Annotated in this window: 49 protein-coding genes (1 of these 49 running past the window's edge); 34 read left to right on the forward strand and 15 right to left on the reverse strand. The window is 61.7% G+C overall.

All coding sequences use genetic code 11. The features are described from left to right. Positions 1 to 226: 226 nt before the first annotated feature. From ACIOMR_RS16755 to ACIOMR_RS16775, 5 genes are all read right to left on the reverse strand, one after another. Complete coding sequence (locus ACIOMR_RS16755; RefSeq protein ID WP_134326680.1) at positions 227 to 1,642, reverse strand: efflux transporter outer membrane subunit; 1,416 nt, start codon at positions 1,640 to 1,642, stop codon at positions 227 to 229. Continuing rightward, positions 1,639 to 4,818 (reverse strand): efflux RND transporter permease subunit, encoded by a 3,180-nt coding sequence (locus ACIOMR_RS16760; protein WP_003210869.1) that lies wholly within the window; start codon positions 4,816 to 4,818, stop codon positions 1,639 to 1,641. The genes ACIOMR_RS16755 and ACIOMR_RS16760 overlap by 4 nt, the downstream gene beginning before the upstream one ends. A 15-nt stretch (positions 4,819 to 4,833) precedes the next feature. After that, positions 4,834 to 6,075 carry a multidrug efflux RND transporter periplasmic adaptor subunit MexE gene (gene mexE / locus ACIOMR_RS16765; protein ID WP_003210867.1) on the reverse strand — a complete coding sequence of 414 codons (1,242 nt, stop codon included), beginning with the start codon at positions 6,073 to 6,075 and terminating at the stop codon, positions 4,834 to 4,836. Positions 6,076 to 6,300: 225 nt separating this feature from the next. Continuing rightward, the gene (locus ACIOMR_RS16770) at positions 6,301 to 6,711 is read right to left on the reverse strand and encodes a DUF3757 domain-containing protein (protein WP_177021736.1); all 411 of its coding nucleotides are present in this window, start codon (positions 6,709 to 6,711) and stop codon (positions 6,301 to 6,303) included. 68 nt (positions 6,712 to 6,779) lie between these two features. Continuing rightward, positions 6,780 to 7,166 carry a cupin domain-containing protein gene (locus ACIOMR_RS16775; protein WP_401195300.1) on the reverse strand — a complete coding sequence of 129 codons (387 nt, stop codon included), beginning with the start codon at positions 7,164 to 7,166 and terminating at the stop codon, positions 6,780 to 6,782. Between the two features lie 265 nt (positions 7,167 to 7,431). Between ACIOMR_RS16775 and ACIOMR_RS16780 the strand changes: the two genes are divergently transcribed. Genes ACIOMR_RS16780 through ACIOMR_RS16795 form a run of 4 tightly spaced genes read left to right on the forward strand, consistent with a single transcriptional unit; the run spans position 7,432 to position 11,903 of the window. After that, a complete protein-coding gene (locus tag ACIOMR_RS16780; protein WP_003210861.1) occupies positions 7,432 to 8,418 on the forward strand; it encodes a sugar ABC transporter substrate-binding protein in 987 nt (328 codons plus the stop codon). Next, positions 8,418 to 9,953, forward strand: a complete 1,536-nt coding sequence (locus ACIOMR_RS16785) for a sugar ABC transporter ATP-binding protein (protein ID WP_401195303.1) — start codon at positions 8,418 to 8,420, stop codon at positions 9,951 to 9,953. The genes ACIOMR_RS16780 and ACIOMR_RS16785 overlap by 1 nt, the downstream gene beginning before the upstream one ends. After that, a complete protein-coding gene (locus ACIOMR_RS16790; protein ID WP_102369138.1) occupies positions 9,940 to 10,932 on the forward strand; it encodes an ABC transporter permease in 993 nt (330 codons plus the stop codon). The genes ACIOMR_RS16785 and ACIOMR_RS16790 overlap by 14 nt, the downstream gene beginning before the upstream one ends. Beyond that, positions 10,929 to 11,903 (forward strand): ABC transporter permease, encoded by a 975-nt coding sequence (locus ACIOMR_RS16795; RefSeq protein WP_401195307.1) that lies wholly within the window; start codon positions 10,929 to 10,931, stop codon positions 11,901 to 11,903. Before ACIOMR_RS16790 ends, ACIOMR_RS16795 begins: the two co-directional genes overlap by 4 nt. 30 nt (positions 11,904 to 11,933) lie before the next feature. On the opposite strand, the gene ACIOMR_RS16800 is transcribed toward ACIOMR_RS16795, so the two are convergent. From ACIOMR_RS16800 to ACIOMR_RS16815, 4 genes are read right to left on the reverse strand one after another with little or no spacing between them, the layout of a single operon-like run. Then, entirely contained in the window at positions 11,934 to 12,785 is an 852-nt protein-coding gene (locus ACIOMR_RS16800; RefSeq protein WP_008433843.1) for a DUF1989 domain-containing protein, read from the reverse strand. A gap of 14 nt (positions 12,786 to 12,799) precedes the next feature. Then, the gene (locus ACIOMR_RS16805; protein WP_003210850.1) at positions 12,800 to 13,465 is read right to left on the reverse strand and encodes a GntR family transcriptional regulator; all 666 of its coding nucleotides are present in this window, start codon (positions 13,463 to 13,465) and stop codon (positions 12,800 to 12,802) included. A 17-nt stretch (positions 13,466 to 13,482) separates the two neighbouring features. Continuing rightward, on the reverse strand, positions 13,483 to 14,991 hold the full coding sequence (locus tag ACIOMR_RS16810; RefSeq protein ID WP_401195311.1) for an amino acid ABC transporter permease/ATP-binding protein: 1,509 nt from the start codon (positions 14,989 to 14,991) through the stop codon (positions 13,483 to 13,485). Positions 14,992 to 15,007: 16 nt separating this feature from the next. Continuing rightward, positions 15,008 to 15,853, reverse strand: coding sequence for an ABC transporter substrate-binding protein (locus ACIOMR_RS16815; protein WP_003210846.1), 846 nt, complete (start codon positions 15,851 to 15,853; stop codon positions 15,008 to 15,010). 263 nt (positions 15,854 to 16,116) lie between these two features. Between ACIOMR_RS16815 and ACIOMR_RS16820 the strand changes: the two genes are divergently transcribed. The 8 genes from ACIOMR_RS16820 (at position 16,117) to ACIOMR_RS16855 (ending at position 25,015) form a co-directional block, all read left to right on the forward strand. Beyond that, the gene (locus ACIOMR_RS16820) at positions 16,117 to 17,517 is read left to right on the forward strand and encodes a DHA2 family efflux MFS transporter permease subunit (RefSeq protein ID WP_401195314.1); all 1,401 of its coding nucleotides are present in this window, start codon (positions 16,117 to 16,119) and stop codon (positions 17,515 to 17,517) included. Positions 17,518 to 17,635: 118 nt separating this feature from the next. Then, positions 17,636 to 18,595 (forward strand): AraC family transcriptional regulator, encoded by a 960-nt coding sequence (locus tag ACIOMR_RS16825; protein ID WP_401195316.1) that lies wholly within the window; start codon positions 17,636 to 17,638, stop codon positions 18,593 to 18,595. An 85-nt stretch (positions 18,596 to 18,680) separates the two neighbouring features. After that, complete coding sequence (locus tag ACIOMR_RS16830) at positions 18,681 to 20,057, forward strand: Rieske 2Fe-2S domain-containing protein (RefSeq protein WP_003210841.1); 1,377 nt, start codon at positions 18,681 to 18,683, stop codon at positions 20,055 to 20,057. Next, the gene (gene benB / locus ACIOMR_RS16835; RefSeq protein ID WP_008433833.1) at positions 20,054 to 20,542 is read left to right on the forward strand and encodes a benzoate 1,2-dioxygenase small subunit; all 489 of its coding nucleotides are present in this window, start codon (positions 20,054 to 20,056) and stop codon (positions 20,540 to 20,542) included. Before ACIOMR_RS16830 ends, benB begins: the two co-directional genes overlap by 4 nt. Positions 20,543 to 20,552: 10 nt before the next feature. Further along, positions 20,553 to 21,575, forward strand: coding sequence for a benzoate 1,2-dioxygenase electron transfer component BenC (gene benC, locus ACIOMR_RS16840; RefSeq protein WP_401195319.1), 1,023 nt, complete (start codon positions 20,553 to 20,555; stop codon positions 21,573 to 21,575). Positions 21,576 to 21,585: 10 nt separating this feature from the next. Next, the gene (locus ACIOMR_RS16845; RefSeq protein ID WP_008433831.1) at positions 21,586 to 22,347 is read left to right on the forward strand and encodes a 1,6-dihydroxycyclohexa-2,4-diene-1-carboxylate dehydrogenase; all 762 of its coding nucleotides are present in this window, start codon (positions 21,586 to 21,588) and stop codon (positions 22,345 to 22,347) included. Positions 22,348 to 22,402: 55 nt separating this feature from the next. Further along, entirely contained in the window at positions 22,403 to 23,737 is a 1,335-nt protein-coding gene (locus ACIOMR_RS16850; RefSeq protein WP_102369133.1) for an MFS transporter, read from the forward strand. 30 nt (positions 23,738 to 23,767) lie between these two features. Next, entirely contained in the window at positions 23,768 to 25,015 is a 1,248-nt protein-coding gene (locus tag ACIOMR_RS16855; protein WP_102604629.1) for an OprD family porin, read from the forward strand. Here the strand turns inward: ACIOMR_RS16855 and ACIOMR_RS16860 are convergent. After that, complete coding sequence (locus ACIOMR_RS16860; RefSeq protein ID WP_003210829.1) at positions 25,012 to 25,230, reverse strand: DUF2790 domain-containing protein; 219 nt, start codon at positions 25,228 to 25,230, stop codon at positions 25,012 to 25,014. The two genes, ACIOMR_RS16855 and ACIOMR_RS16860, sit on opposite strands and share 4 nt — an antisense overlap. 110 nt (positions 25,231 to 25,340) lie before the next feature. Here ACIOMR_RS16860 and ACIOMR_RS16865 point away from each other — a divergent pair, with 110 nt between their 5' ends. Next, on the forward strand, positions 25,341 to 26,264 hold the full coding sequence (locus tag ACIOMR_RS16865) for a LysR family transcriptional regulator (protein ID WP_177081203.1): 924 nt from the start codon (positions 25,341 to 25,343) through the stop codon (positions 26,262 to 26,264). On the opposite strand, the gene ACIOMR_RS16870 is transcribed toward ACIOMR_RS16865, so the two are convergent. Next, complete coding sequence (locus tag ACIOMR_RS16870) at positions 26,261 to 27,055, reverse strand: helix-turn-helix domain-containing protein (RefSeq protein ID WP_003217152.1); 795 nt, start codon at positions 27,053 to 27,055, stop codon at positions 26,261 to 26,263. The genes ACIOMR_RS16865 and ACIOMR_RS16870 overlap by 4 nt on opposite strands. Before the next feature lie 127 nt (positions 27,056 to 27,182). On the opposite strand from ACIOMR_RS16870, the gene ACIOMR_RS16875 reads away from it, so the two are divergent. The 4 genes from ACIOMR_RS16875 to ACIOMR_RS16890 are packed head-to-tail and all read left to right on the forward strand — an operon-like array spanning position 27,183 to position 30,364. Next, positions 27,183 to 27,371, forward strand: coding sequence for a DUF1656 domain-containing protein (locus ACIOMR_RS16875; RefSeq protein WP_032899212.1), 189 nt, complete (start codon positions 27,183 to 27,185; stop codon positions 27,369 to 27,371). Between the two features lie 10 nt (positions 27,372 to 27,381). Then, entirely contained in the window at positions 27,382 to 28,290 is a 909-nt protein-coding gene (locus ACIOMR_RS16880; protein WP_401195326.1) for an efflux RND transporter periplasmic adaptor subunit, read from the forward strand. Further along, positions 28,290 to 30,158 (forward strand): FUSC family protein, encoded by a 1,869-nt coding sequence (locus ACIOMR_RS16885; RefSeq protein ID WP_401195329.1) that lies wholly within the window; start codon positions 28,290 to 28,292, stop codon positions 30,156 to 30,158. Before ACIOMR_RS16880 ends, ACIOMR_RS16885 begins: the two co-directional genes overlap by 1 nt. A 20-nt stretch (positions 30,159 to 30,178) precedes the next feature. Next, positions 30,179 to 30,364, forward strand: coding sequence for a hypothetical protein (locus tag ACIOMR_RS16890; protein ID WP_003217145.1), 186 nt, complete (start codon positions 30,179 to 30,181; stop codon positions 30,362 to 30,364). Positions 30,365 to 30,439: 75 nt separating this feature from the next. On the opposite strand, the gene ACIOMR_RS16895 is transcribed toward ACIOMR_RS16890, so the two are convergent. Beyond that, positions 30,440 to 31,354, reverse strand: coding sequence for a LysR family transcriptional regulator (locus ACIOMR_RS16895; RefSeq protein ID WP_003217142.1), 915 nt, complete (start codon positions 31,352 to 31,354; stop codon positions 30,440 to 30,442). A gap of 248 nt (positions 31,355 to 31,602) precedes the next feature. Here ACIOMR_RS16895 and ACIOMR_RS16900 point away from each other — a divergent pair, with 248 nt between their 5' ends. The 4 genes from ACIOMR_RS16900 to pgm all read left to right on the forward strand — a co-directional run bounded on the left by ACIOMR_RS16900 (position 31,603) and on the right by pgm (position 37,881). Next, complete coding sequence (locus tag ACIOMR_RS16900) at positions 31,603 to 32,625, forward strand: zinc-dependent alcohol dehydrogenase family protein (protein WP_003217140.1); 1,023 nt, start codon at positions 31,603 to 31,605, stop codon at positions 32,623 to 32,625. Between the two features lie 651 nt (positions 32,626 to 33,276). Continuing rightward, complete coding sequence (locus ACIOMR_RS16905; RefSeq protein ID WP_401195333.1) at positions 33,277 to 34,698, forward strand: hypothetical protein; 1,422 nt, start codon at positions 33,277 to 33,279, stop codon at positions 34,696 to 34,698. Between the two features lie 24 nt (positions 34,699 to 34,722). Next, complete coding sequence (locus ACIOMR_RS16910; protein WP_087694419.1) at positions 34,723 to 36,135, forward strand: PLP-dependent aminotransferase family protein; 1,413 nt, start codon at positions 34,723 to 34,725, stop codon at positions 36,133 to 36,135. Positions 36,136 to 36,234: 99 nt separating this feature from the next. Next, positions 36,235 to 37,881, forward strand: a complete 1,647-nt coding sequence (pgm, locus tag ACIOMR_RS16915; protein WP_177020824.1) for a phosphoglucomutase (alpha-D-glucose-1,6-bisphosphate-dependent) — start codon at positions 36,235 to 36,237, stop codon at positions 37,879 to 37,881. 127 nt (positions 37,882 to 38,008) lie between these two features. Here the strand turns inward: pgm and ACIOMR_RS16920 are convergent, their stop codons facing one another. Further along, positions 38,009 to 38,704, reverse strand: a complete 696-nt coding sequence (locus ACIOMR_RS16920) for a pirin family protein (protein WP_401195337.1) — start codon at positions 38,702 to 38,704, stop codon at positions 38,009 to 38,011. Between the two features lie 218 nt (positions 38,705 to 38,922). Between ACIOMR_RS16920 and ACIOMR_RS16925 the strand changes: the two genes are divergently transcribed. Further along, complete coding sequence (locus ACIOMR_RS16925; RefSeq protein ID WP_177021719.1) at positions 38,923 to 41,391, forward strand: UvrD-helicase domain-containing protein; 2,469 nt, start codon at positions 38,923 to 38,925, stop codon at positions 41,389 to 41,391. Between the two features lie 148 nt (positions 41,392 to 41,539). Here ACIOMR_RS16925 and ACIOMR_RS16930 read toward each other — a convergent pair whose 3' ends face one another. Next, positions 41,540 to 41,812: a DUF1652 domain-containing protein gene (locus ACIOMR_RS16930; RefSeq protein ID WP_003217129.1), complete on the reverse strand. Its 273-nt coding sequence runs from the start codon at positions 41,810 to 41,812 to the stop codon at positions 41,540 to 41,542. Positions 41,813 to 42,073: 261 nt separating this feature from the next. Between ACIOMR_RS16930 and ACIOMR_RS16935 the strand changes: the two genes are divergently transcribed. The 4 genes from ACIOMR_RS16935 to ACIOMR_RS16950 are packed head-to-tail and all read left to right on the forward strand — an operon-like array spanning position 42,074 to position 45,854. Next, positions 42,074 to 42,889, forward strand: a complete 816-nt coding sequence (locus tag ACIOMR_RS16935) for a helix-turn-helix domain-containing protein (RefSeq protein WP_401195341.1) — start codon at positions 42,074 to 42,076, stop codon at positions 42,887 to 42,889. A 49-nt stretch (positions 42,890 to 42,938) separates the two neighbouring features. Further along, entirely contained in the window at positions 42,939 to 44,345 is a 1,407-nt protein-coding gene (locus tag ACIOMR_RS16940) for an NAD(P)/FAD-dependent oxidoreductase (protein WP_401195344.1), read from the forward strand. A 27-nt stretch (positions 44,346 to 44,372) separates the two neighbouring features. Continuing rightward, positions 44,373 to 44,714 (forward strand): cupin domain-containing protein, encoded by a 342-nt coding sequence (locus ACIOMR_RS16945; protein WP_003217122.1) that lies wholly within the window; start codon positions 44,373 to 44,375, stop codon positions 44,712 to 44,714. A gap of 60 nt (positions 44,715 to 44,774) precedes the next feature. Further along, positions 44,775 to 45,854, forward strand: a complete 1,080-nt coding sequence (locus ACIOMR_RS16950; protein WP_003217120.1) for a polyamine ABC transporter substrate-binding protein — start codon at positions 44,775 to 44,777, stop codon at positions 45,852 to 45,854. A 104-nt stretch (positions 45,855 to 45,958) separates the two neighbouring features. On the opposite strand, the gene ACIOMR_RS16955 is transcribed toward ACIOMR_RS16950, so the two are convergent. After that, positions 45,959 to 46,753: a helix-turn-helix transcriptional regulator gene (locus ACIOMR_RS16955; RefSeq protein WP_008433783.1), complete on the reverse strand. Its 795-nt coding sequence runs from the start codon at positions 46,751 to 46,753 to the stop codon at positions 45,959 to 45,961. A gap of 197 nt (positions 46,754 to 46,950) precedes the next feature. Between ACIOMR_RS16955 and ACIOMR_RS16960 the strand changes: the two genes are divergently transcribed. From ACIOMR_RS16960 to ACIOMR_RS16995, 8 genes are all read left to right on the forward strand, one after another. Further along, positions 46,951 to 48,315 carry an APC family permease gene (locus ACIOMR_RS16960; protein ID WP_401195348.1) on the forward strand — a complete coding sequence of 455 codons (1,365 nt, stop codon included), beginning with the start codon at positions 46,951 to 46,953 and terminating at the stop codon, positions 48,313 to 48,315. A 9-nt stretch (positions 48,316 to 48,324) separates the two neighbouring features. After that, the gene (locus ACIOMR_RS16965; RefSeq protein WP_177051675.1) at positions 48,325 to 49,425 is read left to right on the forward strand and encodes a P1 family peptidase; all 1,101 of its coding nucleotides are present in this window, start codon (positions 48,325 to 48,327) and stop codon (positions 49,423 to 49,425) included. Between the two features lie 364 nt (positions 49,426 to 49,789). Further along, positions 49,790 to 51,238, forward strand: a complete 1,449-nt coding sequence (locus ACIOMR_RS16970; protein ID WP_003217113.1) for a serralysin family metalloprotease — start codon at positions 49,790 to 49,792, stop codon at positions 51,236 to 51,238. 74 nt (positions 51,239 to 51,312) lie between these two features. Then, the gene (locus ACIOMR_RS16975) at positions 51,313 to 51,681 is read left to right on the forward strand and encodes an AprI/Inh family metalloprotease inhibitor (protein WP_401195352.1); all 369 of its coding nucleotides are present in this window, start codon (positions 51,313 to 51,315) and stop codon (positions 51,679 to 51,681) included. 104 nt (positions 51,682 to 51,785) lie between these two features. Further along, complete coding sequence (locus ACIOMR_RS16980; protein ID WP_401195355.1) at positions 51,786 to 53,537, forward strand: type I secretion system permease/ATPase; 1,752 nt, start codon at positions 51,786 to 51,788, stop codon at positions 53,535 to 53,537. Next, on the forward strand, positions 53,534 to 54,868 hold the full coding sequence (locus tag ACIOMR_RS16985; RefSeq protein ID WP_134326661.1) for an HlyD family type I secretion periplasmic adaptor subunit: 1,335 nt from the start codon (positions 53,534 to 53,536) through the stop codon (positions 54,866 to 54,868). Before ACIOMR_RS16980 ends, ACIOMR_RS16985 begins: the two co-directional genes overlap by 4 nt. A gap of 2 nt (positions 54,869 to 54,870) precedes the next feature. Next, the gene (locus ACIOMR_RS16990) at positions 54,871 to 56,208 is read left to right on the forward strand and encodes a TolC family outer membrane protein (protein WP_177051680.1); all 1,338 of its coding nucleotides are present in this window, start codon (positions 54,871 to 54,873) and stop codon (positions 56,206 to 56,208) included. A 215-nt stretch (positions 56,209 to 56,423) separates the two neighbouring features. Beyond that, a protein-coding gene (locus ACIOMR_RS16995; RefSeq protein WP_401195359.1) for an autotransporter domain-containing protein crosses the window boundary here: on the forward strand, positions 56,424 to 57,479 show its start. Its footprint extends 1,902 nt past the window's final position; the window shows 1,056 of its 2,958 coding nt (coding positions 1-1,056); it begins with the start codon at positions 56,424 to 56,426; its stop codon lies off the right edge, out of view.

The following is a 57,479-nucleotide window of genomic DNA, read 5'->3' on the forward strand; positions in this document are numbered from 1 at the left end:
CACACCGAGCCTAGGCGAGGTGCCGAGTGGTGGGGCAAGAGCGTTTTGCTTACTTTTGCGCTGTTCAAAAGTGAGCCGCTGTAAGAGCGGAACCAATAGCAGCCCTGACCGAAATAACGGATATGCACACACCACAAGCGAGCAAAAAAAAGCCCCGCGACCGAATGACGGCACGGGGCTAAAAATTGGCTGGATGCGACCAACCAAAGGAGCTCTTTAAGTCAAATCACTTGGCACTGGCAATCGTGGTACTCGGCTGCCACCCACCGCCCAACGCCTTGTAGATCGCGACGATCCCACGATACAGATCCACTTCGGCCTGAGCCTGGGAATCCTCGGCGGCCAAACGCTCACGCTGCGCGTCCAGCAACACCAGGAAGTCCACCGTCCCTTCGCGGTAACGAATCTCCGCCAGATCCGCAGCAGCCCGGCTCGACTCACTCTGACGAATCAGCGAGACCAACCGCTGCTGGCGTTTGCCGTAATCACTGAAGGCATTCTCCGATTCTTCCAGCGCCAGCAACACCTGCTGCTCATAAGTCGCCAGGGCGCCATCCGCCTCGGCATCCGCACCACGCAACCTTGCCCGCACACTGCCCAGGTCAAACGCCGCCCAGGTAATGCTCGGACCCAGCGACCAGGCATTCGCCGCCGCCGACCCAATCTGCGAACCCCGCCCAGCGGTAAACCCGAGGAACCCACTGAGGCTCACCCGCGGAAACAGATCAGCCTTGGCCACCCCAATCCGCGCCGTGGCGGCTGCCAACTTACGCTCGGCACTGAGAATGTCCGGACGACGTTGCAGCAGTTGCCCCGGATCACCAATCGGCAACGCCTTGGCAATCGCCGGCAAATCTTTCGGGCTCAAATCCACGCTCAACTTGTCCGGCCGCTCACCGAGCAGGGTAGCGATACGATTACGCTCGCGAACTTCCTCGGCCTGCAACTGCGGCACACTGGCTTCTACAGCCGCCAGACGCGCATCGGCCCGCACCACATCGAGCTGATCGCCCACACCGGCATCCCGCAGGCTGACGGTGATGCCGCGCGAATCCTCCTGGTTCTTCAGATTCGCCACCGCGATTTTCTCGCGCAGTTGCGCGCCCCGCAGTTGACCGTAAGCGTCCACCAACTCGGCAATCATCGTCACTTGCAGCTGATACAAGTCAGCTTCGGCAACCTGTTGGTCAGCGTCGCTGGCCTCCAGGTTGCGGCGGATGCGGCCGAACAAGTCCACTTCCCAGGCCATGTCCAGGCCCAGGTCATAACGCTCGCTGTTGACACGTTGGGTGGTCTGGCCGGGGATCTGGCCTTTGCCCACATCGCTGCTGACACGGCTGGTGATCACCGGCATCACGTCATTGGCAGCGTCGTCACGAATCGCCCGGGCTGCCCGCAGGCGGGCAAATGCCACCCGCAGGTCACGGTTACCGTTCAGGGACTGAGTCACCAACTGGTTAAGGGTCGGGTCCTCGAACTGCTGCCACCAGATGCCTTCGAACTTACCGTGGTCGTATTGCTTGGCGTCGGCGGCGGCCGTTACGTTGGCCGCCTCCAGTGGCTGGGTTTTATAGTCCGGGCCCACGGCACAGGCGCTCAGCGCCAGTACCAGCAAGCTCGGCAAAAATACTTTCACGCTCATTGCTGTGTCTCCAGCTTCAAGGCCTTGGCCGCTTTGCGCGCTTCACCGCGTTCAACAAACCGGCGGATCAGTACATAGAACACTGGCGTCAGCAGCAGACCGAAGAAGGTCACGCCGATCATCCCGGAGAACACCGCCACACCCATGGCATGGCGCATCTCGGCACCGGCACCGCTGGACATCACCAGAGGCACTACACCCATGATGAAGGCGAACGAGGTCATCAGGATCGGCCGCAGACGCAGACGGCAGGCTTCCAGTACCGCAGCGAGCGGATCGAGGCCTTCCTGCTGTTTATCCTTGGCGAACTCGACGATCAGAATCGCGTTCTTACAGGCCAGGCCCACCAGGACGATCAGGCCGATCTGGGTAAAGATGTTGTTGTCGCCGCCAGAGATAATCACCCCGGTGATGGCCGACAACAGGGTCATCGGTACGATCAGGATCACCGCCAGTGGCAGGCTCCAGCTTTCGTATTGGGCGGCCAGTACCAGGAACGCCAGCAGTACGCAGAGCGGGAACACGAACAGCGCAGTGTTGCCCGAGAGGATTTGCTGATAGGTCAGGTCGGTCCACTCGTAGGTCATGCCGTTGGGCAGTTCGTCTTTCAACAGTTTCTCGATCGCCGCCTGGGCCTGGCCGGAGCTGTAGCCCGGTGCGGCGTTGCCGTTGATCTCGGCGGTGATGAAGCCGTTGTAGTGCATCACGCGGTCCGGGCCCGAGGTGTCGCTGACCTTGATGAAGGTCGCCAGGGGAATCATCTCGCCTTTGTTGTTGCGCACTTTCAGCTGGCCGATCTGGTCTTCATCCTGGCGGAACTGTTGCTCAGCCTGCACGTTGACCTGATAGGTGCGCCCGAAGCGGTTGAAGTCGTTGGCATACAACGAGCCCAGGTAGATCTGCAGGGTGTCGAAGATGTCGCTGATCGCCACGCCATGGGTCTTGGCCTTTTCGCGGTCGATGGCAGCATCGACCTGGGGCACGTTGACCGTGTAGCTGGTGAACAGGCCGAACAACTCAGGCACGCCACGGCTCTTGGTAATGATGTTCTGCACTTCTTTGTACAGCTCGTCGTAACCCAGGTTGCCACGGTCTTCGACCTGCAGGCGGAACCCGCCGATCGTACCCAGGCCCTGTACCGGCGGCGGTGGGAAGATCGCCATGTAGGCTTCCTGGATGCTGCTGTACTTGCCATTCAGTGCACCGGCAATCGCACCGGCAGACAGGCTCGGGTCTTTACGCTCATCGAACGGCTTCAAGGTCACGAACACGATGCCGTTGTTCGGGCTGTTGGTAAAACCGTTGATCGACAAGCCGGGGAAGGCGATCGCGCTTTCCACGCCGGGCTGTTTCATGGCGATGTCGGACATGCGCTTGATCACGTCTTCGGTACGGTCCAGGCTCGCGGCGTCCGGCAATTGCGCGAAGGCCACCAGGTATTGCTTGTCCTGGGCCGGTACGAAACCGGTCGGCGTGTGGGCAAAGCCCATCCAGGTCAGGACCATCAGGCCGGCGTACAGGAACAGCGCGATACCACTGCCGCGGATCACCCGGCGTACCGTGCCGACGTAACCATGGCTGGCCTTGTCGAAGAAGCGGTTGAACGGTTTGAACAACCAGCCGCCCAGCATCCTGTCGAGGAACCTGGAGAACCCGTCTTTCGGCGCGTTGTGGCCTTTGAGCAATACCGCTGCCAGTGCGGGCGACAGGGTCAGCGAGTTGAACGCCGAGATCACGGTCGAGATCGCAATGGTCAAGGCGAACTGCTTGTAGAACTGGCCGGTCAAGCCGCTGATAAATGCCGCTGGAATGAACACCGCACACAGTACCAGCGCGGTCGCGATGATCGGGCCGGTTACTTCGCTCATGGCCTTTTCAGTGGCCGGGAACGGTTCCAGGCCCAATTCGATGTTCCGTTCGACGTTCTCCACCACCACGATGGCGTCGTCCACCACGATACCGATCGCCAACACCAGCCCGAACAGCGACAGCGCGTTGAGCGAGAAGCCAAACAGATGCATCACCGCAAAGGTACCGATCAACGATACCGGCACCGCCACCAATGGAATGATCGACGCACGCCAGGTCTGCAGGAACAGGATCACCACCAGCACCACCAGGATCAGTGCTTCGAACAGGGTGTGAACCACGGCCTCGATGGAGCCACGTACGAAGACGGTAGGGTCATAGGCGATGCGGTAATCCATGCCCTCCGGGAAGCTCTGTTTCAGCTCCGCCATCTTGGCGCGCACTTCATTGGAGATGTCGATTGCGTTGGAGCCCGGGCGCTGGAAGATCGGGATCGCCACGGCCGGCTGGTTGTCGATCAACGAGCGCAGGGCGTACTGGCTGGAACCCAGCTCAACCCGTGCAATGTCCTTCAAGCGCGTGATTTCGCCGTTGGCGCCGGCACGGATGACGATATTCTCGAACTCTTCCTCAGTGACCAGTCGGCCCTGGGTGTTGACCGACAGCTGGAAGCTGGTGTCATTCGGCGCAGGTTGCGCGCCCAAGGCACCGGCCGCCACCTGGCGGTTCTGTTCGCGAATGGCCGTGACCACATCGGTGGCGGTCAGGTTGCGTGAGGCGGTCTTGTTCGGGTCCAGCCACACACGCAGGGAGTAATCGCCCATGCCGAACAGCTGCACATCACCCACGCCGCCCAGCCGTGCCAGCTCATCCTTGATATTGAGGATCGCGTAGTTGGACAGGTAGAGCATGTTGTAGCGCTGGTCGGGGGAGGTGATGTGCACCACCATGGTCAGGTCGGGAGAGGCCTTGTCCACGGTAATACCGATGCGCGTCACTTCCTCGGGCAGTTTGGGCTGAGTCCGGGTTACCCGGTTCTGCACCTGTACCTGCGCGTTATCCAGGTCGGTGCCCAGGGCGAAGGTGATGGTCAGGGTCAGCTTGCCGTCGGCGGTTGACTGCGAGGACATGTACAGCATGTTCTCGACGCCGGTGATGGCTTGCTCCAGAGGCGCGGCCACGGTTTCACCGATGACCTTGGGGTTGGCGCCCGGGAAGTTGGCACGGACCACGACGGTCGGCGGCACCACTTCCGGGTATTCACTGATCGGCAGCTGGAACAGTGAAATCGCGCCGGCGATCAGGATCAACAGCGACAGCACCGCTGCGAAGATCGGCCGCGAAATGAAGAACTTGGAAAAATTCATCTTGAGTCGTATCCCTTAACCGCGTGGAGTCGCGACACTGGCGAGCTTGGGCGCGGCTTTATCCGGCGCCACTTGCTCCAGGTTGCTGGCTTCAAGCGCTTGTCGTTGTTGTGCCAAGGCGGCGAGGGTTTCCTTGCTGGCCATCGGGATGGTTTCCGGTGCAACCGGCGACCCCGGGCGAACGCGCTGCAAACCCTTGACGATGATCGTGTCGTCCTTGGTCAGGCCGCTGCGCACGATGCGCAAACCTTCGATCTTCGGACCCAGCTCCACCGCGCGGTAGGCAGGCTTGTCGCCGTCCATCACCAGTACGAACTTCTTGCCCAGGTCGGTGCCCACGGCTTCGTCGCTGATCAGCACGGCGGAGTAGGTGCCACTGCCTACCAGCTTCAGGCGCGCATACAGGCCTGGGGTGTATTCGCCCTTGCTGTTATCAAACACGGCGCGACCACGAATGGTGCCGGTGGCCGGGTTGACCTGGTTGTCGACGAAGTTCATCTGGCCCAGGTGCGGGTTGCCGTCTTCATTGGACAGGCCCAGGTACACCGGGGTAGTCGCGCCACGGCGACCCTGGCGCGCGAGTTCGGTGTACTTGAGGTACACACGTTCATCGGCGTCGAAGTAGGCGTAGACCTTGTCGGTGGACACCACGCTGGTCAGCGCGGTGACATCGGCGGTCACCAGGTTGCCGGCGGTGATCTCGGCACGGCTGACGCGGCCGCTGATGGGCGAGCTGACACGGGTGAAGCTCAGGTTCAGCTTGGCCAGGTCCAACTGCGCCTGGATGCCGGCGACAGTCGCATGGGCTTCCTGGGCGGCGGTGGTGCGCGAGTCGGCCAGCTCGGCGGAGATCGCATTGCTCTGGCGCAGGCGTTCGCCGCGCTGGGCTTCGTTATCGCTGCGGGTGGCGGCGGCCTTGGTTTGTGCGAGTTGTGCTTCGAGGCGGCGCACCTCAGCCTGGAATGGGCGTGGGTCGATCTGGAACAACAGGTCGCCTTTCTTGACCAAGGCACCTTCGGTGAAGGCGACCTGATCGATCTGGCCCGACACACGCGGACGGATCTGCACGGTTTCCGGCGCTTCGAGCCGGCCGGTGAATTCGTCCCACTCATTGACCGGTTGTTCCAGCACCTTGGCCACGCTGACGTGGCTTGGTGGCATGGCGGCTGCCTGTTCGGGCGCTTTGCCGCAGGCGCTCATCACCATCACGGCCAAAATGGCCAAGGGATAGCGCAAATGTTTGAGTGACTGTTCCATGAGGTGCATCCGCCAATGTATTTAAGATGGGCGGATCATGCTCGGCAGGGTGCTATCTCACGAATCGAATGAAACAAAGGTAACTATCATTCGGAATGATATAAGCGTAAAGCGAGCCCTCTAGCATGGGGCTTTCGTTAGGGAGCTATCAATGCTGTTGATGACAAAGGACTGTTGCGCAAGATGCAAGGAACAGCGCGCCGCATAAATTGTCGGGCGTGTCTGCTATTCAAATGTACAGAGCGCCGGGTTGGTTGCCGTGCATTCGTTGCCTGACCATGCGCTGCCCAGAGGCCTGGCATTGAGCTGGTTTTTCAGGGTCATGCTTACCGGTTCATGGTTCTGATCCAGGTAGTGGCATGCCACAGACGACTGGCCCTGGCTGCTTTGGATCACCGCCTTTTCAAAGTGGACCTGGTGCAGGTCCTTCTGCTCTGTCATCGGGTTTTGCCCGGTCCATTGCCGACCGTCCGGGCCGGACGCGGTGTAGGCGACCACTTCCCCGGTCGGCGTCTTTTTGAACGCGTCTTTAAGGGCATGGGTGGGCGGGCAGGCACCAGTGCCAGCGTAGACGTTTCCCATCAATGCCATCAGGGTAATCACGAGGGCTGAGGTTTTCCTGAGCTGCCTGTTCATCACGCGTGCTCCTGGTCTGGAGTAACTGTGAGGTAAAGACTAGCCCAAACAGGCAACGCCGGAAGGTGCTAAATCCACACGTCGTTGATTGCCGTGCGCTCGCCACCCTCGCTGCCGGTGTTCAGCACGCCGCAGGGTTCGATCAACAGCAACTTCACCTCACCCAATGCGTGCGGCTTGTGCTCGACGCCCTTGGGCACCACGTACATTTCCCCTTGGCCGATGGTCACCGCGCCGTCGCGGAAGTCGATGCGCAGGGTGCCTTCGAGGACGATAAAGGTTTCATCGGTGTCGGCATGGTCGTGCCAGATGAAGTCACCTTCAATCTTCACCACCTTGAACTGGTAGTCGTTCATCTGCGCGACGACCTTGGGCGCCCATTGCTCGCTGAACAGGGCGTATTTCTCGGCGAAGTTGATCGAGGCGTAATTCGTCGAAGCGTGGGAGACGGGCATTGTAGGTTCCAGGGTTTCAGGACATTGGAGCCTTAAGTTAGGCCTAACGGCCGGCCGGATATTGAATGATCGTGCAGCGCGCGACGGTCCTGGGTGTGTGCAACTGTTGGCTGGGCAACAGCAGTCGGACAGTTATGGTTTGCTCGAGACAGCAAGGCATCGTCCATTGTTTTTATCGCGTTGATTTTATTGGAAATAATTTATGGCATGGGCTCTGCAATGCACACAGGTGAACCCTTTCACCCGTTGCTCAGCGGAGCCCTGTATGCCTTGCACCTTTTTCTCGCGTTCACGTTACATCTTGCTCGGCGCAGCGTTGTTGCTGGGCCACGCCGCCGTGTCCCAGGCCGCCGAGGGCGATGACGCGGTGCCGTCCCTGGCCGGCAAGCGCATTGCCGTGAGCATGACCGGCACCAGTCACTACTTCGATATCAAGGCCTTCCAGGCCCAGGTCGACGAGATCAAGCGCCTCGGCGGCACGCCCATCACCCTCGACGCCGGGCGCAATGACAAGAACCTGGTGACCCAACTGCAAACCGTGGTCACCCAGAAACCCGATGCGGTGATCCAGACCCTCGGCACCCTGAGCGTGATCGACCCGTGGCTCAAGCGCATCAGCAAGGCCGGCATCCCGCTGTTCACCATCGACGCGCCGTCGCAGTACAGCCTCAACAACACCACCTCGGATAATGTCGCCACCGGCAAGGCCCTGGCCGATCAGTTGATCAAGGATGCCGGCGGCAAGGGCAAGATCCTGGTGTTCAACGGCTTCTACGGCGTGCCGGTGTGCGCGATTCGCTACGACCAGTTGAAGCTGGCGCTCAAGGATCACCCGCAACTGGAAATCATCGAGCCGGAGCTGCGGGATGTGATCCCCAACACCGTGCAGGATGCCTATTCCCAGGTGTCCGCATTGCTCAACAAGTACCCGGCCGGCAGTGTCTCGGCGATCTGGGCGGCGTGGGACATTCCGCAACTGGGGGCAAGCAAGGCGTTGATCGACGCCAAGCGCACCGAGATCAAGACCTACGGCGTGGACGGTACGCCGGAGGTACTGGAGCTGCTCGGCCAGGCCAATTCGCCGGTGGGCGCGGTAGTCGCCCAGCAACCGGCGCTGATCGGCAAGACTGCTGTGCAGAACGTGGCCCGCTACCTGGCCGGGCAGCGCGACCTGCCCAAGGAAACCCATGTGCCGACGCTGCTGACCACCGCCGCCAACCTGGCGCAGGTCCAGCAACTGCGGGGTGATTGATGGCCGCGTTGCACTTGCAGCACCTGCGCAAACGCTTCGGCGCCACCCTGGCGCTGGATGATGCGAGCCTGAAGGTCGAGCGCGGCACCATTCACGGCCTGGTGGGCGAGAACGGTGCCGGCAAGTCGACCTTGATCAAGGTCCTGGCGGGGATCCACAAAGCGGACTCGGGGCAGGTGAGCATTGACGGTCAGGTGTACTCCGCACTGTCGCCGCGCCAGGTGGACGCGCTGGGCGTGCAGTTCATCCATCAGGAGCGGCTGTTGCCGGCGAGTTTTACCGTGGGCGAGGCGTTGTTTTTCGGCCATGAATTACGCCGTGGTCCGTTTGTCGACCGGCGCCGGCAGCAGCGCGAGGCAGAACGTTTGCTGGCGGAATATTTTGAGCTGCAACTGCCCGCCGACGCGTTGGTAGGCGAGCTGAACAGCGCCGAGCGCCAGGTGCTGCAAATCACCCGGGCGTTGATTCGCCAGCCGAAGATCCTGGTGTTCGACGAGCCCAGCGTGGCGCTGGTCAAGCGCGAAGTCGACCAGCTGCTGCGGATCGTCAAGCGCCTGCGGGACCAGGGTTTGTCGATTCTCTACATCTCCCATTACCTGCAGGAAATCGACAGCCTGTGCGATGAAGTGACGGTGTTGCGCAATGGTCGAGATGTGGCCGTGGTAGAGCCACGGCACACCTCCAGCGCGCAGATTGCGCGGTTGATGGTCAACCGCGAGGTCCAGGAGATGTACCCCAAGGCGCAGGTCGAGCTCGGCGAACCATTGCTGCAGGTGCGCGGGCTGAGCCTGGCCCGGCGCTACCGGCAGATCGACCTGGAATTGCGTCGGGGCGAGATCGTCGGCCTCACCGGGCTGGTCGGGTCGGGCGCCAAGGACCTGCTCAAGGCCCTGTTCGGTGTGGTGCGCGCCGACAGCGGCAGCATTCATCTGGAGGGGCGTTTGTTGCGCCTGCGTTCACCCGGAGAAGCCATTGCCCAAGGGATTGCACTGGTGCCGGAAGAACGCCGCAGCCAGGGGATTTCACCGCTGCTGTCGGTGCTGGAAAACCTCACGCTCGCCGGGCTTGGGCGTTTCAGTCGCTGGGGGTTACTGAGCCAGCGTAAGGAGCAGGCCGAAAGCCTGCGGCTGATCGACGAGTTGGCGATCAAGACGCCGGGCCCGCAGGCTGCCGTCAGCCAGCTCAGCGGCGGCAACCAGCAGAAAGTCGCCCTGGGCAAATGGCTGAGCCGGCGCTCGGCGGTGTACCTGTTGGACGAACCGTGCGTAGGTGTGGACGTCGGCGCCAAGGTCGAGATTTATCGCGTGATCGGGCGGCTGGTGGAAGAGGGCGCAGCGGTGCTGGTGCTGTCTTCGGATTTGCCCGAGCTGTTGGGGATCTGCGACCGCATCCTGGTGCTGCATCGAGGCGAAATAGCCGGGGAGTTCCATGCCGGTGAGGCGGACAGTGATCAACTGTTGGCGTGTGCCACGGGTGCGGTGCAGCCCACAGTGGCTGTGCAGGTGAAACAGGAGGTGGCGCATGTCCCTGCTTGAAGCTGCTACTCCTGGCTTGTCCCAACGGTTATGGGTACTGCTGTTGCGGCGCGGCTCGGTGGGCGTATTCCTCGCGATTTTGCTGGGCTTTGCCGTCGCCGCGCCGAACTTCTTTTCAGTCGGCAATATCGCGAATGTGTTCAGCCAGTCGGCGATCCTCGGCGTACTTGCCTTTGGCCTGACCTGCGTGATTATCGGCGGCGGCTCCAACGTGGTGGCCGGCGGGCTCGACCTGTCGCTGGCGGCCAATTTGGGCTTGTGCGCGGCGGTGTTCAGTCGACTCAACAACGCAGGCCTCGACCTGTGGGCAAGCCTGCTGCTGACCTTGGGTTGCGGCCTGGCGGTGGGCCTGCTCAATGGCCTGGCCGTGGTGGTGCTGCGCTTGCCACCGTTGCTCGCAACGCTGGCAAGCATGAATGTACTGGCCGGGCTGGAGCTGGTCCTCACCGAAAACACCGTGGTCTCGACTGACTCACCGCTGCTCGACCTGCTCAGTGGCGGGACCTGGCTGGGCGTGCCGGCACTCGCCTGGGTGTTGCTGGTGACGGCCTTTGTGTTGACGCTGCTGATCCAGCACACCGCCTATGGGCTGCGCCTGCATGCCGTCGGCGAGTACCCGCACGCCGCCGAGGCCGCCGGGATTCGAGTGCCGGCTTACGTACTCTCCAGTTATTTGCTGTCTGGGCTGTGTGCCGCGGTGGCGGCGTTGTGTTCAGCGGCATTTTTCAGCGGCAGCACCACCGGCTCCGGCGACATGCTGTTGTCGGTGGTCGCCATAGCCTTTCTTGGGGTGGTGTTTTCCCGGCGACTGGTGGCAAGCATCCCCGGCACCTTGCTCGCGACGCTGTTGATCGGCTTTTTGATCAACGGGTTTCAGTTGCTCAACGTATCGAGCTTCTGGGTCAACGGTGTGCAGGGCGTGCTGATTCTGCTGGTGGTCGCCGCTTCCAGCGCATTGAACCGGGGAGAACATTCATGAGTCAGGTATCCATCCTGCAAGCCCATGGCGGCTGGCGTTCGCTGTTGCCCCTGACGTTGCCGCTGGTGTTCGTGGCCATCGTGGTGGTGTTTGCCTGGCAGGCCCCGGGGTTTCTCAGTGGCGGCAACCTGAAAAGCCTGGTGCTGAATAACTTCGTGCTGCTGGCGATTGTTGCGATCGGCATGACCTATGCGGTGGCGGCCGGTGGCATCGATCTGTCGGTAGGCACCGCGCTGGATTTCGCCAGCTTCAGCTTCGTGGTGTTGCTTAACGCCGGGCACGGGCTGGGTGTGGCGATTGCCGGTGCGTTGGCCGCCGGGCTGCTGGTAGGACTGTTCAATGCCGGCTTGATCGCGGGGCTGCGGATCAGCCCGTTCCTGGCCACCCTCGGCACCTTGTTTATCGGCACCAGTGCCCAGCAACTGCTCTCGGACGGCGGCCAGCCAATTTATATCGCCCAGGGTTTCAAGCCGGAACTGGCGAGCTTCAGCCCTTTGAGCGTGCCCTTGCCGCTGTTGATCGTGCTGGTATTGGCCGTGGTCTACGGCCTGTTGCTGGCCCGTGGACGCCTGGGGCGCGAACTGCTGGCCCAGGGTACCCAGCCGCTGCTGGCGTATTACTCGGGGTTGTCGGTGCGGCGCATCGTCACCACCACGGTGCTGGCGGCGGCGCTGGCGTGCGCGGTGGCGGGGATTCTGCTCAGTTCGACGGTGAGTGCCTATGTGCCGCTGTCGGGCAATGCGTTCCTGCTGAATGCGATTGGTGCGGTGTTTATCGGCACCACATTGAACCGCCAGGGCCGGGCGAATATTCCGGGCACGTTGCTAGGGGTGCTGTTCATCAACGTCATCGCCAATGGGCTGCTGTTGATCGGCTGGAACTTCTACTGGCAGCAGGTGGCAACCGGCGTGCTGATTTTTATCGTGCTGGCCTTCAGTTTTGTCAGCCGCAGGATTGCGCAGAACACCTGAGGCGCGGCGCCCCAGGTGCGGGCCTGCCCTTTACTTTTCCCAGTCGGCCTTGGCAATCAACAGGCCATGGTTGCCGTTATAGGCGGCGCGCTCGGGTTGTTTCCAGCCCTCCAGCAGCGCGTCGTCGAGGCGGTAGATTTCCACCCCCAGCGGACGGCAGACCTTCAACGGGTCTTCCGCATCCGGGCCCCACATCGGCAGCGACAGGTCGCCACCGGGGCAGGTGGAGAGGGCACACAGCAGGTCGATTTCGGCGAAGAACTCCAGATAGTCGCCCTGCTTGGCCGGGCAGGCTTTCATGAAGTACATGTCGTCGTGATTGAGGCCGGTGCACTGGAAAATGTTCAGCACGTCGTGCACGTCGAACTCGGTCAGGCCATGGGGCAGCACGGCGCGGGTCAGGTTGGAGTGGCAGTGGTGGTGGAAGTCTTCGCCCGTGAGCATCTTGTTCACGTAAGGGTCGCAGCGCGTGCCCAGCAAGTCATGCAGGCGCCCGCCGTGTTCGTCGATGCCATAGTCGGCCAGGCTGTCGTCGGTGATGGTGACCATCGGCCGCAAAAACGGCAGGTTCGACCACAGGCGGTCGTAGGTGGTGACGTGCGCGCCTTGCAGCTGGCGGGTGCGTGCCGCCCACATGCGTTCGCGGGGGTCGTTGGCGCTCCACACGTTGAAGTCGCCGACCTGCGGGCCAACCGGCGTGGTCACGCGGAACACATGGCCTGCCGGTACTTTCCAGGCGCGGCCGGTGCGGATCGGCACTTCGAATTGCTCGATCAGGGTGCGCCCGTCCCGGGACTCGCGCACGCGGTCATAGAAGGCTTTGTCGACCTGCAAGGCAGCGCCTTTGCTGACTTGGTAGGCCGCTGGGTAGTCCTTGTACATGGTGGGTCCTCGCTTCAGGGTTTTGGAATGCTGCTCAGGATGTCCAGCAGCAGCGATTCGGAGTCATTGAGGTAGCTGGCCAGGGCTTCGCCGGCGGCTTGCTTGTGGCCGTCAACCAGCAAGTCGTGAATCTGCCGGTCGCGCTCCAGCCAGGGCTTCTGGAAGGTTTCCTCGCTGGGCGCGTTGGAAAACACCAGGCGCATCTGGGCTGCAATATGGGTAAAAAACTCGTCCAGCAACGGGCTGCGCATCAGCCCGACAATATGTTGGTGAAAGCGCAGGCTGTGGGTGCCGAAGGCTTGCCAGTTCTCGCGGTCCTGGGCCAGCTGCGCGGCCTCGATGGACTCCAGCATCAGGTCGGACTGGTATTCGCGCAGCGGCTTGCTGGCGGCGATGGCCTGCAGCTCCAGGGTGCGTCGCACCTTGAAGATGTCACGCACTTCCTCCACCCCCAGGCGGCGCACGATCACGCCTTTGTTGCGCACGTAGCTGGTCAGGCCTTCGCGGCCCAGGTGGTGCAAGGCTTCACGCACCGTGTTGCGCGAGGCGTTGTAGGCGTTCACCAGTTCGCTTTCCACCAGCGGCATGCCGGGCAGCAGGCGGCCGCCGATGATGTCTTCGCGCAGTTCGATGGCAACCTGGTCGGCCAGCGACAGGCTGGGTTCCTTGGCTTGGCTCACGTCGGGGCTCCTTGGGCTCACGCCAGTTGGACGTCTTTGAGGAACTTGGTCATGCGTTCACTGCGTTGCTCGAGCATGTCACGCGGTGCGGCGTCCTGGATAATCTCGCCGCCTTCCATGAACACCACACGATCGGAAAGCTTGAACGCGAAGTTCATTTCATGGGTGACGATGACCATGGTCATGCCCTCGCGAGCCAATTCCTCGATTACCGCCAGTACGTCGCCCACCAGTTCCGGGTCGAGGGCCGAGGTGGGTTCATCGAACAGCATCACCGAGGGCCGCATCGCCAGGGCGCGGGCAATCGCCACCCGTTGCTGTTGCCCGCCGGATAGCTGGTGCGGGTACTTGCCGGCGTGCTCCAGCATGCCGACCTTGCGCAACAGGGCCAGGCTCAACAGGCGCAGTTCTTCGCCGCTACCATGGGCATGGTAGACCGGCGCGAGCATCACGTTCTCAAGGGCGGTTTTATGCGGGAACAGGTTGAACCCCTGGAACACCATGCCGACATGCACGATGCCGCGCATTTGCACCTTGTGCCCCAGCGCGCCTTGCGGCTCCTGGCTGCCACGCAGGAACGGCTGGCCTTGCAGGGTGATTTCGCCACGGTCGAGGCTTTCGAGGCCGTTCATGGTACGAATCAGTGTGGTTTTGCCAGAGCCTGACGGGCCGATGATCGACACCACCTCGCCCCAGCGCACATTCAGTTCGACGCCCTTGAGCACTTCCAGCTCGCCATAGGCCTTGCGCACCCCGCGGGCCTGCAAGGCAAACTCGCCGGGCTCGGCCTGGCCGGGGGCACGACGCGTCGCCACCTGGTCGAGCATGGCGGGGGCGATGGCCTTGGGTTTGCGCCGGGTCACGTCCAGGTGGTTCTCCAGCACCCGCAACAGCCAACTGAACACCGTCACGATGAACACGTAATAGAACGCCACGGCCAGCATGGTCTCCATCACCAGGAAGTTCTGGGTGTAGAGCTGTTGGCCCACCAGCAGGATTTCCGAAAGCGAAATCACCGACACCAGCGAGGTGAGTTTGACGATGGTGATGTATTCGTTGGCCAGTGTGGGCAACGCAACCCGCAGCGCCTGCGGCACCACAATCAACCGCTGCACGCCGCGATAACCAACGCCCAGCGCCTTGCCGGCTTCGCGCTGCCCCTTGACCACCGCCAGCAGGCCGCCCCGATGGATCTCGGCGATGTAGGCCGCCTCACTCAGCACCAGGGCGATCAGGCCCGCGGAGTAGGGGTTGGACAACACCGCGCTGGTGGACGGAAACACCTGCGGCAGGTTGTAGACGAAGATCAACAGCACCAGCAACGGCAGGCTGCGGAAGAACCAGATGTAGACGCCAGCGGAGTCCCGCAGCCAGCGGCGCTCCGACTGCCGCGCCAGGGCCAGGAAAAACCCCAGCACAATGCCCAGCAGCCAGGTTTCCAGGCTCAGTTCGACCACGGTGCCGACGGCTCGCCAGAAGTCGCCGTTCCATAACAAGCCCAGGGTGTAGTGCCAATCGAATTGCATAAAGGTGCTCCGCGTTTCAGTTACCCAGTGCCGCACTGATCTCGGCGGCGTTCGGCTCGGCCAGGTTGTAGCGCGCCAGCAGCTTGCCGTAGCTGCCGTCCTGCTTGATCTGGCTCAGGGCGCCGGTCAGCGCCTGGAGCAGTGCCGGGTTTTCCTTGCGCACGGCCAGGCCGACCACCACCGGGTAGATCAATTCGTTGGAGCTGATCACGGTTTTGCCCTGCAGTTTTTCCACGGTGATCTTGGCGACCGCCGCGTCTTCCATCTGCACGTCCACCGCCTGGGCGAGCAGGGCCTGGGCGGCTTCCGGCGACGTCGGGAACTCACGCGACTCGATCGCCGGCTTGCCCGCAGGGAGGCAGTAGTCCGCCGAAACCTTGTTCAGCTTTGGCACCCACGACGCGCCCTTGATCGACCCGACGCGCTTGCCGCACAGGTCTTCCGGGCGCTGGGGCTTGAAGTCGCCGGCGCTGAGCACCATCAGCGAAGAACCGGTCTTCAGGTAGCTGAGGAAATCCACCTGCTTGGCGCGTTCTGGCGTGACATACAGTGCCGAGGCCACCACGTCGAAACGCCGGGCGTTGACGCCGAGGATCAGGTTGGCGAAACGGGTGTCGAGAAAACGTGGTTTGAGCCCCAGTTGCTTGCCCATCAGTTGCATGAACTCCGGGTCGAAACCGGCCGGGGTCTTTTGCTCTAGGTAGGTGTAAGGCGGGTAGGTGAGGTCGGAGCCGATGGACAGCTCGCCCGGTTTCAGGGTGCCCTTGATTTCCGCAGCCGACAGCAGCGGCGTCACGCACGCCAGGGTGATCGCTAGCGCCAATGTGCGCAGGGTGTTCTTGCCCGTCAGACCTTTTTGCATGTTCGTCGCCTCGGTTGCTGGATGCAGGGAGATTTGGATTGTTCAACAATCCTGTATTAGCTAGTAAGCGGTTATCGTGCCAACTAATGACTTTTTCAGGTTTTTGATGGGTTTTGACGCGTGAGACAGCCGTTTTTTGCAAGCGCGCACCCCAATTCGGGGCAATTCGTTACCGGGCGCCACGTTGTGAGGCAGGCATTTCGCGGACCATAAAGGACGCACTTATTGATAAAGTGCCGATTCGAAACCATGAGTGAACAGCAATGACGTCGACCTCCCAACGCCGCTCAACCCTGATTGCCTTGTTGGTCGCCGTCACCTTCTTCATGGAGAACCTCGATGCCACCGTGATCGCGACCGCGTTGCCGGACATCGCCAAAACCTTCGGCGTGGGCGCGGTGGACGTGAACATCGGCATGAGCGCCTACATGCTCGCCGTCGCGGTGTTCATTCCCATCAGCGGCTGGCTGGCCGACCGCTTTGGCTCGCGGCGGGTATTCGGTTGGGCAATCGTGCTGTTCAGCCTTTCGTCACTGCTGTGCGGGTGGAGCGACAGCCTGCAGACCTTCGTCGCCGCGCGCGTGTTGCAGGGCATCAGCGGCGCGATGATGGTGCCGGTGGGGCGCCTGGCGGTGCTGCGGGCTACCGAGAAAAAAGACCTGGTGCGGGCGATTTCATTCATCACCTGGCCCGGCCTGGTGGCGCCGATACTCGGGCCGCCCGTGGGCGGGTTTATCGTTACCCACGCGTCCTGGCCGTGGATTTTCTACCTCAACCTGCCGCTGGGCCTGCTGGCGCTGATTGCCACGCTGGTACTGATCCCCAAACACGACGAGGTCACGTCCCGCTCATTCGACTTCAGCGGTTTCCTGCTGGTGGGTGTCGCCAGCGCGGCGCTGTTGTACGGCGTGGAACTGCTCGGGCAAAGCCGTGGCAGCTTGTTGCAGGGCCTGTTACTCAGCGCTGCAGGCGTAATGCTCGGCGCCTTTGCCTGGCGCCATATGCGCCGGCATGCCCAACCATTGCTGGCGCTGGGTGTGGTGAGTGTGCGCACGTTCAGTGTGTGCCTGTGCGGCGGGTCGATTTTCCGGGTGGCCATCAGCACCTTGCCGTTCCTGCTGCCGCTGATGTTTCAACTGGCGTTCGGCCTTTCTGCATTCGATGCGGGGTTGCTGGTGCTCGCGGTATTTGCCGGCAACCTGGCGATGAAGCCGTTCACCACGGCGGTGATGCAGCGCTGGGGCTTTCGCTCGGTGCTGATGATCAACGGCATCCTTGGCGTGCTCGCGATTGCGGCCTGTGCGCTGCTGGACGAGCGCATGAGCTGGGCGCTGATCCTGTTCATTCTGTTCGTGGGTGGCCTGTCACGCTCCATGCAGTTCACCTTGTTCAACACCCTGGGGTTCGCCGATATACCCAAGGCGCAGATGAGCGACGCCTCAACCTTGTTCAGCATGTTCTTCCAGCTGAGCATGGCCATGGGCGTGGCGATTGGCGCACTGTTGTTACGTTTTGCCATGAGTTTTCACGGCAATACCGGGCAGGCCGCCACCGCCGATTTCCAGCTGACGTTTCTTCTAGTGGCGGTGATCGCCGGCGTGGCGCTGCTGGATAACCTGCGGCTGCCGCCCCAGGCCGGTGAGTCGGTTTTGCAGCGAAAGTGAACCCACGATACCTTCGGGGTATGAAGCAACACCTATTGAATATTGGACGGCTTGCGTCCCCCGCATCACTCTGCGGTGAAGTACATACGCAGGGCCCATAACAATAAAAGGCGCAACCATGACCGTGCTATTGAGTGAGCGCAGCCAGATTTTCGACCGTGCAGATGCCTATGCCGTGTCCGACTACGTCAACCAGCATGTCGGCAGCCACTGCATCCGCCTGCCGCCCAAGGGCCGCCCGCAGGCAAGCATCAGCCACCGGACCTTTTCCAGCCTGGACCTGTGCCGCATCAGCTACGGCGCGCCGGTGCGGGTGACCTCGGTGGCGCTGGAAACCATCTACCACCTGCAGATCCTGCTGCACGGCCACTGCCGCTCGAGCTCCCGCGGCGAAGAACAGGTGTTTGGCCCCGGCGAAGTGCTGCTGATCAACCCGGATGACCCGGTAGACCTGACCTATTCCGCCGACTGCGAAAAATTCATCGTCAAGGTGCCCGTGCGCCTGCTGGAAAACGCCTGCCTTGAGCAGCACTGGACGTTGCCGCAGCCGGGCATCCGTTTTGCGGCGCCGCGCCACGCACTTGCCGAAATGGGTGGGTTCCTGCAATTGCTGGGGCTGATCTGCCATGAGGCCGAAAACGCCGCCGAACCCGAAGTGCAGGGCCTGTACGAGCGCATTGTGGCGAACAAGCTGTTGGCGCTGCTGGCCAGCAACGTCCTGCGGGTGATTCCGCGACCGGATCAGGGTGGGGGCTTTGAAGCCGTGCGTCAGTTCATCGAGGAGCACCTGGCCGACGACATCAGCGTCGAACAACTGATGGCCATCGCCAGGGTCAGCGAGCGTTCGTTGTATACCTTGTTTGAACGCCAGGTCGGCCTGTCACCCCGTGACTACATGCGCCAGCGCAAGCTGGAGCGGGTGCACGCCATGCTGCAACTGGCCACGGCGCGCAGCGTGACGGAGGTGGCGCTGGATCATGGGTTTGTGCATTTGGGGCGGTTCTCCGAGGCCTATCGCAAACGCTTTGGCGAGCTGCCTTCGCAAACGTGGAAGCGCCGGCTCGCGCCAGGCGGATAACGAATTGCAGTCAGCGGATATTGAGGGGTAGGGCAAGCACATAAGGTGGGGGGGCCTGATACAAGAACAACCGAGGGCCTACCCCATGATCAGCACATTCGACCGACTCGCCCGACAATTGCGCGACTCCGTCCAGGAAGATCCCGCCACTGGGGTGTTCCGCTGCCGCCGCGACATCTTTACCGACCCCGACCTGTTTGCCCTGGAAATGAAGCACATTTTCGAAGGCGGTTGGGTCTACCTGGCACACGAAAGCCAGGTGCCGGAGATCAACGACTACTTCACCACCTGGATCGGCCGCCAGCCCGTGGTCATCACCCGTGACAAACACGGCACGCTGCACGGCCTGGTCAACGCCTGCGCCCACCGTGGCGCGATGCTCTGCCGCCGTAAACAAGGCAACAAAGGCTCGTTTACCTGCCCTTTCCACGGCTGGACCTTCAGCAACGCCGGCAAGCTGCTCAAAGTGAAGGACGCCAAGACCGGCGCCTACCCCGACAGCTTCGACTGTGACGGCTCCCACGACTTGAAACGCCTTGGCCGCTTCGAAAACTATCGCGGCTTCCTGTTCGGCAGCCTCAGCGAGACGGTGCCGGAGCTGAGCGACTACCTGGGTGAGACCCGGGTGATCATCGACCAGATGGTCGACCAGGCCCCGCTGGGGCTGGAGGTGCTGCGGGGCAGTTCGTCATATGTGTATGACGGCAACTGGAAGCTGCAGATCGAAAACGGCGCCGACGGTTATCACGTCAGCTCCGTGCACTGGAACTACTCGGCGACCATGGGCCGGCGCAATTACGAAGCCGAAGGCACGCGCACCGTGGATGCCAATGGCTGGTCGAAAAGCCTGGGCGGCGTGTACGCCTACGAGCATGGCCATATCCTGCTGTGGACGCGCCTGCTCAACCCCGAAGTGCGTCCGGTGCATGCCCATCGCGAGGCGCTGGCCGAGCGCCTGGGCCAGGAACGCGCCGATTTTATCGTCGACCAAACCCGCAACCTGTGCCTCTACCCGAATGTGTACCTGATGGACCAGTTCTCCACGCAGATCCGCGTGGTACGGCCAATCGCGGTCGACAAGACCGAAGTCACGATCTATTGCATGGCGCCCAAGGGCGAAAGTGCCGAGGAACGCACCACGCGCATCCGCCAGTACGAAGATTTCTTCAACGTCAGCGGCATGGGTACACCGGACGATCTGGAAGAGTTCCGCGCCTGCCAGACCGGCTACCAGGGTGCGACCACCTTGTGGAATGACCTCAGCCGCGGCGCCAAACAGTGGGTCGAAGGCCCTGACGAAAACGCCCGGGCCATGGGCATGAATCCGCAGCTCAGTGGCGTCAAGACCGAGGACGAAGGCCTGTTCGTGCGCCAGCACGCCCACTGGGCCCAGAGCCTGCAACGCGCTATCGAACGGGAGCAGCAAGGCTTGATCGCGACGGACAAGGAGGTGCTGGCATGAGTGCTTCCCGTGACCGCCTGTTGGACTTTCTGTACCGCGAAGCCCGCCTGCTGGATGACCGCCAGTGGGATGAGTGGCTCGAATGCTATTCACCCAAGGTCGAGTACTGGATGCCGGCCTGGGACGACCACGACACGCTGACCGAAGACCCCCAGAGCGAAATCTCGCTGATCTATTACCCCAGCCGCGACGGCCTGGAAGACCGGGTGTTCCGGATCAAGACCGAACGCTCCAGCGCCAGCACCCCGGAGCCGCGCACCGCGCACCTGATCACCAACCTCGAAGTGCTGGCCGACGACGGGCAGCACGTGGAGTTGCGTTTCAACTGGCAAACCCTCAGCCATCGCTACAAGACCACGGATACGTACTTCGGTACCTCGTTCTATCGCCTCGATATCCGCGCCGAACAGCCGCTGATCACGCGCAAGAAGGTGGTGCTGAAAAACGACTACATCCATCAGGTCATCGATATCTACCACATCTGAGGACACGCCCATGACGTACTCCATTGCCCTGAACTTCGAGGACGGGGTAACCCGTTTCATCGACTGCAAGGTGGGTGAAAAGGTCCTCGACGCGGCCTTTCGCCAACGTATCAACCTGCCCATGGACTGCTCCGACGGTGTGTGCGGCACCTGCAAATGCCGCTGTGAAACCGGCGCCTATGATTTGGGCGACGACTACATCGAAGACGCCCTGAGCGAGGATGAAGCCGGCGAACGCCAGGTGCTCACCTGCCAGATGGTGCCGCAGTCGGACTGCGTGATTGCCGTGCCGGTGCCTTCCGGTGCCTGCAAGACCGGCACCGCGCAATTTGCCGCGACGGTGGCGAGTATTACCCGGCATGCCGATGCAGCATTGGAAGTCAGCTTCGAACTGGATCAGGCGCCGGTGTTCCTGCCGGGGCAATACGTGAATATCGGCGTCCCCGACAGTGGGCAGACCCGCGCGTATTCCTTCAGCAGTCGCCCTGGCGACAAACGCGCGAGCTTTTTGATCAAGCATGTGCCCGGCGGGTTGATGAGTGGCTGGCTGGAGCGTGCCCAGCCGGGCGACGCGGTGCCGATGACCGGGCCGCTGGGCAGTTTCTACCTGCGCGAAGTGGCGCGGCCACTGCTGTTGCTGGCAGGTGGTACGGGGCTGGCGCCGTTCCTGTCGATGCTTGAAGTGTTGGCCGAGCGCGAGGAAACCCGGCCGGTCACGCTGGTCTACGGCGTGACGCGGGACCAGGACCTGGTGATGGTCGAGGCGCTGGAGGCGTTCGCCCAACGCCTGCCCAACTTCGGTTTTGTCACCTGCGTGGCCGACCCCCAGACCGCGCACCCCCGGCAGGGGTATGTCACCCAGCACATGGCCGCTGACGTGCTGAACGATGGCGACGTGGATGTGTACCTGTGCGGGCCGCCACCGATGGTCGACGCGGTACGCCAGCACTTCAAGAACCAGGGTGTCACCCCCGCCAGCTTCCACTACGAGAAGTTCACCCCCAACACCATCGTCACCGGCGACGCCGCCTGAGGAATCCCCCATGACTCCACGTTTCAACACCCAGGTTGCGCTGGTGACCGGCGCCGCCCAGGGCATCGGTCGGCGGGTTGCCGAGCGTTTGCTGGAAGAGGGCGCCTGGCTGGTGGCCGTCGATCGCTCGGAACTCGTGCATGAATTGCAGCATGAGCGGGCGCTGATCCTCACCGCCGACCTGGAGCAGCATGCCGAATGTGCCCGTGTGATGGCCGCTGCCAAGGCACGGTTCGGGCGTATCGACATCCTGGTCAACAACGTCGGCGGGACCATCTGGGCCAAGCCCTTCGAGCACTACGCCGAGAACGAAATCGAAGCCGAGGTGCGCCGCTCGCTGTTCCCGACCCTGTGGTGCTGCCATTGCGTGTTGCCCTACATGCTGGAGCAGGGCAGCGGTGCCATCGTCAATGTCTCGTCCGTGGCCACGCGCGGAGTGAACCGTGTGCCGTATGGCGCGGCCAAGGGCGGCGTCAACGCCTTGACCGCGTGCCTGGCCCTGGAGACCGCCGGCAGCGGCATTCGGGTCAACGCCACCGCACCCGGTGGCACCGAGGCGCCACCGCGGCGGATCCCGCGCAACAGCCAGCCCCAGAGCGACCAGGAGCGCGTCTGGTACCAGCAGATCGTCGACCAGACCCTCGACAGCAGCCCGATGAAGCGCTACGGCAGCATCGACGAACAAGCCGGCGCGATTCTGTTTCTGGCCTCTGATGAGGCCTCCTACATCACGGGCGTCACCTTGCCGGTAGGAGGCGGCGACCTCGGCTGACCCAGCGCCGTACCTGCAGACACTGACTCACAACAACAATAATGAGAGCACTGCCATGCGTACCCATGACGTCAATTCGATTATCGATAATGCCCATTTCAATCGTTTCCACTGGCTGGTGGTCAGCCTGTGTGCTGTGCTGTTGATCTTTGACGGTTATGACTTGTTCATCTACGGCGTGGTCTTGCCGTCGATCATGAAGGAATGGGGACTATCGCCCCTGCAGGCCGGCGCTCTGGGTAGTTATGCGCTGTTCGGGATGATGTTCGGCGCGCTGGTCTTCGGCAGCCTGGCCGACAAGTTCGGTCGCCGCAAAGGCATCGCCATCTGCTTTGCCTTGTTCAGCGTCGCCACGGTGATTAACGGTTTTGCCAGCAACCCGACTGAGTTCGGAATCTGCCGGTTTATTGCCGGGCTCGGCTGTGGCGGCCTGATGCCCAATGCGGCCGCACTGATTACCGAATACGCACCGAAGAAAATGCGCAGCATCCTGATGGCGGTGATGTTTGGCGGGTACTCGCTGGGCGGCATGCTGTCGGCCGGCGTGGGGATTTTCATGCTGCCGCGTTTTGGCTGGTCGTCCATGTTCTTCGCCGCGGCGATCCCGCTGCTGCTGATGCCGTTGATTGTGTACTGGCTGCCTGAGTCCATCGGGTTCCTGATTCGCCAGGGCCGCAATGAACAGGCGCGTGAGCTGCTCAAGCGCCTGTCGCCGCAGACCCGGATCGACCCGCAAGACCAACTGCTCGTCAGCGCCGGTAAAGGCAAGGGCGCTTCGGTGCTGGAGTTGTTCCGCCACGGCCTGGCCTTGAGGACGGCGGCGATCTGGATCGCGTTTTTCTGCTGCCTGTTGATGGTCTACGCCCTGAGTTCCTGGCTGCCCAAACTGATGGCGGGTGCCGGTTACAGCCTGGGATCGAGCCTGTCGTTCCTGCTGGCGCTGAATTTTGGCGGCATCGCCGGGGCGCTTGTCGGTGGCTGGCTGTGTGACCGGCTTAACCTGGTGAAGGTGGTGATCGGTTTCTTTATCGCCGCGCTGCTCTCCATCAGCCTGCTGGGTATCAAGAGCCCGATGCCTGTCCTGTACCTGCTGATCTTTTTTGCCGGCGCCACCACCATCGGCACGCAAATCCTGCTGTACGCCGGCGCCGCACAACTATATGGCTTGAACATTCGAGCCACCGGCCTGGGCTGGGCTTCCGGTATCGGTCGTACCGGCGCCATCGTCGGCCCGCTGCTGGGCGGCGCGCTGATGGGGATTGAACTGCCGCTGCACCTGAACTTCATGGCCTTTGCCATCCCCGGGGCCATCGCCGTGCTGGCAATGACGGCGTATGCGCTGAATGAACGTCGGGGCCGGCAGGAGGTGATCGCCGCCCCGGCGCAGTAACTGTCGATAACAATAACTAAGAGCAACGACATGAACACACAACGTATCTGGCTATCCCTGTTGGGCGTGCCCCTTGCGGCGACGGCGGCCGAGGGCGGGTTTTTCGAGGACTCCACCGCCACCTTGCAGGCGCGCAACTATTACTTCAGCCGCGATTTCTCGGACATCGTCGGCGCCAACAAGCAATCAAAGGCAGAGGAGTGGGGCCAGGGTTTTATCCTGACCTATAAATCCGGCTACACCCCGGGGCCCGTGGGCTTTGGCCTGGATGCCCTGGGCACCCTCGGCCTCAAGCTCGACAGCAGCCCGGACCGCACCAATACCGGCCTGCTCCCGGTCAAGGGCGACGGCAGCGCCCCGCATGATTACAGCCGTTTGGGCCTGACCTTCAAGGCCAGGTTTTCCAGGACCGAATTGAAGGTCGGCGAACTGCAACCGAACCTGCCGGTGCTGGCCTTCAGCGATATCCGCTTGCTGCCGCCGAGCTATCAGGGCGTGAGTGTCAGCTCCGGCGAAATCGCCGGCCTTGCGCTACAGGCCGGGCACTTGACCACCACCCGCCTGCGCAACGAAGCCGGCGACGAGAAAATGATCGCCATGCTCGGCCATGTGCCGCAACGCGGCGCTGAAAGTGATGGGTTCAACTACGTCGGCGGCGACTACGCCTTCAACACCAACCGCACCAGCGTCAGCTACTGGCATGGCCAACTCAAGGACATCTACCGCCAGGACTTTGTCGGCCTCAAGCACAGCCAGCCAATGGGTGAGTGGACGCTCGGCGCCAACCTCGGCTACTACGATGCCCGGGAAGACGGCGACAAACTGCTTGGCAAGATCGACAACCAGGCGTTTTTCTCGCTGCTGTCGGCCAAGCATGGCGGCCATATCTTCTACGTCGGTTATCAAGCCATGTATGGCGACAGTGCCTTCCCGCGGGTCTTCGCCAACATCACGCCGCTGGGCAACGAAGTACCCACCTACGAGTTTGCCTACACCGACGAGCGCTCCTGGCAAGTGCGGTACGACTATGACTTCGTGGCGCTGGGCATTCCGGGGCTGACCACCACCGTGCGTTATATCACCGGTAACAACGTGACCACCGGCGCGGGTTATGAAGGCAAGGATCGCGAGCGCGACCTGGATATCGGCTATGTGGTGCAAAGCGGCACATTGAGCGGCCTGGGCATTCGGGTGCGCAATGTCATGGCCCGTTCAAACTACCGCAGCGACATCGACGAGAACCGGCTGATCCTCAGTTACACCTGGAAGCTGCTTTAAACCCCGCCCTGGCACGTGCCCATGACCTGGTAGTGGACGGTATGGCTGGCGCCCTGGCTGTCGAGATACACCATGGTCGCCGGTTCTACCTGGCAACTGCCCGGCACGGGCGTGATTGAAACAACGTGTTGGATATCCAGCGCTTCATTGCTGCCGGCCGCCATGGCGCCGGCGGCGGTGAAAAACAGGAGCAGGCTGAGCCATTTGATATTCATGATGAGTTCCTCTGTGAGTAGGGTTCATTTTAGTGATTGCCGCAGCGGGATAAAGACAGGAACAGGTGAATGACTCGTACGTATCACGTAGCAATCGAGGGGCAATGTTGATGGATTTGCTCAATGGCATGCAGGTGTTTGCCCGGGTTGTCGACACTGGCAGCTTTGCCGCAGCGGCCGAGGCGCTGGACCTGTCCGGGGCACACGTATCACGGTTGATCTGCGAGCTGGAAAAACACCTGCAGACCCGCCTGTTGCAACGCACCACCCGGCGCCTGGGCCTTACCGATTCGGGCGAGCGCTTTCTGTTGCGCTGTCGCGACATTCTTGAAGACGTCAGGGAAGCCACGGCAGAAGCCAGCGGCGCGCACCTCAACCCGCGCGGGCGATTGCGGGTGCATTGCATGAGCGGGTTGGGGGTGCTGATCACGCCGCTGATTGCCCGCTACAGCGAGCAATACCCGGACGTGTCCATCGAGTTGACCCTGTCCCAGCACAACCCGGACCCGCTTGAAGAGGGTCACGACGTGGTGATCTCCATCGCCCATTCGTTGCCGGATTCGGCGCTGGTCAGCCAGACGATCGGGCAGTTGTTCAGTGTGCCCTGTGCGGCACCGGGGTATCTGGCCCGGTACGGCGTGCCCGAGCATCCGCAGCAGTTGATGCAGCATCGACGGTTGCATCTGCAGGATTTCCAGGAGGATGCGTGGTTGTTCAAGGGGCAAGAGGGCGAGATTGCGATTTCGCCGGGTGACACCTTCAGGACCAATGTCGCGGATGCGATGGTCAAGGCGACGCAGGAAGGCATGGGCATCAGTCTGTTGCCGTTTTTCAGTGCAAGCGCGGCACTGCGGGAAGGTTCGCTGGTACGGCTGTTGCCCGACTATCGGCTAAGGGAGCGCAGCATTTTCGCGGTGTATCCGTCGAGGCGTTTTTTGGATGCCAAGGTGCGCACGTGGGTCGCGTTTTTGCAGGTGCAATTGCCGGTGTTGCTGGCGGAGCAGGTGAACGTGATTGAGGCTCCCCGAGGCTAGCGCGTTGCAGTACGACGGATATAACGCGCCGGCGACGAGCCCAGCGTCTTGCGAAACATGCTGATGAACGAACTGACCGACTCATACCCCAGCGCCTCGGCGGTCCGTTGCACCGATTCGCCCTCGGCCAGGCTCTGCAAGGCCACGATGATTTGCCATTGCTTGCGCCATTGGCCAAATGTCAGGCCGGTCTCACTCTTGACCAGCCGCGCCAGGGACCGCTCGCTCATGGCGACCTGGCGTGCCCACTGGGCCATGGTGCAACGGTTTGACGGGTCCTGGGCCAGGCCGCGGGCGATGAAGCGCAACTGCGTAGCAGCGGGGAGCGGCAGGTACAACTGCTCCGAAGGAGCCAGTTCCAGTTGTTCAAGGAGCACGCTCGCCACGCGCGAATTGGCAGAGGCAGGCGGATAATCCTGGGGCTGGGCGCTCAGGTGCAGGATCAACGCCAGGACCAGCGGCGAAAGCACCAGCGTGCAGCATTTCTCCGGTAGCGCGGCGGCGCCGGGCTCGACAAACAGATAGCCGATCCTGCCGTTGGCGGTCACCCGGTTGCTGTGGGCGATACCGCCCGGAATCCACACGCCGAAGCCCGACGGCACCATCCACACGCCATCCTCTACGGTACACACGATACCGCCGTGATACGCCACCACCAGTTGGCCTTTGCGGTGGCTGTGCACGGGGAATTCGGTGTCGTTGCGCTGGCTGCCGAGCATCAACGCGACGGCGGGCTGATCAAAACTGTCCAGTTCGAATTGATCAACGCCCTGGAGCTTCATCTCGCCCATGTTGCACCGCCTCGATTGTCTGAAATTGATTATATTCTGGCAGCATACTCAATATCGGCACGACCTTGCAGTCCCTACCATCTTCATCAAGGCGATCAAGGTGATTGCCGACTGCGAGATTCAACCGATGCTCAGCGAAATCACGATTGCCCACCTCTACATTCCTCCGTTCTTGCTCTACGTCGGCGTTGCAGCCCTGGTGTACGGGCTACTGGAGCGGGCCCTGCGGCGCTGGCTGGATTGGGCCTGGCACCCCAGCCTGGCGCGTTTCTTTGTGTCGCTGATCGTGCTCTCGACCTTGGTTCTGAGCTTTTGAGGGCAGCGCGATGATCATCAAACACATCCTCAAGACCCTCGTCACCCTGGTGCTCGGGCTGGCCGCATTGCTGTTCTGCACGCAACTGTGGCGTGCCTATGAGTTGGCCCCCTGGACGCGGGACGGGCGTGTCAGCGCGCAAGTCATCCGTATTGCCCCCGAGGTGTCCGGCCAGGTCGAACACCTGCTGGTGGGTGACAACCAGTGGGTCGCCAAGGGCGCGTTGCTGTACCAGATCGATCGCAGCAGCTACTTGCTTGCCCAGCAACAGCGCACGGCCGAGCTTGCCGAGGCGCGCAGTGTTTTCGAGCAGCGCAGTGCACAGCTCAAACGCCGCAACCAGCTCGGCGATGCGATTGCGCGGGAGGAAACCGACAACGCAGCCCGGGACCTGGCGGTGGCCAGGGCGCGCCTGGATGCGGCCCGCAGCCAACTGGCCCATGCGCGGCTGGATCTGGACCGCACGACGATTCGTTCGCCGGTCGACGGCTATGTGACCCAGTTGCGGCTGCAGCCGGGTGACTACGCGGCAGCGGGCGAGACCAATATCTTTGTGGTCGATAGCCATAGCTTCTGGGTCACCGGTTACTTCGAGGAGACCAAGCTAGCCGGTGTTCGGGTGGGGGCTGCGACGTCCATCAAGCTGATGGGTTTTTCACCGCTGCTCGAAGGGCATGTGGCGAGCATTGGTCGGGGCATTGCCGACGGTAACGAGCTGCGCAGTAACAGTGGTTTGCCCCAGGTGGCGCCTACGTTCAGCTGGATACGCCTGGCCCAGCGCGTGCCCGTGCGGATTGAACTGAACAAGGTGCCGCCCGGTGTGGAGTTGGCGGCGGGGATGACCGCCAGCATCGAGGTTGCCGAGGAGGGCACGGCGCCGCGCTGGAGGCTGGTGCAATGGCTTCAGGCGTTCATGTGATGCTCCGTGCACTGCGCATGCTGGGGGCATGGGAAGCTGCTACCTCGGGCTATGTGCTGCGTAGTCTTTTGGCGGCCTCATTGGCCCTGTGGCTGGGGTTCCAATTACACCTGGATTCGCCGTTCTCGGCCGCCTCAACCGTGTTGTTGCTGATCCATCCGCTGCAGGGGGCAGTGGTTGGCAAGGGCTTCCACCGGGCACTGGGCACCCTGGTGGGGTTGGCTGTGGCATTGGTCCTGACCAGCCTGTTCGCCCAGCAAATGCTGCTGTTTATCCTCGGGATCGGGGTATGGCTGGGCCTTTGTGTCGGCGCCATGACCGTGTTTCGGCACTACCAGGCCACGGCGGCGGTGGTCGCCGGCTACACCGTTTGCCTGGCCCTGGGGCCCGCCATCGTCGCGCCACAGCAAGGTTTCGAACATATCGTCGGGCGGGGCACAGCCGTTGTTCTGGGGGTGTTGAGCCTGAGCCTGGTGGCCACATTATTCAGCCGCAAGACCGTCGAGCGCACACTGACCATGGCACTTCGCGACGTCTCGTCGCGCACCCTGCGGTTATTGGCCGTGCGGTTTGACGGCGGGCCGGCGCGTGCGCAGGACCCGCTGGCCATCGATATCAGCAAAGTGGACGACCTTCTCGGGATTGGTCGGGGCGAGTCGGTGCTGATCCGCGCCAGGCTGGCGACCCTGCAGGCAGGACTTGCGTATCTGCATGCCGTGGTGCTCGACGAATGCGCGATACCTTCGCACGCTGGAATCGGCGCACAGTTGCGCCAGCTGGCTGAATCCATGCCCGGGTTTTGCGTGGCGGCCGATCGTGTCCGGGAGCTGCAAGCCAGCCTTGAACCAGGCGCGAGCCAGCGGCGTCTGAATGAACCATTGGCCGAACTGGCCAGCGCCTTGTCGAGTTTTGCCTGCCTTGAGCGCGCGCCCCTGCCGCCGGCCCGCGCCGTGGGGTTTCACCGACACTACGGCGCTGCACTGCGTAACGGTGTGCGAGCGTTGCTGGCCACGCTGGCGACCGGTGCTGTCTGGTACCTCACCGGCTGGGACCAGGGGCCAACCTTGCTGGCCGTACTGGGTCCGTTCTGCACCTTGCTGGCCACCAGCGCGGCGCCCGAGCAAGGCATTGCGAGCCTTGCCAGGGGAACCTTCTACGCAATCCTGGCAGCGGCGGGGTGCAAGTTCCTGCTGTTGCCGCACATCAGCGGGTTCGGGTTGCTCACGGTGGTGCTGGTTGCGTTCTGGGCGGTCGGGATTCATGCCACGACCCGGCCGCGCCATGCCCTGCAAGGCGTCGCCTACCTGATTACGTTCAACACCCTGGTCGGTACTGCCGGGACCGCCCAATACGACTTCGCTGACTTCGTGAATCAAGCCCTGGCCTGGATGGTGACGCTTGCTATCTGCCTGCTGGCCTTCCAGTTGCTGCCGGGGAAACCCGCCAGCCACGCCGACGTCCTGAGGACCGCGCTGCACAAGGACACACGCCGGTTACTGCGTCACGGGCACCGCATGGATCTTCTGAAGTGGCAGGCCACGCAACAGCACCGGATGGTTGCCCTGCAAGCGCTGTCGGGCGCCGATGAGGCCGGTGCCGTCTCGCTTCAACTGGGTCGACAGTTAAGGTTGCTGCACCGCAAGACACGCGACCTGGAGCCTGATTCGTCAATCGCCAGGTGTGTGCAAGCGGGCGATCGGCGTATTGCCAGATATGCCTTCGATTCAGCGATCAGCGCGGCCCAGGCCCGGCGTACGTCGAGATCACTGTTCCGCCTTGGTGCCCTCGACCTGGCTGCTTGTTACCGGGATTTGGCGGGGTTGCTCGACCAATACCAGCGTGCCGATATCCGAACCAGTTTCAGCTAAAACAACGAAGGTGAGATGAAATGAAGCAACTCCTTATCTGGACGCTTTTCGGGATGATTGTGTCTGTGCCAATGGCGGTGCAGGCATCGGACGGGGCTGAGGCGCTGGCCCGCTGGCAACAGCAATTCAAACAAGAGCAAAAAAAGCTCGCCGAGCACCGGGCGCCTGGCCGTGATTCAAGGCCCAAGGCCGATCGCCAGCGATGAGCCGGTTCCCGGGGAATTGCAATCTGTTCAGAGCGAAGTGACGAGTTCGGTGTGATGCCCGGCGGTGCTGTTGCTTTATAGGCTGTCCGGGTCGCCGAAGAACATCTGAATCCGCGACCTTAACCACCGTTCCCCCGGATCATTGTCCTGGGACCCACGCCACGCCATGTGCAATTCAAAGGTGCGCACCGGCAGTGGCGGCTCCTCAGCCCGCAAGCCACCCGCTGAAGTCAACGCTTCAGCGGCATAGTCCGGCACGGTCGCGACAATATCGGTGCCCGCCAGCAACGTCCCCAGCCCATTGAACTGCGGCACAGCCAGCACGACATGGCGCTTGCGGCCCAGTTTTTCCAGTTCTTCATCCAGAAACCCGCTCAAATCCCCGGCAAATGACACCAGGGCATGGGGCCGGGCGCAGAAGTCATCCAGGCTCATGGAACCCGGCATGCTGTCGGCCCGCAGCAGCATCGGCTTGCTGCGGCGCAATACCTTGCGCTTGGCGTTGGCCGGCAAATCGGTGGTGTAGCTCACGCCGATGGAGATTTCGCCGGAGGCCAGCAGGCCGGGCATCAGGATGTAGTTGACGCGGCGCACTACCAGCACGATGCCGGGGGCTTCGGCCCGCAGGCGCTTGAGCAGCAGCGGCAGCAGGGCGAATTCGACGTCGTCCGACAGGCCGATGCGGAATACCGCGGTGCTGGTGGCCGGGTCGAATTCGGAGGCGCGGCTGACGGCCGTGGAAATCGAGTCCAGGGCCGGGGAGAGCAGGGCGAAGATTTCTACCGCACGGGCCGAGGGCTCCATGCTGCGTCCGGTACGCACGAACAACGGGTCGTCGAACAGGCCGCGCAGGCGTGACAGGGCTGCGCTGATGGCCGGCTGGCCAAGGAACAGTTTCTCGGCAGCGCGGGTCACACTGCGCTCATGCATCAAGGTTTCGAATACGATCAACAGGTTGAGGTCGACACGACGCAGGTCGTTACGGTTCATCTTGTGTCCCAGGCGGCGTCAGTAAACTTGACGGGAGCGGTCATATAAGAACAATGACCGGCATGAATCTTACGGGGAAAGGCTGGTACTCTGCACCGGCTAATTCAGTTTTCCTACATGGCTTGGCACCTTTTCCGTATGTGCGGAATCAATGACAGGCATGTCGACTATTAACGGCGACCGGTGGTCTTGCCCCGAAAGCCCAGATAGAGTTCATGGCAATAGAGGTTACTTTGACGAGGTTTGCGATGTCCCGCACGATCCGTTTTCACAAGTTTGGTCCGGCCGAGGTGCTCAAATGCGAAGAGCATGCAGCCGCTAAGCCCGCACCGGGCGAAGTGCAGGTGCGCGTCGAGGCGATTGGCATCAGCTGGTACGACATTCTGTGGCGCCAGAACCTGGCGTCGTCCCATGCCCGCTTGCCTTCCGGCCTTGGCCATGAAATGGCCGGCGTGGTGGTGGCCGTTGGCGAGGGTGTCGACGACCTGGCGGTGGGTGACAAGGTCGCCAGCTTCCCGGCCGAGAGCCCGAATGACTACCCGGTGTACGGCGAACAGATCGTCCTGCCGCGCTCGGCGCTGACCCGCTACCCGGATGTCCTGAGCCCGATCGAAGCCAGCGTGCACTACACGCCGTTGCTGATTGCCTACTTTGCGTACATGGACCTGGCGCGGGTCAAACCCGGGCAATTCGCCCTGGTAACGGACGCCAGCCACTGTGCCGGCCCATCGTTTGTGCAGCTGGGCAAAGCCTTGGGGGTGCGGGTGATTGCCGCCACCAAGACCAGTGATGAGCGCGAATACCTGCTGTCCCTCGGGGCGGAAAAGGTGATCGTTACCGAAGAACAGGACCTGCTGATGCAAGTCAACAAGTTCACCGACAACCGCGGCGTAGACGTGGTGTTCGATGGCTTGGGTGGCCCGCAGATGTCGTTGCTGGGTGATGTGCTGGCGCCGCGTGGCAGCCTGGTGCTGTACGGCCTGCAAGGTGGTAACCAGACGCCATTCCCGGCCTGTGCGGCGTTCCAGAAGAACATTCAGTTCTTTGTGCACTGCATCGGCAACTTCACCGGCAAACCGGAACTGGGCATCATCCAGGACCAGGTGGCCTTGCAGCGAGCCTTGCGTGACATCAACCAACTGACCGCCGACAAGGTGCTGGTACCGCTGAAAACCACGGTATTTCCGTTCAGCCAGTTCGTTGAAGCGCACCGCTATATGGACGAATGTCCGTGCCGTGAACGGGTTGCCTTGCAGGTAGAAACTGTTTGATCTGTGGGAATATTCTCAAGCGAGTATTCCTGCCCCCGGGCGCATGGGGCAAATGCGCCATTTGACAGGACTTAACCTGCCCACCGCTTGAATCGGGATTTCAGCACTTCAGCCCGATAAACCAGATGTATGCCCCTGACGCCGCCCTGAATCCCAGCGCGGCGTTGTCGTGTCTGCACACTCGATACCCCATGCAAGCCCCCATCTGAACCGGTTTTAGCCGGCGTTCTGTATCTGTTAATCATTATTCAAGTGCCGATAATTGCCCCGTCACTTTTATCTCAAGGATTGAGCAATGATTGAATATATGAAATCACCCCGTACATCCGTCAAGCCCAATAATGTTTCCCATGGCTGTTTTGCCGGAACATCAATATTGAAGTGGGTTATGTCGGATGCTTCTCTAGTTTGTAAGTTAAAGCAGCGTAGGAAGTTGTCAGAGCGTTCCTAAGACTTTCGGTTTGGGCTGCGTGCCCCTTGGCTTGGCGCCTTTTCGGGACTGGAAGCCCCCAAAGGCAGGCTTGGCAGGTAGGGCCCGGTGCTAATCTCCATTGAATGTCACATGTTGTAACGCCCCTACAGAAACAACAGGTCAGGCAAATGCCGTCAACGATTGCCCGAAACTGATATTTCAACTCAGGTAGTAGAACTATGAGCGCTATTCACGAACAAGCCATGAACTATGTCTATCAACAAGTATTGCAACGCTTGATAGGGCATTTCTCTCGAACAGAACGTACCTCGCTCCAGTTATTGATTCAACGAATCGTGGTAGCGGCAGGCGGCATGGAGCGGATCGGTGAATACAAGGTGCTGGTAGCTCACGGCGCAGGCGCCGGCAGCAGCTATGTCCTGGCGTTGTTGCGGGCAGCCCAGCTGACGCTTGCAGGCCGGGCGCCGCGGACGTTTCAACTGCGGGTCGCGACCTTGCGCCATGCCGGCATGTCGCAAAATGCCCTGGACACGCTGCATCGCGGCTACAGCGCGCTGTTCCTGCATGACGATGCGCGTGTCGAATTGCTGATGGTCGAGAATCAGGAAGTCTTGCCGTTCAACCACCTGCGGCCGGCCTCCAGTGCGGCGCGCGACACCAGCCGGCGCAATATGCTGATTGTGGGGCACCTGACTTCGGGAGATCTTCGCCAAACCCTGTGCAACGACGCCTACCTGGCCCTCGGTGACTTTTACCAGCGCGTCACCACCTGCAATGGCGGCGTGCACGCGCTGGTCAGCGGTGACTCCGCGCGCAAGCAGCGGGAGTACCTGGCGTGGCTGAAGAAGGCTGCGCTGGCGAGCGGTGCAGAGGTCCCGCCGCGCCAGCCCCTGGTGCTCAGCGGGCTGTTCGCGCGCATGGACGAGTGGAGCAACGCCTATTACTGCGACCTTTACGGCGAGCGTTACGCCGTCGCCGATAAGTCCGACACGGACAACCATCGCCACTTGGCCTATATCGGCGCTGCCGACCTTAAGGACGCGGCCGAATACTCCTCCGGGCCGCTGTTGCGTCAGTTCATGGGCTATGAACCGGACGAGTTTGGCTTTCATTTCAGCCACGCGAGCTATGCGAACCCGTTGCTGATGGCCCATCTGCGGGGCCTGCAGGCCGAGTGCCTGCGGGAACTGGATTACGAGGAGGGCGCACATGGCTTCATGCAGCAGGCCGCGCTGTTCATGCGGCGCAAGCAGATTCCCGAACACCTGATTGCCCAGGCAGCGACCCAGGATGGCCGAGCGCTGGCGGCCGACTACGCCCAGGCGCTGTTCCGATTGGATGAAAGCCAACTGAACTGCCTGATGTTTTCGCCGTTTATCCGTCACGGCGAGCGTCTCGAAAGCTTTTTGCGCCAATGCCACCCCGGCATGCTGGTGGCGCTCCCCGAGCTGCACAAGGCGCTGCAAGGCAAGCCGGTGGCCGAGATGCTGGTGCAATGGGCCATCGACACCAGCGGGTTGCCGATCGACCTGCTGCAACATCTCTATCGCAAGCGGCCAGCCACCGGCGTGCCGGGCATGGCCGAGACGCCACAGCAAGATGCTCCCGCCCTGGCAGCCTACCAACTGGCGGGGCGTTAAGCGGGTGGCGGCGGGTGACCAGCGATGAACCTCAGGGACGACCGGCAAACCGACTTCGCCTACCAGGCGGTGTATCGCTACATGATCAACCTCATCGGCGAGGTGGGCACGGATGCCCGGGTAAAACTGCCATCATTGCGGCAGCTGGCGGAGCGCCTGAATGTGTCGATCTCGACCATTCAATACGCTTATTCGTTGCTCGAGAAGGAGGGCCGGGTGTACTCGGTGCCCAAGTCGGGCTACTACGCCTGGCCGGTGTTGAATAAACCGCCAGGTAGCAGCGGTGGCGACCTGCTGGAGCGCCTCTATGCCAGTGCGCGACGTCCGGGAATGCGCGTGCTCAGCGCCGATGAGCCGGCACTTGCGGCGTCACTGGACGCAGCGCTGTTGCTGCTCGAGCGCGAACTGTTGCGGCATTACCCGCATCATCTGCAGCCATGGTCGCAGCCCTGTGGCGTGTGGGAACTGCGGGCGACGCTCGCGGCGCGCTATACCTCGTCGCCGACCCGTTGCTGGCAGGCGGACGAGGTATACATCGGCGCCGACTTGCGCGGGGTACTGGAAATCCTGATCGAGGTGCTGGGTCTCAAGGGCGCTGCGATCATCGTCGAATCCCCGTGTGACTGGCTGATCCTGCGGTTGTTGCAGGGGGCAGGCGTGAGGGTTCTCGAATTGCCATTCACGGCGGACGACGGCCTGGACCTGGCGTTGTTCGAGCAATTGCTCAGCACCGAGCCGGTGCAGCTGGCGTTGCTGTCATCCGGTGTCAGCCTGCCGTCCGGCGTAGTCCTGTCCACCCATGACCGCCTGCAGCTAGTGCGATTGCTGGACCAGCATGGCTGTTGGTTGTTAGAAAATGACAGCCATGGTGACCTCGGCTTCGGGCAGCCAATCACCGCGTTACGGGACCTGGCCAATCCCGAGCGGCTGATGGTGTTTTCCACGTTCGAGAAGATGCTCGGGCCGGAAGCGCCGTTTGGCTATTTGCTGTCGCGCCACCTCAGCGGCGAGCTGCAGCGCCAGTTCCTGTTGCGCGCATTCCGGTTGTCCTCTATCCGCCAGCGCGCGATTGCGCGGCTCTATCAAAGCGGGCGCATCGACCAGCATCTGCGGGAGTTGCGACCGCAACTCAAAGAGCAGGCCCGGCTCATGGGCCTGCGGCTGGACACGCATCTGGGCAACCAGGTGAGCTACCGAATGCCCGCCGCTGGCGCGACCTTCTGGTTGCGCTCAGAGGCCCCGGTGGATATGCGCCAGGTGTTCCAGCGCCTGCTCACCCGGCAGGTGGTGATTGCGCCGGGGGAGTTGTTCAGCCTCAGTGGCCTGCACTGCCAGCATCTGCGGCTGAGCCATGCCGTTGACGGCGCCCATAACCTGGAGAATGCCCTGGATGAGCTGGCTCTGGCGCTCAGGCAGGCACAGACCGGCACTGAATGAAATTTCGCTGATTGCTGTAGGATTTATAACGTCGCGGAGCAGTCCAAGTCCCAGTAAACTGCACTTTTTTCCGAATCCTTCTCTTTCCGAGGTTTATGCATGACTCTCAGTCCTTTTGCGGGCAAGCCGGCACCAGCTCAATTGCTGGTAGACATCCCGCGACTGGTAACGGCCTATTACACCGGCCAGCCTGATGCAGCGATCTCCACCCAGCGCGTCGCCTTTGGTACCTCCGGACACCGCGGCAGCTCGTTCGACCTCAGCTTCAATGAATGGCACGTGCTTGCCATCAGCCAGGCCATTTGCCTGTACCGTGAAGCCCAGGGCATCAACGGCCCGCTGTTTGTCGGCCTCGACACCCACGCGTTGTCCACCCCGGCCGGCGCCAGTGCGCTGGAAGTGCTGGCCGCCAATGGCGTGCACGTGATGCTCGCCGAAGGCGATGAGTACACCCCGACACCGGCGATTTCCCACGCCATCATTTGCTACAACCGCGGCCGCACCAGTGGTTTGGCCGACGGCATCGTGATCACGCCGTCCCACAACCCGCCACAAAGCGGCGGCTACAAGTACAACCCGCCCAACGGCGGCCCGGCCGACACCCACATCACCAAGTGGATCGAAGCCAAGGCTAACGAACTGCTGGCCAATAAGCTGGCCGGGGTCAAGCGCATCACCCATGCCCAGGCGCTGAAGGCCGACACCACTCATCGCCACGACTACCTCAACACCTACGTGGCCGACCTGGTCAACGTCATCGACTTCGATGCCATCCGCAACGCTGGCTTGCGCCTGGGCGTCGATCCGCTGGGCGGAGCAGGGGTGCGCTACTGGTCGGCCATCGCCGAGCATCACCGCCTGAACCTCGACGTGGTGAACACCGAAGTGGATTCGACCTTCCGCTTCATGAGCGTCGACTGGGATGGCCAGATCCGCATGGACCCGTCCTCCAGCTACGCCATGCAGGGGTTGATCGGCCTCAAGGACCGTTATGACGTGGCCTTCGCCTGCGACCCGGACCACGACCGCCATGGCATCGTGACGCCGTCCGGTGGCTTGCTGGCGCCGAACAACTACCTGGCCGTGTCCATCGACTACCTGTTCCAGAACCGCCCCGAATGGCGCGCTGATGCTGCGGTGGGCAAGACCGTGGTCAGCAGCGGCTTGATTGATCGCGTGGCCAGGCGCATTGGCCGTCGCCTGTACGAAGTGCCGGTGGGCTTCAAGTGGTTTGCCGATGGCCTGTTCGACGGTTCGCTGGGTTTTGGTGGCGAAGAAAGTGCCGGCGCCTCGTTCCTGCGCAAGGACGGCAGCGTGTGGAGCACTGACAAGGACGGTTTGATCCCGGCGCTGCTGGCGGCGGAAATGACCTCGCGCAAAGGCCAGGACCCAAGCCAGATTTATCGCGGGCTGACCGATGCACTGGGTGAGCCGTTCGCCATTCGGGTGGATGCCAAGGCGACTCCGGCGCAGAAGGCCTTGTTGGGCAAGCTGTCGCCAGACCAGGTGACGTCCACGCAGTTGGCCGGGGAAAGCATCCAGCAGATCCTCAGCCACGCGCCGGGCAATGACCAGGCGATCGGCGGGCTGAAAGTCATGACTGAAAACGGCTGGTTCGCCGCACGGCCATCGGGCACCGAGGACATCTACAAGATCTACGCCGAGAGCTTTATCGGCGAAGATCACCTCAAGCAACTGGTGGAAGAGGCCCAGGTGTTGGTGGACGGGGCGATCTCGGCTAACTGATACCCAACCTATGACTGATTAACCTGTGGCGAGGGAGCTTGCTCCCGCCGGACTGCGCAGCAGTCCCATTTTTGGGGGCGCTTCGCACCCCAGCGGGAGCAAGCTCCCTCACCACATTCAAGCTCGGTCAGGCGAGGTCGACCAAGACGATCTCGCTGTCCTCAACCGCTGTCACCCGCAATACCTGCTCATCCTCAACCGCCACACCGTCTCGAGCTTGTGCACGCAAGCCATTGATTTCAATCACCCCGGTGGCTGGTACCAGGTACGCCCGGCGTCCGTTGTCCAGCCGATACTCGGCACTTTCACCGGCTTTCAGGTTTGCCGCTACCAAGCGTGCATCGGCCCGAATCCGCAGGCTTTCGCTGTCTCCGGCCTTGCCACTGGCCAGGGTCACAAACCCTTCGCGGTCACCCTTCGGAAACGGCTTAGCGCCCCACGACGGCGGCAAGCCGGCCTCATTGGGAATGATCCAGATCTGGAAAATCTTGGTCGGCGTAGCTTCCAGGTTGTACTCACTGTGGGCGATCCCGGTGCCGGCGCTCATTACCTGGACGTCGCCGGCCTCGGTGCGGCCCTGGTTGCCCAGGTTGTCGGCATGGCTGATGGCGCCTTCACGCACATAGGTGATGATTTCCATGTCCCGGTGCGGGTGCTGCGGGAAGCCGGTGCCCGGTGCGATGAGGTCATCGTTCCACACCCGCAGGTTGCCCCAGTGCATGCGCTTGGGGTCATGGTATTCGGCAAACGAGAAGTGGTGGTGAGCGTCCAGCCAACCGTGATTGGCGCCGCCCAGGGTGTTGAAAGGTCGAAGTTCAAGCATGATCGTCTCCTGTGGATGGGAGCCATCATCCAGCAGCGCCAGATCGATAAAAAGCGTAAAAAATGCTGGATTCCTATCGAATGCTTCGATGCCGATGCTCAGGACTTGTCTTCACTTCATCGCCTAACTGCATGAGCGCAAAGCAATTGGCTGGAACTGTGGGGCATTTGCGGCGACCATAGGGCTCTTGTCCGAGTTAAAGCATCGCAGGAGTCCGCGTGCCGCAACACACCCCCGATCTGCCTCCCGAACTGCGGCCACTGGCCGAAATGCCCCTGTTGAAACGGCTCGCCGCCCGATTATTCGGTCACGGCCTGACGCGCCTGCGGGCACAGCACCGTTTCTCATGGCTGCATGGCCAGGCCGACGGCTTTCGCAGTGGCCACACGGCCGGCGTGGAGTATGGCTATAAGGAAGGCAAGGCGGATGGTATCGAAGAAGGCCGCCAGGTCCTGCTGATTCGTGACTTCCGGCCGGATGAGCACACTGCGCCGGGTGTTGACGACAATCTGTTCGATGATTGGCGCCTGCCGCTGACCGCCGAGTTGAAAAAACGCATCAAGGCTGATGTGGCGCGCCTGCTGCCGGCCCATGCCCAGCCGAGTGCGGCGCAATGGAAGATGATTTTCAGCGATACGCCGTCCACCTCGGTGATCGCCGGCGCCGGCGCGGGTAAATCCACCTCGCTGGTGCTGCGTATCCTGCTGCTGACCCATTACCTGGGCTTCGAGCTGAGCTCGATGACGGTGGTGACCTTCACCCGTGAGTCGCGCAAGGACTTCATCAATAAGCTCATGGAAATTCTCGCCTTGTGGGGCCAACCCCTTGGTATGAAAGACGCGCAAGCGGTGGTGCGGACCTTTCACTCACGCATCCTGCCAATGGTGCGCAGCCTGCCGGGCCTTGAGCGGCTGCAGGCGTTCGAGAACCTCAATGCGCGGACCGAAGCGGACTTTGATGAGGCCGACAGCAACCCTTTCGAATTGCGGATCAACGACGCCCAGCGCCAGCAACTGAATGCCTGCTATCACCGGCTGCATGGCCGCCATGAACGCTTCCGCGAACTGATCGCCCCGCTGGCGCGCCATGCCCTGCAACTCAAGGAGCTGGAGCGCGATCACCCGGACGTGCAAAAACGCGTGGCGGTGACCGAACTGGCGGCCAAGCGCGATGAAGAACTCTGCGATGTGATCGAAGACCTGTGGTTTCGTGCCGGCGCCTGGCCGATCAAGGGCATCGAGCCCAATCGCCAGACGTTCGATATCAACGGCGCGAAGTTTCACTGCCATGGTTACATTGCCGAACTGGATGCCTGGGTCGTACTGGGCTTCGACCCGCGGGAAAATGCCCAGGTCAGTCGACCCGGGTCCAAGCTGTCGGTACGTGCCGAATGGGCGGTAAAGCGAACCCTGTTTCAAGCTTTCTGCCGTAAACCATTGATATGGCTAGAAAGCTACGAGTCTTCCAAGCGGCTTTTAAGCAGCCTGGCAGGTGACGCAACAGCGGGCCCGGGCTTCGATTATAAGGTCAAGGGCGAGCTGGGTTCGGCACCGTTGCTGGACAGCTTTGTTGCCGCCGCCGGGTTCATCGAGAACCTCGGGCTGGATGTGCCCACCGCCGTGGGCAAGATGAGTTTTGCCAAGGATGATCCAGACCGTTTTTACTTCGAGGCACTGAGCATTTTCTGGAAGGCCCTCGAAGATCACTTGCTGGACCAGTCGCCACCGGTCATGACCTACAACCGGATGTTCTCGCTGTTTGGCGAAAACACCCCGGAGAACCTGAAGTTGCTCAGCGACCCGCTGCTACGGCCGATGTCGCACCTGATGATCGACGAATTCCAGGACGTATCGCCGCAGATCGTCTCGTGGATCCGGGCCAGCTTGCGGGAGATCCGCAGCCGCGGGCCGGCCATGCACGTGGGGCGCGGGGCCCAGCGCTCTTCGCTGTTGTGCGTGGGCGATGACTGGCAGTCGATCTATGGCTGGCGTGGCAGTTCGCCCAAGTATTTCATGGAGTTCAACAAGGAGTTCCCGTCACCCACGACCACCCGGGTGATGCTGGGCGAGAACTACCGCAGCCATCAGCACGTGATCGATGCTGCCGAGCACATTGTGCGGGCGGCCCCGGCCATCAGTGGCAAGAAAGCCAAGGCCAGTGGAACCGCGAAGGAGTTGGTGCCGGTCACGGTGCGTGACCGTGACGATGCGGCGCTGGGCCAACAACTGCTGGCGCACTATCAAAAGGGTGATTCGGTGTTAATGCTGTATCGAAAAAGCAGCGATAAATCATTGATGCAAGAGCATATTCAGTCGGTAGTTAATGTGGATTCTAGTTTGCCGTACGGCAGCCGCCGGCTCAAGCAACTGACCTATCACAGCGCCAAGGGCTTGCAGGCGGATGCGGTATTCCTGCTGGGCGACTGCCAGCACTTGACCAGTTCGCCGTACAAGAACCAGGTCTACCGCATGGCAGGACTGGGCAAGGACGGCGATACCGAAGCTTACGACAGCGCGCAGAAAGACGAAGTGCTGCGCCTGGCCTACGTGGGCATTACCCGGGCGGTGAGCCATTGCTATTGGTATGTCGACGGCCAGGATGGCCAAGGGGTGAATGTGCCAAAGGCTTCGGACCGGGTTGCCGGGGACAAACCGTTTTTTGACGACCAGCGCATCAGCAAATCATAAGGGGTGACGTTGAATCCTGTGGCGAGGGAGCTTGCTGTGGCGAGGGAGCTTGCTCCCGCTGGAGTGCGCAGCGCTCCCAGGATTTTGGGGCTGCTACGCAACCCAGCGGGAGCAAGCTCCCTCGCCACAGGATACCTGCTTCTCCAGATCAAGCCCGCAGCGACAGCGGCGGCACAAACGACTCCAGTTCATCCTCAACCGCCTCGATGATCCGCTCCACGTCCGCAGCGTTCATCACTGTGGCGCAAGGGATACCGGCAATTGCAATCAGGGTTTCCCCGCTGGCGCGGTCGAACAGGCGGGCGATCATACTGCCGGGAGCATCCATGCTCGCCTCAAAGCCCATGGGATGAAAGTGCCAGCGCATCAACTGGCAGGCATTGGGGAATGTCACTTTGTTCATGTTGCCCACCTTGTTCATTGAGCGCTTCCTTTAGCTCGCTGCAGGGGCGCCATGACCGTCACTGGTCCTGGCCGTCGTGAGCATTAAAAATAGCATTCGTTCGCATCGGGCATGGGAGTTTTTTCGTCCCGTCCGGCAGTTGTTTTCAATAACGTTGATATGGGTCACGTGCTGCGTGGTATTAAGCGAAAGGCCATTAGTCGGAAATATCAAATGGCCGTTGAGCGGGTACGGGCAGTTGGGCAAGCTGCCTCTTTTTTCACCGGCGTAGAGCGCTCAATGCAAGACATCATTCCGGATGACTCCCAGAAAACCCAAGCTACGGCCAAGCTGGTACTGCGTCACCATCTGTGCTGGCGGGATCGGGACCTGGATGGAGTGATGTCGTACTACCATCCGGACATCCAGTACCACGATTTCTTCCAGAACCGCGTGGTGGGTGCCGGCGAGCTGCGCGAATACCTGCAAGCCAGCATGCCCCGTGGCGCCGACGAAGCGATCGAACACACCGACCGCATCCGCGCCGACGGCGACACCGCGCTCATCCAATACCGCATCACCTTGCGTGGCGGCCAGGGCCTGGTGTCGTTTCGCACCAGCGAAGCGATTACCGTGCGCGATGGCTTGATCTGGCGGGTCAACGAGTACGCCTCCCTGGTCCACGAGCAGTCTGCCAGCCGCCGCGAGACCACACGCCCGACCGTCAGCCGCCTGGGCCTGTCGCCGCAGCAATTGAGCTACATGGCCAACGACCTGCAACAGTACTTCGAGCGCCAGCAACCCTATCTTGACCCGGAACTGGACCTGCAACGGGTGGCGAAGGAGTGCGGGTATAGCCGCAACCAGATTTCCTACCTGTTGAACCAGGTGCTGGGGCAAAGTTTTTATCGCTACGTCAACCAGGCACGCCTCCAGCATTTGCTGGCTGCACTGGAAATGGCCGCGCCGCCGATCCGCATCGACGAACTGGCGTTTGCCGCCGGCTTCAATTCGACGTCGGCGTTCTACAGCAGCTTCCGCCAGCACACCGGCCAGTCGCCCAAGGCCTACGTCAAACAAATTTCCCTGCGTGCACGCGCGCAAGACAGCCCCTGAGGCCAGGCTCTAGGATCACTGCCATCGAAGTGTGGTGGTGGAGCTTGGCATGCCTGCATGGCGCAATATCAGTTTATGGATGGACCAGCTGGACGAGCCGCTGCTGGCACGCGCGTCCCTGGAGCAGGACCTGGACGTCAACGTGGCCATCATCGGCGCCGGCTACACCGGGCTCTGGACCGCGTATTACCTGAAGCGCCAGGCGCCCGAGCTGAAAATCGCAATCATCGAGGCGCAAACCGCCGGGTTCGGTGCCTCGGGCCGTAACGGCGGCTGGCTGATGGGCAACCTGCTGGGAGAGGACCGCCTGTTGGCCGGCCTGACCCCGGAACAGCGCCGGGCCTCGTTCGACCTGCTGCACGCCATCCCCGACGAAGTCGCGCAAGTGATCGAGCGCGAAGGCATTGACTGCGACTACCGCAAGGGTGGTGTGCTGTATTGCGCCGCGCGCTACCCCGAACAGGAAGCCACCCTGCGTGCGTACCTGGCCAAACTTCACAGCCAGGGCCTGACCGACGACGATTACCGTTGGCTTGGCCCGCAACAACTGGCCGAGCAGATCCGTATCGCCAAGCCTTATGGCGGCATCTATGCACCCCACGTTGCCACGATTCACCCGGCCAAGCTGGTGCGCGGCCTGGCGCGGTTGGTGGAGCGGATGGGCGTCAAGATCTACGAAAACAGTCCCGTCACCCATTGGCAGTCCGGCAGCCTGCGCACGGACAAAGCCTCGGTGCGCGCCTCCTGGGTGGTGCCGGCGGTGGAAGGGTATGCCACCACGCTGGCTCCGCTGGGGCGCTATCAGTTGCCGGTGCAAAGCCTGATCGTTGCCACCGAGCCGTTGCCGGCCAGCACTTGGGACGAGATCGGCCTGAATCGTGGCCAGGCGTTCGGCGAGAGCAGCCGGCAAGTGACTTACGGCCAGCGTTCGGCGGACAACCGCCTGGTGTTCGGCGCTCGCGGGGGTTATCAGTTTGCCGGCAAGTTGCGACACAACTTCGATCTCACCGACAGCGAAGTCGAACTGCGTCGCTACCTGTTCAGCGAACTGTTCCCGCAGCTCAAGAAAGTCCGGATCACCCACGCCTGGGGCGGCAACCTGGGCATGTCCCGGCGCTTCAAGCCGCACATGCTCTGCGATCACGCGGCAGGCATCGCCCTGGCCGGTGGTTACGGCGGCGAGGGCGTAGGCGCCAGCAACCTCGGTGGCCGCACCCTGGCGGACTTGATCCTGGGGCTCGATACGCCGTTGGTTCGCCAGCCATGGGTGATTCAGCCGGGCCGGCTGGACGGGCTCAAGGCCTGGGAACCGGAACCCTGCCGCTGGCTGGGCTACAACGCGATCATCCGCAGTTTTGTGCATGAGGACCAGGTGTTGGCCAACCCCAATACCGCCCCGTGGCGCCGCAAACTGGCCAGCGGGGTTGCCGGGTTCATGGAAGGTTTCATGCACTAAGTCGTTTCAATCACCACAGGTATGAACATGAGCATTACCCAGTTCAAAGACACACTCAGCGCCCATTTGCCGGACTCCTCGCCCGTCGCCGTGCCACTGGGCACACCAGTCGCGGTGGCCTCGACCTTGAGCGTGGAACGTAGCGACGGCGTCGAAACCGGCATCTGGGAATGCACGCCCGGGCGCTGGCGCCGGCAGATCAAAGCCCAGGAGTTTTGCCACTTCATCCAGGGACGCTGCACCTTCACCCCCGACAACGGGGAAATGCTCCACATAGAAGCCGGCGACGCACTGATGTTGCCGGCCAACAGCACCGGTATCTGGGATATCCAGGAAACCGTGCGCAAGACCTATGTATTGATCCTCTGATTCTTTGATCTTTGATCGCCTGCCATAAAAACAGCCCTAAAACCGCCAGGAAATCGAACCATGAGACCCATTGCCCTGTTGCCGCTGGTATTCGTCGCCACCCTCAGCCAAGCCGCCGAGACGGTGAAGATCTACAACTGGTCGGACTATATCGCCCCCGACACCACCAGGAACTTCCAGAAAGAAACCGGCATCGGTTTCACCTACGACGTGTACGACAGCAACGAAACCCTCGACGGCAAGTTGATGACCGGCAAATCCGGCTATGACGTGGTGTTCCCCTCCAACCACTTCATGGCCCGGCAGATCCAGGGCGGGGCGCTGAAGAAACTCGACAAGAGCCAGTTGCCCAACTGGAAAAACCTCAACCCGGTGCTGCTCAAGGCCCTGGAAAACAACGACCCGGGCAACGCCCACGGCTTCCCGTACCTGTGGGGCAGCACCGGTATCGGCTACAACATCGACAAGGTCAAGGCGGTACTCGGCGACAACGCCCCAGTGGATTCCTGGGACCTGATCTTCAAGCCCGAGAACATGCAAAAACTGCAGAAGTGTGGCGTCGCCATCCTCGACAACGGCCCGGAGCTGCTGCCGGCGGCGCTCAATTATCTGGGCCTGCCGCACCACAGCAAGAAGGCGGAAGACTACAAAAAGGCCGAGGACCTGCTGATGAAAGTGCGGCCATACGTGGCGTATTTCCATTCCTCGAAATACACCGCCGACCTGGCCAATGGTGACATCTGCGTGGCCGTCGGCTTCTCCGGCGACATCCTCCAGGCCGAAAGCCGCGCCAAGGAAGCCAAGAATGGCGTGAATATCGGCTACAACATTCCCAAGGAAGGCGCCGCCATCTGGTTCGACATGGTCGCCATGCCCGCCGATGCCCCGGATGAAAAAGCCGGCTATGCCTTCATGAACTACCTGCTGCGCCCGGAAGTGATGGCCAGCATCACCAACTACGTGCACTACGCCAACGGCAATGCCGCGGCGGACAGCCTGGTGGACCCGGCAATCAAGAGCGACACCAAGGTGTACCCAAGTCCGGAAATGATGGGCAAGTTGTTCGCACTGGAAGCAATGCCACTGAACATCGACCGGATTCGTACGCGGGTGTGGAACACCATTCGTACCGGGCGTTGATGATCGTTCCCACGCTCCGCGTGGGAATGCATCCTGTGACGCTCCGCGTCACGACTTCAAAAGCGCATGCGGAGCGTCCAGGGCGGCGTTCCCACGCCGCGGAATCAAGGATTCTCCAAGTCATGCCCCAACGACTGGATAAACAACGAAAACAACTCCGGCTGCGACGAGATATCCAGCTTGGCATACAGGTGCCGGCGGTGAACCTTGACCGTATCCGGCGAGATATTCAGCCGTTCGGCCATGGCTTTTGACGAAAACCCACGCAACACCAATCGCGCTATTTCCAGTTCCCGCTCCGACAACACGCCACAGCCGAAATGACTCAACGCGTCCCGTATCTGGCTGGCCATTTCCGCCGGCGCGGCCACTCGCTGGGTGCTCTGCTGCCAATGCTGCTGCATCAACGGCAACACCCAGGCCGCGAGCATGGTCATCAACCCCGTTTCCTCGCCGGTAAACAACCGCTGCATCCCCAACGACAGCGATAACGTCCCCGCACCCGGCAATTGCAGGATGAATTGCACCTCGTCTTCCAGCACGTTGTCGTGGAAGTAATTGAGGAAGTATTCACTCTGGCGAAAATGATCCGGCGCCACTTCCTCAAGGCGGTACACGCCACTGGCATACCCCTCGCGACACGCCTGGAAAAACGGGTCCAACAGGTACAAGCCATTCAGATAAACCAGCATCGACGCCGGTTTGCTGCTCGGTTGTGCGTCGTATTCTTCCAGCGCTTCGGGCGGGCCATCGGCGGGGTAGAAGATCGCCAGGGCATTGTCGAAGGGCAGGCATTGGTGCAGCAACAGCACCAGTTGCTTCCAGAAACGCCCGGTGCCGATCTGTGCGACGGTACGCCCCAGGCCCGCGTGCATGCCGACTTCCCTGAACAGGCTCATGTGCAGCTCCACGCTAAGGATTCAGGCCGCAAGGGTTCGACTTTTGCCCGGCGGCGTCAAGGGGAGTACTCCAATAGGGGAATTGGCCGATCTACACAGAGTGTTTAAGTTGGCCGTCAGTCAGTGGGGAACATACCCTGCGCCGCTTCACCTTTTCGTTTCTGCCTCAAACCAAGAACAATCAAGAGGATAACGATATGAGTGCTCCTTCCACGCCCGACGGCGTGCTGAAACCCACCCTGAGCGTATTCGATGTAGTGGCCATCACCGTCTCGGCGGTCACCCCGGCCAGTTCAGTGTTCGTGATTGCGCCGTTTGCCATCCAGCAGACCGGCAGCGGGGTGTTCCTGGCCTTTGTGATGGCCGCCTTGCTCGCGCTGATGTTCGCCTTTTGCTACGCCGAACTCGGGCGTGCCCACAACAGCGCCGGCGGCGAATACGTGTATGCCAAGCGGGTGTTCGGCGGCATGGCCGGCTACGCGACGTTCCTCACGGTACTGGTGATGCTGCTGTTTATCCCGCCGGTACTGGCCACCGGGGCGGCGACTTACCTGAATAACGCCCTCGGCACCCAATTCGATTCGCAAACCGTGGCCCTGGTGATTGTGGTGTGCAGCTACGCCCTGGGCATCCTCAATATCAAGCTGAATGCCTGGATCACCGGCACCTGCCTGCTGCTGGAAGTGGCGGCGTTGCTGGTGATCGTGTTTATCGGCTTTGGCAACCCGGTGCAGCCGGTCAGCGTGCTGTTGCAACCGCAAATCGTCGAGAACGGCGTGCTGCACCTGGCGCCCTGGGCGCTGGTCATCGGCGCGGTGGGCATCGGCCTGTTCTCGTTCAATGGCTACGGTCCCGCCGTATTGCTGGCCGAAGACATGAAGTGCGGCGGCAGGGGCGTGCACAAGGCAGTGTTGTGGTCCCTGGGCCTGGTGGTGGTCATCGAGCTGGTGCCGATCACCGCCTTGCTGATCGGTGCGCCATCCCTCAGCGCGATGATCAGCAGCCCCGACCCGATCGGCTACCTGCTGACCAGCCACGGCAACGAAACCCTGTCGCGGCTGGTCAGCGCCGGGATCTTCCTGTCGGTATTCAACGCCATCGTCGCCATCGTCATCCAGATTGGCCGGGTGGTGTTCAGCAGCGGCCGCGATGCGCTGTGGACACCCACCATCAACAAACTCTTCACCCGGATTCATCCACGCTGGGATTCCCCGTGGTTGGCTACGCTGTTCCTGGCGGTCCCTTCGGCATTGCTCAGCTTCAGCTCCAACCTGGCGGACCTGACGTCTTTCAGCGTGCTGCTGATCATGCTGGTGTACCTGATCGTGGCGTTGAGCGCGTTGATGAGCCGGGTGTTGCTGCGTGACCGCGAGCACCCGTATCGCATGCCGTTGTGGCCGGTGCCGGCCTTGCTGGCGGTGCTGGGCGCCGGCTACCTGTTGGTGACCCTGGCGATTGCCGCCTCGGTTCGCGACATCATGATTATCATCGGCCTGTTGGCACTGTCGGTGATCCTGTATTGCATCAGTGGCCGGTTGAGTCCGGCGTTTCAGAAATTGTAAGGAGTGGTTATGCGTGCACGTCAATTGGGCATCACCTTGGGACTGGGTACGCCCGGTGAGTTGAATGCCATCACCGACGTTCCAGGGGTTCGGGTCGGCCACAGTACGATCAAGAGCCGCATCGACGGCAAACAGGTACGTACCGGCGTGACGGCGATCCAGCCCCGGGCCGGTGCCGCGCGGTATCAGCCATGTTTTGCCGGCTACCACGTGCTCAACGGCAATGGCGACGCCACGGGCCTTGAGTGGATCAGCGAATCGGGGTTGCTGACCACGCCGCTGGCGATCACCAACACCCACAGCATCGGGATTGTGCGCGACACGCTGATCGCCCTGGAGCGCGAAAGCCTTGAAGACCCTGCCGTGTACTGGTGCATGCCGGTGGTGATGGAAACCTACGACGGCTTGCTCAACGATATCTGGGGCCAGCACGTCGGCCCGGAGCATGTGCGCGAGGCGCTGGCCAACGCCGAATCCGGGCCGGTGGCGGAGGGCGCCGTGGGCGGCGGCACCGGGATGATCTGCCATGAGTTCAAGGGGGGCATCGGTACCGCGTCACGGCGCTTGCCGGCGGAGCAGGGTGGCTGGACCGTCGGTGTGCTGGTGCAGGCCAACCATGGCAAGCGCCAGGAACTGCGCGTGGATGGTTACCCGGTAGGCCGGCAATTGATGGACATCCCGTCACCCTTTGCCGATCGCGGCACACCCGGCATGGGCTCCATCGTGGTGATCATCGCCACCGATGCGCCGTTGCTGCCCCATCAATGCCAGCGCCTGGCACAACGCGCGTCCATCGGGATTGCGCGCACGGGTGGCGGTACCGAGGACTCCAGCGGGGACCTGTTCCTGGCGTTCGCCACCGGCAATCAGGATTTGCCGGTGGCCGACTACGGGCGCAAGGGCTCGCCCCTCAGCACAGCCCTGCAAATGGTCAATAACGACCACATTTCACCGCTGTTCAGCGCGGCGGCGGAGGCCGTGGAAGAGGCGATCATTAATGCCATAGTGGCCGGCGAAGACATGACCACCGACCAGGGTGTGCGGGTGCCCGCGCTGGATGCCCACACACTCCTGCAGGCATTGCGCCAAACCGGCTGGCGCGGCCAGTAAGTAAACTAAGTCTTGTCCCGGTAATACGGGACAAACACTTAAATAGTGGCTATTCAATACTAACAATGACACGGTGACACTTTCTTAGTGCACCTCAGTCAATACTTTGGATCCATTCGTGGCTAAATGTCTTTAGGAGTATTTAATATTTAAATAGCTGGATTTTAATAACGCGCTATTTACCAGTGTTTGCAGGTTTTGTTCACCGGCCCAACTTTATCCTTGGATAAAAACCGCTGGACGAATGATTTCAGGTTGTGTCAGTTTTCTTTCGCCTTCAAAAGGGGCGAGTGATCGGACTTACTCGCCAGAGTGGGTCCGGTCGGACAAAAACTGTTCCACTTGCAAACAAGGAAGTACGTTTATGTCAAAAGTAAAAGACAAAGCTATTGTGTCGGCGGCTCAAGCAAGTACCGCTTACACCCAGATCGATAGCTTTAGCCATCAATACGACCGCGGTGGCAACCTCACGGTCAATGGCAAACCGTCGTTCACCGTTGACCAGGCCGCCGACCACCTGCTGCGTGAGAACGCCGCGTACCGGGACGTGGATGGCAACGGCAAGATCGATCTCACCTACACCTTCCTGACTTCGGCTTCGAACGCGACCATGAACAAGCATGGGATCACCGGGTTCAGCCAGTTCAACACCCAGCAGAAAGCACAGGCCGTACTGGCCATGCAATCCTGGGCCGATGTGGCCAATGTCACCTTCACCGAGAAAGCCTCGGGCGGTGACTTCCACATGACCTTCGGCAACTACAGCGGCGGCCAGGACGGCGCAGCGGCCTTTGCCTACCTGCCAGGCACCAACGCCAAGTACAACGAAAGCGGCCTTGACGGCACTTCCTGGTACCTGACGAACAACAGCTACACGCCGAACAAGACCCCGGACCTGAACAACTATGGCCGGCAGACCCTGACCCACGAAATCGGCCACACCCTGGGCCTGGACCACCCTGGCGACTACAACGCCGGGACCGGCAACCCTTCGTACAAAGACGCGGACTATGGACAGGACACGCGTGGCTACAGCGTCATGAGTTACTGGAGCGAGAGCAACACCAACCAGAACTTCAGCAAAGGCGGGGTAGAAGCCTACTCGTCCGGCCCGCTGATCGACGACATCGCCGCGATCCAGAAGCTCTACGGCGCCAACTACAACACCCGTGCCGGTGACACCACCTATGGCTTCAACTCCAACACCGGGCGTGATTTCCTCAGCGCCACTTCATCGGCCGACAAGCTGGTGTTCTCGGTGTGGGACGGTGGCGGCAACGACACCCTGGACTTCTCCGGTTTTACCCAGAACCAGAAGATCAACCTCAATGAAACCTCGTTCTCCGACGTTGGCGGCCTGGTGGGCAACGTTTCCATCGCCAAGGGTGTGACCGTGGAGAACGCCATCGGCGGTTCGGGCAACGACCTGCTGATCGGTAACGCAGCCGCCAACGTCCTCAAGGGCGGTGCCGGCAACGACATCATCTTCGGCGGCGGCGGTGCAGACCAGCTGTGGGGCGGCTCAGGCAACGACACCTTCGTGTTCGGCGCCAGCTCCGACTCCAAGCCGGGTGCGGCCGACAAGATCTTCGACTTCACCTCGGGTTCCGACAAGATCGACCTCACCGGCATCACCAAAGGTGCAGGCCTGACCTTCGTCAACGCGTTTACCGGTCATGCCGGCGACGCGGTGCTGTCCTACGCTTCGGGTACCAACCTGGGCACATTGGCCGTGGACTTCTCCGGGCACGGCGTGGCGGATTTCCTCGTCACCACCGTTGGCCAGGCAGCCGTCAGCGACATCGTGGCCTGATACACGCGTAAAGGAGGGTGGCGCACACGCGCCGCCCTCTGCCCTTGCATCCACCCCATGAACGGGCGAAGGTGATGACGCTATTTCGCAGTACCGTGGCCTGGAGTTTCCAGGTGTTGCTTATGTCGGCAGGAGCCACAGCAATGGCAAGCAGTCTGGTTTTACCTACTTCCGCGCAGTTGGCCGGGCATTGGGCGCTGCATCAGCAAGAGCAGGTGTGCGCACTGGACTTGATTGAGCAGGCTAACGCGTTAGGGGGCGATGTGGAGTGCGCCGGACAATGGCTGGGGGAACCCCCCGTTAGTTGGACGCCTACTCCCGATGGTATTTGGCTGATGAATGCCGAAGGCACCGGCATAACCCATTTGAATCGCCAGAAAGAAGGCGAATATGAAGGTCGCGCAAAAACCGGCGCGGTATTGATATTGCAACGTGCACCGTAATAGTTCGTTATAACGATATAACCCGATTTTAATGTTTGCCCGCCCCTTATTGGGGCGCTCGGTAAACTATTGCGCGTCATTCGGCTCAGGGAAGATCAGGCAACATGGCGAAGACCACTCCCGTTGCACCACTGTTCAAGGCACTCGGCGACTACAAAAGTATTCTGATCAGTATTGGCTGTTTCACGGCATTGATTAACGTATTGATGTTGGTGCCGTCGATTTATATGTTGCAAGTCTACGACCGCGTACTGTCTTCACAGAACGAAACCACCCTGGTGATGTTGACGCTGATGGTGGTGGGGTTCTTCGCCTTTATCGGTGTGCTGGAGGTGATCCGCAGCTTTATCGTGATTCGCATCGGCAGCCAGCTGGAGCGGCGTTTCAACCTGCGGGTCTACAAGGCCGCTTTCGAGCGCAACCTGCAACGGGGCGAAGGCCATGGCGGGCAATCCCTGGGGGACCTGACCCACATCCGCCAATTCATCACCGGGCCTGCGCTGTTCGCGTTTTTCGACGCGCCGTGGTTTCCGATCTATCTGTTCGTGATTTTCCTGTTCAACGTGTGGCTGGGTGTCCTGGCCAGCGCCGGTGCAGTGCTGCTGATTGCCCTGGCGTGCCTTAACGAATACCTGACCAAAAAGCCCCTGGGTGAAGCCAGCGGGTTTTCCCAGCAATCCACCCAGTTGGCCACCAGCCACCTGCACAACGCCGAAACCATCCAGGCGATGGGCATGCTCGGCGCTTTGCGCAAGCGCTGGTTCAAGGTGCATTCGCAGTTTCTGGGCTTGCAGAACAAGGCCAGCGACACCGGTTCGATCATCAGTTCCCTGAGCAAATCCCTGCGCCTGTGCCTGCAATCGTTGGTGCTCGGCCTGGGGGCGTTGCTGGTGATCAAGGGCGACATGACGGCGGGGATGATGATCGCCGGTTCGATCCTGATGGGTCGGGTGTTGAGCCCCATCGACCAGTTGATTGCCGTGTGGAAGCAATGGAGTTCGGCCAAGCTGGCCTACCAGCGCCTGGACAACCTGATGCGCGAGTTTCCGCCCCAGGGCGAGCAGATGGCCTTGCCGGCGCCCAAGGGCAATGTGAGTTTCGAGCAAGTCAGCGCAGGCCCGCCGGGGCGACGTGTGCCGACCTTGCATCAAGTCAGCTTCAACCTGACTGCGGGCGAAGTGCTCGGCGTGCTGGGTGCTTCCGGCTCCGGCAAATCAACCCTGGCCCGCGTGCTCGTGGGCGTATGGCCAACCCTGGCAGGCACCGTGCGCCTGGACGGAGCCGACATTCACCGCTGGGACCGCGACGACCTCGGACCGCATATCGGTTATCTGCCCCAGGACATCGAACTGTTCAGCGGCAGCATCGCCGACAACATCGCGCGCTTTCGCGAAGCCGACCCGGATTTAGTGGTGCAGGCCGCCCAACAGGCAGGTGTGCACGAATTGATCCTGCGCTTGCCCCACGGCTACGACACCGTGCTCGGTGACGAGGGCAGCGGCCTGTCCGGTGGACAGAAACAACGGGTCGCCCTGGCCCGCGCGCTGTACGGCGGGCCACGCCTGATCGTGCTCGACGAGCCCAACTCCAACCTCGACACCGTGGGTGAAGCCGCCCTGGCCAGCGCGATCATGCAGATGAAAGCCCAGGGCAGCACGGTGGTGCTGGTGACTCACCGTTCCTCGGCGTTGGCCCCGGCCGACAAGCTGCTGGTGCTGAACGAAGGTCGTTTGCAGGCATTTGGTCCGAGCCAGGACGTGCTGCGCGCACTGTCCGGCCAGCAGGAAGCACCACGAGAAAAGGCCGGGGTCAGCCTCAGCCGTCAGTATCAAGCCGGAAGGAATCCAGGCGCATGAGCAGCGACAGCAGCATTCAAATCAACCGCGATTACGAACAGACCCATCCCGAGCACGACGCGCGTTTCTTCGCCCGCATGGGCTGGCTGCTGACGGTGGTCGGCGCCGGCGGGTTTTTCCTCTGGGCCAGTCTGGCGCCGCTGGACCAGGGGATCCCGGTACAAGGCACGGTGGTGGTATCGGGCAAGCGCAAGGCGGTGCAAACCCTGAGCCCCGGCGTGGTCAGCCGGATCCTGGTGCGTGAAGGCGAAGCGGTGAAACAGGGCCAGCCGCTGTTCCGTCTCGACCAGACGCAGAACCAGGCCGACGTGCACTCCCTGCAAGCCCAGTACCGCATGGCCTGGGCCAGCGTGGCACGGTGGCAGAGCGAGCGGGATAACCAGTCGACGATCACCTTTCCGCCCGAGCTGAGCGGCAACCCGGATCAAGCCCTGGCACTGGTCCTCGAAGGCCAGCGTCAACTGTTCAGTAGCCGCCGCGAAGCCTTTGCCCGGGAACAGGCCGGGATTCGCGCCAGTATCGAAGGCGCCACCGCGCAACTGAACGGCATGCGCCGCGCCCGCAGTGACCTGACCGCCCAGGCGCAATCCCTGCGTGACCAGTTGAACAACCTGCAACCCCTGGCCGACAACGGCTACATCCCGCGCAACCGGCTGATGGAGTACCAGCGCCAGTTATCCCAGGTGCAACAGGACCTGGCGCAGAACACCGGCGAAAGCGGGCGGGTGGAGCAGGGCATCCTCGAATCGCGCCTCAAGTTGCAGCAGCACAGCGAGGAGTACCAGAAGGAAGTGCGCAGCCAACTGGCCGACGCGCAGCTGCGCAGCCTGACCCTGGAGCAACAATTGACCTCCGCCGGTTTCGACCTGCAGCACAGCGAGATCAACGCGCCCGCCGATGGCATCGCGGTCAACCTGGGCGTGCACACCGAAGGCGCCGTGGTGCGTGCCGGTGAAACCCTGCTGGAAATCGTGCCCCAGGACACCCGCCTGGAAGTCGAAGGGCGCCTGCCAGTGCACCTGGTGGACAAGGTCGGTGCGCACTTGCCGGTGGACATTCTCTTCACCGCCTTCAATCAGAGCCGCACGCCGCGGGTGCCGGGGGAGGTGAGCCTGATCTCCGCCGACCAGATGCTCGACGAAAAAACCGGCATGCCTTACTACGTGCTGCGCACCACCGTCAGCAGCAGCGCCCTGGAGAAACTCCATGGCCTGGTGATCAAGCCGGGGATGCCCGCCGAGATGTTCATCCGCACCGGCGAGCGCTCCTTGCTCAATTACCTGTTCAAGCCGCTGCTGGACCGCGCCGGCTCGGCATTGACCGAGGAATGAGCATGAAGCCGATGTTCATCGCCTTGCTGCTCGCCTGCGGCAGCGCCCAGGCCGCCATGGGCCCGTTCGATGTCTACGAACAGGCCCTGCGCAACGACCCGGTATTCCTCGGCGCCATCAAGGAACGCGACGCCGGCCTGGAAAACCGCACCATCGGCCGCGCCGGCCTGCTGCCCAAGCTCTCGTACAACTACAACAAGGGCCGCAACAACTCCCAGGCCACCTTGCCCGACGGGCGCGGCGGCAATTATCACGATGACCGCAACTACAACAGCTATGGCTCCACGTTCACCCTGCAACAGCCGCTGTTCGACTACGAAGCCTATGCCAACTACCGCAAGGGCGTGGCCCAGGCACTGTTTGCCGACGAGAGTTTCCGCGACAAGAGCCAGGCGCTGCTGGTGCGGGTGCTGACCTATTACACCCAGGCGTTGTTTGCCCAGGACCAGATCGACATTGCCCGCGCCAAGAAAAAGGCCTACGAGCAGCAGTTCCAGCAGAACCAGCATCTGTTCCAGCAGGGTGAGGGCACCCGCACCGACATCCTGGAAGCCGAGTCGCGTTATGAGCTGGCGACTGCCGAGGAAATCCAGGCGCTGGATGAACAGGACGCCTCGCTGCGCGAACTCGGGGCGCTGATTGGCGTGCAGAGCGTCAACATCAACGACCTGGCGCCGCTGAACCCGAAGTTTGCCGCCTTCACCCTGACCCCGGCCAATTACGACACCTGGCACGAACTGGCGCTGACCAACAACCCCAACCTGGCCTCGCAACGCCAGTCCGTGGAAGTGGCGCGTTATGAAGTGGAGCGCAACCGTTCGGGGCACCTGCCACGCATCACGGCGTATGCCAGCTCGCGCCAGCAGGAATCCGACAGCGGCAACACCTACAACCAGCGCTACGACACCAACACCATCGGCATCGAAGTCAGCATGCCGTTGTATGCCGGTGGCGGCGTTTCGGCTTCCACCCGCCAGGCCAGCCGCGCCATGGAGCAGGCCGAGTACGAACTGGAAGGCAAGACCCGCGAGACCCTGATCGAACTGCGACGCCAGTTCAGTGCTTGCCTGTCGGGCGTCAGCAAGTTGCGGGCGTATCAAAAGGCGCTGACTTCGGCTGAAGCGCTGGTGGTCTCGACCAAGCAAAGCATCCTCGGGGGCGAGCGGGTCAACCTCGATGCGCTGAACGCCGAGCAGCAGTTGTACAGCACCCGTCGCGACCTGGCCCAGGCACGGTACGACTACCTGATGGCCTGGACCAAATTGCATTACTACGCGGGCAACTTGCGTGACACCGACCTGGCCAAGGTGGACGAGGCGTTTGGTCCTGAGAGCCGCTGATGCCTGGACGAGTGGTACTTGGTGCAAGGGAGCTTTGGTGGCATGGGCGCTTGTTTTGGCAAGGGAGCTTTCTGTGGCAAGGGCGCTTGTTGTGGCGAGGGAGCTTGCTCCCGCTGGGCTGCGTAGCGGCCCCAAGATCTTGGGAGCGCTGCGCACTCCAGCGGGAGCAAGCTCCCTCGCCACAGGTATTTCAACAATAAGAAAAGGGACTCTTCATGATCACTGGTTCACCTCGCTTCAAACCCTTCACCGCAGGCTCCTTGCTGCTGCTGTCATTGGCGGCCCACGGGCAGTACATCGAAGCCGGAAAAGTCGGCGACCCCGGCAGTTGGCGCACCGCCGAGTTCCAGAGCGACTGGGGCCTGGACCGGATGAAAGCCAACGAGGCCTATGCGAGCGGCATCACCGGCAGTGGCGTGAAGATCGGCGCCCTGGACTCGGGTTTCGACCCCAACCATCCCGAAGCCTCAAAAGACCGCTATCACGCGGTCACCGCCAGTGGCACCTATGTCGATGGCAGCCCCTTCACGACCACCGGCGCGCTCAACCCAAACAATGACTCCCACGGCACCCACGTGACCGGCACCATGGGCGCGGCCCGCGATGGCGTGGGCATGCACGGCGTGGCGTACAACGCGCAGATCTACGTCGGCAACACCAACGCCAGCGACAGCTTCCTGTTCGGCCCCACGCCAGACCCCAAGTACTTCAAGGCGGTGTACAGCGCGCTGGTGGATTCCGGCGTGCGCGCGATCAATAACAGTTGGGGCAGCCAACCCAAGGATGTCAGCTACCAGACCATTGGCGACCTGCACGCTGCCTATGCCCAGCACTACAACCGGAACACCTGGCTGGATGCCGCGGCCGATGTGGCCAAAGCCGGGGTGATCAACGTGTTCAGTGCCGGCAACAGCGGCTACGCCAACGCCAGCGTGCGTTCGGCCTTGCCGTATTTCCAGCCGGAGCTGGAAGGCCACTGGCTGGCGGTATCGGGCCTGGACAAGGCGAACAACCAGAAATACAACCAGTGCGGCATCGCTAAGTACTGGTGCATTTCCACCCCCGGGGCGTTGATCAACAGCACCATTCCCGATGGCGGTTATGGGGTGAAATCCGGCACCTCGATGTCGGCGCCCCATGCCACCGGCGCACTGGCGCTGGTAATGGAACGCTATCCGTACCTGAACAACGAACAGGCCTTGCAGGTGCTGTTGACCACGGCCACCCAGCTCAATGGCGCGGTCACCGACGCACCGACCACCCAGGTGGGC

This window comes from Pseudomonas sp. NPDC087814 (assembly GCF_044742865.1).
Lineage (GTDB): Bacteria > Pseudomonadota > Gammaproteobacteria > Pseudomonadales > Pseudomonadaceae > Aquipseudomonas.

Coding starts and splice junctions, on each gene's coding strand:
- ACIOMR_RS16755 (WP_134326680.1), bottom strand. CDS start 1,642: ATGAGCGTGAAAGTATTTTTGCCGAGCTTGCTGGTACTGGCGCTGAGC.
- ACIOMR_RS16760 (WP_003210869.1), bottom strand. CDS start 4,818: ATGAATTTTTCCAAGTTCTTCATTTCGCGGCCGATCTTCGCAGCGGTG.
- mexE (WP_003210867.1), bottom strand. CDS start 6,075: ATGGAACAGTCACTCAAACATTTGCGCTATCCCTTGGCCATTTTGGCC.
- ACIOMR_RS16770 (WP_177021736.1), bottom strand. CDS start 6,711: ATGAACAGGCAGCTCAGGAAAACCTCAGCCCTCGTGATTACCCTGATG.
- ACIOMR_RS16775 (WP_401195300.1), bottom strand. CDS start 7,166: ATGCCCGTCTCCCACGCTTCGACGAATTACGCCTCGATCAACTTCGCC.
- ACIOMR_RS16780 (WP_003210861.1), top strand. CDS start 7,432: ATGCCTTGCACCTTTTTCTCGCGTTCACGTTACATCTTGCTCGGCGCA.
- ACIOMR_RS16785 (WP_401195303.1), top strand. CDS start 8,418: ATGGCCGCGTTGCACTTGCAGCACCTGCGCAAACGCTTCGGCGCCACC.
- ACIOMR_RS16790 (WP_102369138.1), top strand. CDS start 9,940: ATGTCCCTGCTTGAAGCTGCTACTCCTGGCTTGTCCCAACGGTTATGG.
- ACIOMR_RS16795 (WP_401195307.1), top strand. CDS start 10,929: ATGAGTCAGGTATCCATCCTGCAAGCCCATGGCGGCTGGCGTTCGCTG.
- ACIOMR_RS16800 (WP_008433843.1), bottom strand. CDS start 12,785: ATGTACAAGGACTACCCAGCGGCCTACCAAGTCAGCAAAGGCGCTGCC.
- ACIOMR_RS16810 (WP_401195311.1), bottom strand. CDS start 14,991: ATGCAATTCGATTGGCACTACACCCTGGGCTTGTTATGGAACGGCGAC.
- ACIOMR_RS16815 (WP_003210846.1), bottom strand. CDS start 15,853: ATGCAAAAAGGTCTGACGGGCAAGAACACCCTGCGCACATTGGCGCTA.
- ACIOMR_RS16820 (WP_401195314.1), top strand. CDS start 16,117: ATGACGTCGACCTCCCAACGCCGCTCAACCCTGATTGCCTTGTTGGTC.
- ACIOMR_RS16825 (WP_401195316.1), top strand. CDS start 17,636: ATGACCGTGCTATTGAGTGAGCGCAGCCAGATTTTCGACCGTGCAGAT.
- ACIOMR_RS16830 (WP_003210841.1), top strand. CDS start 18,681: ATGATCAGCACATTCGACCGACTCGCCCGACAATTGCGCGACTCCGTC.
- benB (WP_008433833.1), top strand. CDS start 20,054: ATGAGTGCTTCCCGTGACCGCCTGTTGGACTTTCTGTACCGCGAAGCC.
- benC (WP_401195319.1), top strand. CDS start 20,553: ATGACGTACTCCATTGCCCTGAACTTCGAGGACGGGGTAACCCGTTTC.
- ACIOMR_RS16845 (WP_008433831.1), top strand. CDS start 21,586: ATGACTCCACGTTTCAACACCCAGGTTGCGCTGGTGACCGGCGCCGCC.
- ACIOMR_RS16850 (WP_102369133.1), top strand. CDS start 22,403: ATGCGTACCCATGACGTCAATTCGATTATCGATAATGCCCATTTCAAT.
- ACIOMR_RS16855 (WP_102604629.1), top strand. CDS start 23,768: ATGAACACACAACGTATCTGGCTATCCCTGTTGGGCGTGCCCCTTGCG.
- ACIOMR_RS16860 (WP_003210829.1), bottom strand. CDS start 25,230: ATGAATATCAAATGGCTCAGCCTGCTCCTGTTTTTCACCGCCGCCGGC.
- ACIOMR_RS16865 (WP_177081203.1), top strand. CDS start 25,341: ATGGATTTGCTCAATGGCATGCAGGTGTTTGCCCGGGTTGTCGACACT.
- ACIOMR_RS16870 (WP_003217152.1), bottom strand. CDS start 27,055: ATGGGCGAGATGAAGCTCCAGGGCGTTGATCAATTCGAACTGGACAGT.
- ACIOMR_RS16875 (WP_032899212.1), top strand. CDS start 27,183: ATGCTCAGCGAAATCACGATTGCCCACCTCTACATTCCTCCGTTCTTG.
- ACIOMR_RS16880 (WP_401195326.1), top strand. CDS start 27,382: ATGATCATCAAACACATCCTCAAGACCCTCGTCACCCTGGTGCTCGGG.
- ACIOMR_RS16885 (WP_401195329.1), top strand. CDS start 28,290: ATGCTCCGTGCACTGCGCATGCTGGGGGCATGGGAAGCTGCTACCTCG.
- ACIOMR_RS16890 (WP_003217145.1), top strand. CDS start 30,179: ATGAAGCAACTCCTTATCTGGACGCTTTTCGGGATGATTGTGTCTGTG.
- ACIOMR_RS16895 (WP_003217142.1), bottom strand. CDS start 31,354: ATGAACCGTAACGACCTGCGTCGTGTCGACCTCAACCTGTTGATCGTA.
- ACIOMR_RS16900 (WP_003217140.1), top strand. CDS start 31,603: ATGTCCCGCACGATCCGTTTTCACAAGTTTGGTCCGGCCGAGGTGCTC.
- ACIOMR_RS16905 (WP_401195333.1), top strand. CDS start 33,277: ATGAGCGCTATTCACGAACAAGCCATGAACTATGTCTATCAACAAGTA.
- ACIOMR_RS16910 (WP_087694419.1), top strand. CDS start 34,723: ATGAACCTCAGGGACGACCGGCAAACCGACTTCGCCTACCAGGCGGTG.
- pgm (WP_177020824.1), top strand. CDS start 36,235: ATGACTCTCAGTCCTTTTGCGGGCAAGCCGGCACCAGCTCAATTGCTG.
- ACIOMR_RS16920 (WP_401195337.1), bottom strand. CDS start 38,704: ATGCTTGAACTTCGACCTTTCAACACCCTGGGCGGCGCCAATCACGGT.
- ACIOMR_RS16930 (WP_003217129.1), bottom strand. CDS start 41,812: ATGAACAAGGTGGGCAACATGAACAAAGTGACATTCCCCAATGCCTGC.
- ACIOMR_RS16935 (WP_401195341.1), top strand. CDS start 42,074: ATGCAAGACATCATTCCGGATGACTCCCAGAAAACCCAAGCTACGGCC.
- ACIOMR_RS16940 (WP_401195344.1), top strand. CDS start 42,939: ATGCCTGCATGGCGCAATATCAGTTTATGGATGGACCAGCTGGACGAG.
- ACIOMR_RS16945 (WP_003217122.1), top strand. CDS start 44,373: ATGAGCATTACCCAGTTCAAAGACACACTCAGCGCCCATTTGCCGGAC.
- ACIOMR_RS16950 (WP_003217120.1), top strand. CDS start 44,775: ATGAGACCCATTGCCCTGTTGCCGCTGGTATTCGTCGCCACCCTCAGC.
- ACIOMR_RS16955 (WP_008433783.1), bottom strand. CDS start 46,753: ATGAGCCTGTTCAGGGAAGTCGGCATGCACGCGGGCCTGGGGCGTACC.
- ACIOMR_RS16960 (WP_401195348.1), top strand. CDS start 46,951: ATGAGTGCTCCTTCCACGCCCGACGGCGTGCTGAAACCCACCCTGAGC.
- ACIOMR_RS16965 (WP_177051675.1), top strand. CDS start 48,325: ATGCGTGCACGTCAATTGGGCATCACCTTGGGACTGGGTACGCCCGGT.
- ACIOMR_RS16970 (WP_003217113.1), top strand. CDS start 49,790: ATGTCAAAAGTAAAAGACAAAGCTATTGTGTCGGCGGCTCAAGCAAGT.
- ACIOMR_RS16975 (WP_401195352.1), top strand. CDS start 51,313: ATGACGCTATTTCGCAGTACCGTGGCCTGGAGTTTCCAGGTGTTGCTT.
- ACIOMR_RS16980 (WP_401195355.1), top strand. CDS start 51,786: ATGGCGAAGACCACTCCCGTTGCACCACTGTTCAAGGCACTCGGCGAC.
- ACIOMR_RS16985 (WP_134326661.1), top strand. CDS start 53,534: ATGAGCAGCGACAGCAGCATTCAAATCAACCGCGATTACGAACAGACC.
- ACIOMR_RS16990 (WP_177051680.1), top strand. CDS start 54,871: ATGAAGCCGATGTTCATCGCCTTGCTGCTCGCCTGCGGCAGCGCCCAG.